General features: G+C 67.1%; 43 protein-coding genes and 2 CRISPR repeat arrays (2 of these 45 cut by a window edge). Of the genes, 30 read left to right on the top strand and 13 right to left on the bottom strand.

All coding sequences use genetic code 11. The features are described 5' to 3' along the window. The 7 genes from KBX26_RS02855 to KBX26_RS02825 all read left to right on the top strand — a co-directional run. Positions 1-180, top strand: partial view of a hypothetical protein gene (locus tag KBX26_RS02855; RefSeq protein ID WP_030334640.1) — the 3' portion only. 21 nt of this gene lie to the left of the window's left edge; the window shows 180 of its 201 coding nt (coding positions 22-201); the start codon falls outside the window, past its left edge; it ends in the stop codon at positions 178-180. Beyond that, positions 177-605, top strand: coding sequence for a pilus assembly protein (locus KBX26_RS02850; RefSeq protein WP_307857740.1), 429 nt, complete (start codon positions 177-179; stop codon positions 603-605). The genes KBX26_RS02855 and KBX26_RS02850 overlap by 4 nt, the downstream gene beginning before the upstream one ends. After that, on the top strand, positions 602-1,036 hold the full coding sequence (locus KBX26_RS02845; protein WP_210864644.1) for a TadE family protein: 435 nt from the start codon (positions 602-604) through the stop codon (positions 1,034-1,036). Before KBX26_RS02850 ends, KBX26_RS02845 begins: the two co-directional genes overlap by 4 nt. After that, a complete protein-coding gene (locus KBX26_RS02840) occupies positions 1,033-1,455 on the top strand; it encodes a TadE/TadG family type IV pilus assembly protein (protein ID WP_210864643.1) in 423 nt (140 codons plus the stop codon). The genes KBX26_RS02845 and KBX26_RS02840 overlap by 4 nt, the downstream gene beginning before the upstream one ends. Positions 1,456-1,475: 20 nt before the next feature. Next, a complete protein-coding gene (locus tag KBX26_RS02835; RefSeq protein WP_210864642.1) occupies positions 1,476-4,904 on the top strand; it encodes a LysM peptidoglycan-binding domain-containing protein in 3,429 nt (1,142 codons plus the stop codon). 93 nt (positions 4,905-4,997) lie between these two features. Then, positions 4,998-5,378 carry a hypothetical protein gene (locus KBX26_RS02830; RefSeq protein ID WP_210864641.1) on the top strand — a complete coding sequence of 127 codons (381 nt, stop codon included), beginning with the start codon at positions 4,998-5,000 and terminating at the stop codon, positions 5,376-5,378. Continuing rightward, on the top strand, positions 5,375-6,745 hold the full coding sequence (locus tag KBX26_RS02825; protein WP_210864640.1) for a hypothetical protein: 1,371 nt from the start codon (positions 5,375-5,377) through the stop codon (positions 6,743-6,745). The genes KBX26_RS02830 and KBX26_RS02825 overlap by 4 nt, the downstream gene beginning before the upstream one ends. A gap of 196 nt (positions 6,746-6,941) precedes the next feature. Here the strand turns inward: KBX26_RS02825 and KBX26_RS02820 are convergent, their stop codons facing one another. Then, positions 6,942-7,985 (bottom strand): hypothetical protein, encoded by a 1,044-nt coding sequence (locus tag KBX26_RS02820; RefSeq protein ID WP_210864639.1) that lies wholly within the window; start codon positions 7,983-7,985, stop codon positions 6,942-6,944. A 1,121-nt stretch (positions 7,986-9,106) separates the two neighbouring features. Between KBX26_RS02820 and KBX26_RS02815 the strand changes: the two genes are divergently transcribed. The 6 genes from KBX26_RS02815 to KBX26_RS02790 all read left to right on the top strand — a co-directional run bounded on the left by KBX26_RS02815 (position 9,107) and on the right by KBX26_RS02790 (position 14,483). After that, the gene (locus KBX26_RS02815) at positions 9,107-10,573 is read left to right on the top strand and encodes a hypothetical protein (protein ID WP_247680184.1); all 1,467 of its coding nucleotides are present in this window, start codon (positions 9,107-9,109) and stop codon (positions 10,571-10,573) included. A gap of 10 nt (positions 10,574-10,583) precedes the next feature. Further along, the gene (gene mycP, locus KBX26_RS02810) at positions 10,584-11,825 is read left to right on the top strand and encodes a type VII secretion-associated serine protease mycosin (protein WP_210864637.1); all 1,242 of its coding nucleotides are present in this window, start codon (positions 10,584-10,586) and stop codon (positions 11,823-11,825) included. 209 nt (positions 11,826-12,034) lie between these two features. Continuing rightward, positions 12,035-12,289 (top strand): hypothetical protein, encoded by a 255-nt coding sequence (locus tag KBX26_RS02805; protein WP_210864636.1) that lies wholly within the window; start codon positions 12,035-12,037, stop codon positions 12,287-12,289. A gap of 8 nt (positions 12,290-12,297) precedes the next feature. Further along, positions 12,298-12,855 carry a hypothetical protein gene (locus KBX26_RS02800; RefSeq protein WP_210864635.1) on the top strand — a complete coding sequence of 186 codons (558 nt, stop codon included), beginning with the start codon at positions 12,298-12,300 and terminating at the stop codon, positions 12,853-12,855. Between the two features lie 9 nt (positions 12,856-12,864). Then, positions 12,865-13,170 carry a hypothetical protein gene (locus KBX26_RS02795; RefSeq protein ID WP_210864634.1) on the top strand — a complete coding sequence of 102 codons (306 nt, stop codon included), beginning with the start codon at positions 12,865-12,867 and terminating at the stop codon, positions 13,168-13,170. Next, the gene (locus tag KBX26_RS02790) at positions 13,167-14,483 is read left to right on the top strand and encodes a hypothetical protein (protein ID WP_210864633.1); all 1,317 of its coding nucleotides are present in this window, start codon (positions 13,167-13,169) and stop codon (positions 14,481-14,483) included. The genes KBX26_RS02795 and KBX26_RS02790 overlap by 4 nt, the downstream gene beginning before the upstream one ends. Positions 14,484-14,502: 19 nt before the next feature. Here KBX26_RS02790 and KBX26_RS32900 read toward each other — a convergent pair whose 3' ends face one another. The 7 genes from KBX26_RS32900 to KBX26_RS02755 all read right to left on the bottom strand — a co-directional run bounded on the left by KBX26_RS32900 (position 14,503) and on the right by KBX26_RS02755 (position 22,223). Next, positions 14,503-16,389, bottom strand: coding sequence for a DUF4209 domain-containing protein (locus tag KBX26_RS32900; RefSeq protein WP_210864632.1), 1,887 nt, complete (start codon positions 16,387-16,389; stop codon positions 14,503-14,505). Between the two features lie 314 nt (positions 16,390-16,703). Further along, positions 16,704-17,873, bottom strand: a complete 1,170-nt coding sequence (fxlM, locus tag KBX26_RS02780; protein WP_210864631.1) for a methyltransferase, FxLD system — start codon at positions 17,871-17,873, stop codon at positions 16,704-16,706. A gap of 6 nt (positions 17,874-17,879) precedes the next feature. Next, a complete protein-coding gene (locus KBX26_RS02775) occupies positions 17,880-18,503 on the bottom strand; it encodes a GNAT family N-acetyltransferase (RefSeq protein WP_210864630.1) in 624 nt (207 codons plus the stop codon). Between the two features lie 8 nt (positions 18,504-18,511). Continuing rightward, complete coding sequence (locus KBX26_RS02770; protein ID WP_210864629.1) at positions 18,512-19,174, bottom strand: GNAT family N-acetyltransferase; 663 nt, start codon at positions 19,172-19,174, stop codon at positions 18,512-18,514. Between the two features lie 18 nt (positions 19,175-19,192). Further along, complete coding sequence (locus KBX26_RS02765) at positions 19,193-20,686, bottom strand: APC family permease (RefSeq protein ID WP_210864628.1); 1,494 nt, start codon at positions 20,684-20,686, stop codon at positions 19,193-19,195. Positions 20,687-20,723: 37 nt separating this feature from the next. Next, entirely contained in the window at positions 20,724-21,425 is a 702-nt protein-coding gene (locus KBX26_RS02760; protein ID WP_210864627.1) for a GPP34 family phosphoprotein, read from the bottom strand. 534 nt (positions 21,426-21,959) lie between these two features. Then, positions 21,960-22,223: a hypothetical protein gene (locus tag KBX26_RS02755; protein WP_210864626.1), complete on the bottom strand. Its 264-nt coding sequence runs from the start codon at positions 22,221-22,223 to the stop codon at positions 21,960-21,962. A gap of 402 nt (positions 22,224-22,625) precedes the next feature. Here KBX26_RS02755 and KBX26_RS02750 point away from each other — a divergent pair, with 402 nt between their 5' ends. The 4 genes from KBX26_RS02750 to KBX26_RS02735 all read left to right on the top strand — a co-directional run bounded on the left by KBX26_RS02750 (position 22,626) and on the right by KBX26_RS02735 (position 25,952). Next, positions 22,626-23,534 (top strand): helix-turn-helix transcriptional regulator, encoded by a 909-nt coding sequence (locus tag KBX26_RS02750; protein WP_282102132.1) that lies wholly within the window; start codon positions 22,626-22,628, stop codon positions 23,532-23,534. Next, entirely contained in the window at positions 23,531-23,725 is a 195-nt protein-coding gene (locus KBX26_RS02745; protein ID WP_210864624.1) for a DUF397 domain-containing protein, read from the top strand. Before KBX26_RS02750 ends, KBX26_RS02745 begins: the two co-directional genes overlap by 4 nt. Before the next feature lie 316 nt (positions 23,726-24,041). Beyond that, positions 24,042-25,217 carry a hypothetical protein gene (locus KBX26_RS02740; RefSeq protein ID WP_210864623.1) on the top strand — a complete coding sequence of 392 codons (1,176 nt, stop codon included), beginning with the start codon at positions 24,042-24,044 and terminating at the stop codon, positions 25,215-25,217. A gap of 12 nt (positions 25,218-25,229) precedes the next feature. Beyond that, positions 25,230-25,952, top strand: coding sequence for a creatininase family protein (locus KBX26_RS02735; RefSeq protein ID WP_210864622.1), 723 nt, complete (start codon positions 25,230-25,232; stop codon positions 25,950-25,952). A gap of 177 nt (positions 25,953-26,129) precedes the next feature. Here KBX26_RS02735 and KBX26_RS02730 read toward each other — a convergent pair whose 3' ends face one another. Continuing rightward, positions 26,130-27,539 carry a hypothetical protein gene (locus KBX26_RS02730; protein ID WP_210864621.1) on the bottom strand — a complete coding sequence of 470 codons (1,410 nt, stop codon included), beginning with the start codon at positions 27,537-27,539 and terminating at the stop codon, positions 26,130-26,132. Between the two features lie 632 nt (positions 27,540-28,171). On the opposite strand from KBX26_RS02730, the gene KBX26_RS02725 reads away from it, so the two are divergent. After that, positions 28,172-29,248, top strand: coding sequence for a lanthionine synthetase C family protein (locus KBX26_RS02725; protein WP_210864620.1), 1,077 nt, complete (start codon positions 28,172-28,174; stop codon positions 29,246-29,248). Positions 29,249-29,369: 121 nt separating this feature from the next. Further along, positions 29,370-30,044, top strand: coding sequence for a thiopeptide-type bacteriocin biosynthesis protein (locus tag KBX26_RS02720; RefSeq protein WP_307857739.1), 675 nt, complete (start codon positions 29,370-29,372; stop codon positions 30,042-30,044). An 801-nt stretch (positions 30,045-30,845) separates the two neighbouring features. Continuing rightward, positions 30,846-33,197: direct repeats of the CRISPR family, unit length 28 nt; unit sequence GGATCACCCCCGCGTGCGCGGGGAGCAG. A 276-nt stretch (positions 33,198-33,473) separates the two neighbouring features. Here KBX26_RS02720 and KBX26_RS02715 read toward each other — a convergent pair. Beyond that, on the bottom strand, positions 33,474-35,567 hold the full coding sequence (locus tag KBX26_RS02715; protein WP_210864619.1) for a class I SAM-dependent DNA methyltransferase: 2,094 nt from the start codon (positions 35,565-35,567) through the stop codon (positions 33,474-33,476). Positions 35,568-35,881: 314 nt separating this feature from the next. On the opposite strand from KBX26_RS02715, the gene KBX26_RS02710 reads away from it, so the two are divergent. Beyond that, positions 35,882-36,598 (top strand): hypothetical protein, encoded by a 717-nt coding sequence (locus KBX26_RS02710; RefSeq protein WP_247680080.1) that lies wholly within the window; start codon positions 35,882-35,884, stop codon positions 36,596-36,598. Here the strand turns inward: KBX26_RS02710 and KBX26_RS02705 are convergent. Next, positions 36,528-37,823 (bottom strand): protein kinase, encoded by a 1,296-nt coding sequence (locus KBX26_RS02705; RefSeq protein ID WP_307857738.1) that lies wholly within the window; start codon positions 37,821-37,823, stop codon positions 36,528-36,530. The two genes, KBX26_RS02710 and KBX26_RS02705, sit on opposite strands and share 71 nt — an antisense overlap. Positions 37,824-38,061: 238 nt before the next feature. On the opposite strand from KBX26_RS02705, the gene KBX26_RS02700 reads away from it, so the two are divergent. From KBX26_RS02700 to KBX26_RS02655, 10 genes are all read left to right on the top strand, one after another. Next, positions 38,062-40,167, top strand: a complete 2,106-nt coding sequence (locus tag KBX26_RS02700) for a UvrD-helicase domain-containing protein (protein WP_210864617.1) — start codon at positions 38,062-38,064, stop codon at positions 40,165-40,167. Continuing rightward, a complete protein-coding gene (gene cas3 / locus KBX26_RS02695) occupies positions 40,164-43,007 on the top strand; it encodes a CRISPR-associated helicase Cas3' (protein WP_210864616.1) in 2,844 nt (947 codons plus the stop codon). Before KBX26_RS02700 ends, cas3 begins: the two co-directional genes overlap by 4 nt. Before the next feature lie 30 nt (positions 43,008-43,037). Then, positions 43,038-44,699, top strand: coding sequence for a type I-E CRISPR-associated protein Cse1/CasA (gene casA / locus KBX26_RS02690; RefSeq protein ID WP_210864615.1), 1,662 nt, complete (start codon positions 43,038-43,040; stop codon positions 44,697-44,699). Further along, positions 44,696-45,355 carry a type I-E CRISPR-associated protein Cse2/CasB gene (gene casB / locus KBX26_RS02685; protein ID WP_210864614.1) on the top strand — a complete coding sequence of 220 codons (660 nt, stop codon included), beginning with the start codon at positions 44,696-44,698 and terminating at the stop codon, positions 45,353-45,355. Before casA ends, casB begins: the two co-directional genes overlap by 4 nt. Beyond that, on the top strand, positions 45,352-46,476 hold the full coding sequence (gene cas7e / locus KBX26_RS02680; protein WP_210864613.1) for a type I-E CRISPR-associated protein Cas7/Cse4/CasC: 1,125 nt from the start codon (positions 45,352-45,354) through the stop codon (positions 46,474-46,476). The genes casB and cas7e overlap by 4 nt, the downstream gene beginning before the upstream one ends. Next, on the top strand, positions 46,473-47,174 hold the full coding sequence (gene cas5e, locus KBX26_RS02675) for a type I-E CRISPR-associated protein Cas5/CasD (protein WP_210864612.1): 702 nt from the start codon (positions 46,473-46,475) through the stop codon (positions 47,172-47,174). The genes cas7e and cas5e overlap by 4 nt, the downstream gene beginning before the upstream one ends. A gap of 2 nt (positions 47,175-47,176) precedes the next feature. Continuing rightward, complete coding sequence (gene cas6e / locus KBX26_RS02670) at positions 47,177-47,842, top strand: type I-E CRISPR-associated protein Cas6/Cse3/CasE (RefSeq protein ID WP_210864611.1); 666 nt, start codon at positions 47,177-47,179, stop codon at positions 47,840-47,842. 14 nt (positions 47,843-47,856) lie between these two features. Then, positions 47,857-48,807, top strand: coding sequence for a type I-E CRISPR-associated endonuclease Cas1e (cas1e, locus tag KBX26_RS02665; RefSeq protein WP_210864610.1), 951 nt, complete (start codon positions 47,857-47,859; stop codon positions 48,805-48,807). Continuing rightward, the gene (gene cas2e / locus KBX26_RS02660; protein WP_030331040.1) at positions 48,807-49,163 is read left to right on the top strand and encodes a type I-E CRISPR-associated endoribonuclease Cas2e; all 357 of its coding nucleotides are present in this window, start codon (positions 48,807-48,809) and stop codon (positions 49,161-49,163) included. Before cas1e ends, cas2e begins: the two co-directional genes overlap by 1 nt. Positions 49,164-49,411: 248 nt before the next feature. Beyond that, positions 49,412-51,329: a CRISPR direct-repeat array (repeat unit 25 nt; unit sequence TCACCCCCGCGTGCGCGGGGAGCAG). A gap of 379 nt (positions 51,330-51,708) precedes the next feature. Next, positions 51,709-52,377, top strand: a complete 669-nt coding sequence (locus tag KBX26_RS02655) for an HNH endonuclease family protein (RefSeq protein ID WP_210864709.1) — start codon at positions 51,709-51,711, stop codon at positions 52,375-52,377. A gap of 646 nt (positions 52,378-53,023) precedes the next feature. Here the strand turns inward: KBX26_RS02655 and KBX26_RS02650 are convergent. Both KBX26_RS02650 and KBX26_RS02645 read right to left on the bottom strand, forming a co-directional pair. Next, positions 53,024-56,113, bottom strand: coding sequence for a helicase-related protein (locus KBX26_RS02650; RefSeq protein ID WP_210864609.1), 3,090 nt, complete (start codon positions 56,111-56,113; stop codon positions 53,024-53,026). Further along, positions 56,110-57,671, bottom strand: the 3' portion of a protein-coding gene (locus KBX26_RS02645; RefSeq protein WP_210864608.1) for a phospholipase D family protein. Its footprint extends 190 nt past the window's final position; 1,562 of the gene's 1,752 nt are visible here — the last part of the coding sequence; the start codon falls outside the window, past its right edge; its stop codon occupies positions 56,110-56,112. Before KBX26_RS02645 ends, KBX26_RS02650 begins: the two co-directional genes overlap by 4 nt.

Genomic DNA, 57,671 nt, shown 5'->3' with positions numbered 1-57,671 from the left:
ACCACCCGTCTGGTGACTCGCTGGCAGTACCTGACCGATCCAGCTCAGGCTGACCGCGGCGACAGCCCAGTCGGTACCGCCGTCATCACCGCGATCCTCGTCGCCGGCGCTGTGGTCGTCGCCGGTGCGATCGTGGCCGTGGCCAACGGCTGGGTCGCCCTCATCCCGACCCAGCCGTGACCCGTTGGCAGCCCACCGTCTGCCCGCGCCCGACCAGACGCGGGCAGACGGGTCCCTGGCTCAACGACCGTGGCAGCTCACCTGTCGAGTTCGCCATCATCGCGTTGCCGATGATCCTGCTGACCTTCGCCGTCGTTCAGGCCGGGCTGGTCTTCTTCGCCCAGTCCATCGCGCTGGGCGCGGCCACACAGGGGGTCAACGCGGCCCGGGGGTACCAATCTTCAGCCGCAGCCGGAGAGACACGAGCCATCGGTTTCCTGTCGACGGCTGGTGTGGGCTTGGAGGACCCGCAGGTCGACGTCACCCGCACCGGAACAGAGGTGCACGTTACCGTGACCGGCCACGCAATCACGGTGTTACCAGGGTTCAGCTGGACCATCAGCAAGTCCGCCCACGGACCCGTCGAGCGGCCCACCACGCCATGAACACCTGGTGGATCAGCGATCAGCGGGGCTCGGCAAGCATCGAGATGGCGGTGGTGGCGCCGGCCATCCTGGCGCTGCTCGCCGGTGTCCTCATCGGCGGCCGGGTCAACCTCGCCCGCCAGGCGCTTGAGGCGGCGGCCTACGACGCCGCCCGTACGGCATCCCTGGAACGCACCGCGAGTGAGGCGAACGCGGAGGCGCTGGCCGCCGCCAACTCCACCCTCGACGCCCAGGGGCTCAGCTGCACCGACCTGGATGTCACCGTTTCCACCGCAGGCTTCGGCGTTCCTGTGGGTCAACCCGCCACCGTTACCGCCACAGTTAGCTGCACCGCTACCTTCTCCGACGTCGCACTGCCCGGGATGCCCGGCACCGTGCCGCTCACAGCTTCCTTCACTAGCCCGCTGGACACGTACCGGAGCCGGCAGTGACCACGTGCAGGCGCCGATTGGGCGACGACCACGGTCGGATCACGATCTGGTTCGCCGTCCTCGCGCCGGCGTCTCTCGCCTTGATTGGCCTGGTCGTCGACGGTGGTGCCAAGGTGCGCGCGTACCAACGGGCGGACAACATTGCCGCCGAGGCGGCCCGGGCTGGCGGACAGGCCATCAAGGCGGGGCAGGCCATCGGCGGCGGTGCCAAGGAGATCGACGCCACGATGGCCGCCAACGCGGTTCAGGCGTACCTCGGCGACCTCGACGGAGTCACGGGCACCGTCACGGTGGACGGGGCCCAGCAGCTCACCGTGACCGTCACTGTCACCTACAACCCGATCCTGCTCGACCTGTTCGGTGGGGGAGCAGGCACGACGGTGACCGGCCGGGCTACCGCAACCCTTATCGCTCAATAGAAGACCGGGAAGGAGTAAGCGTGGCGCGGACCGTACCGACGATCGGTCGGGGTAGGCGGGCGCTCGACTGCCTCGGCGCCCTCGCCGTGGTCGCCCTGATCGTCAGCCTGCCGGCTCTTCTTGTCTGGGCCGCCGGCAACCCGGTTCCCGGCCTCGGAGCATGGTTAACCGACCTGATTGAGGATCCAAGCGCAGCCGCCTCCCAGGTCTGGCTCAGCCTTAGCAGCCGGGACGATGGGGACCTCTTCCTGCAGGCGTTGGCGCTGATCGGTTGGGTTGCCGTCGTGCTGGCGGCGTGGGCCTGGGTCACCTTTCTGGTTGCCCTGGTCGTGGAGACCATCGCCCAACTGCGCGGGCGTCGGCGCGGTCGGGTCCCGCGCAATACCACTCGCATCCCCGGCATACGACTGCAGCAGCGCGCAGCGGCCGCGCTCGTCGCCGCGATCCTTGGTGCGCTCGCGGCTCCGGCTCTCGCATCGGCATCAGTGCCCGCCGCCATCGCCAGCCCTCCCTCGGTCGCACCCGAGCAGGTGAACCCGGAGCAGGTCGCTTCACTCGCGGCCGTACCGGCGAGTGGTCCGAACGCCGTCGGTTACCTCGAACACTCGGTGGAGCGCGGGGAGAGCCTGCTCGACATCGCGGAGGAGTACAACGTCTCCTGGCAGCACTTAGCCGAGGCCAACCATGGCATTGCGCAACCAGACGGGCGGAGCCTCCAACCAGGCAACACCAGGGTGTACGCGGGCTGGAGGCTGCGGATCCCGGTTGATGCCTCCCTGACAGCCAAAGCGGTAACGGTGGCTTCAGCCGCAACGGCCGGACCGCTGATCTACGAGGTAGCGCGCGATGACTGGCTGGCCGGTGTCGCTCAACGCTTCCTCGGCGACGCCGACCGCTATGCCGAGATCGCCGCTGTGAATCCGGAACTCGAACGACGTGACCACCGATTCCCGAACCACATCGAGCGTGGCTGGCGCGTCACCCTGCCCAAGGACGCTCACGATCGGGGCCCTGCCGGTCACGCCCAGGGTGAGCTCGTGGCCGACGACCCCGACCAACCGTCTTCGAGCGCACCGGAAGTCGACGGCCCCACCGTGCCCCGCCCACCGAACACTGGCGGGAATCAGCCAGGCGCACAAGCTTCGCCGCCGGCTCCTTCAACACCTCCCACCGCAACGCCGACCGCCTCGGTCAGCCCGTCCACGGCGGCCGAACCGTCGACCACAGCAGGGGCGACAGCAGACCCTTCGACATGGAACGACCAGCCCACGGACTCGACGGACGACAGCGACCTCGACGAGGCGATCGTGCTGGGATCGCTGGCCGGCGCAGGGTTGCTCTCCGCGCTGTTGGTCGCCAGCGTGGTACGTCGCCGACGCCACCAACGTCAGCATCGTCGGCCGGGCCGCAGGCTGCCACATCCTCGAGGTGGTGCCACGGAGCGAGCTCTTCGGGTGGCCGAGCAACCCGCCGACGTCGACCGGCTCGACCTCGCCCTACGCAGCCTCGCCGCAGCTCTGGCGGAGCGGGAACAGGCATTGCCGGACATCGCCGCCGCCTGGATCGCCGACCGCGAGGTCACGGTGGCGCTCAGCGAGCCCAACCCAGAACCTCCCGCACCATGGAACGGAGACCGAAGGACCTGGACCCTGCCCGGTGACGCCATCATCCCGCCGGTCAATGAGCAGCTAGCACCGTTACCCGCTCTCGTCGCCGTCGGATCGCAGCCCGGCCGACACCTGCTGATCGACCTCGAACGTCTTGGCAGCCTCACCATCGCCGGTGACAACGAACGTGCCATCGCCCTGCTGCGCTACCTCGCCTGTGAGTTGGCCTGCAACTCATGGTCCGACGACGTCGAGGTGCTGGTCACCGGTTTCCCGGTGTTGGAGACAGAGCTGCTGGTCGCCCTCAACCCGGACCGGATGCGGGCGGTCGCGTCAGTCGGTGAGGCTGTCACACGGCTTCGCCGCCGTGCCGCAGCCGTGGTGGCTGCCCTCAGTGCGACCGGAGCGGCAGACACCTTTGCCGGCCGCATATTCGACGTCGGCGAAGCCTGGGTACCTCAAGTGTTGCTTGTCGCCGATCCCGATCCGAGCGACATCGGCCTACTTGCCGAGCTGGGGACAGACCTGCGGGATGTGGGGCGGTCGGCTGTCGCGGTGGCCAGCACCACCAGGGAGGCCTCTGTCGCCGGCCCGAACACCGCCGTCATCAGCGAGGACGGCCTGCTGCACCTAGCCCTGCCGTTCCTGACTGTCGAGGGTGCCGCAGCCGGACTACCCGTACGAGAGCTGGAACCGCTCGTTGAGATCATGACGCAGGCACGAGCAGCCGCGGATGAGCCGACCCCGCCGGCTAGGGAGCTGGAGCCGTGGGCGGAACACACCGACGCCGCCGGTTCAGTGCTCGACCTCCTCAGCACGAGCGAGCCCCCCGCACCGACGGCGCCAACATCCGACGAAGCAGCGATCGGCGTCGGCAACATGTCGACTCCGGCGGACCCCATCGTCGCCGTGCCCCGGATCGAAGACGCTCTTACCGTCGCCACGGTTCCGCCGCGCGAGGTTGCCGCCGCCATCCGTCAGCGTCGCCGCCAAGCCGATCCGCAGCTCGATGCGGATCTGCGGGCCTGGCGCGAGCAGGACAGGAACCGGCCCCGGATCAGCGTCCTCGGTGCGGTCGACGTCGAGGCGCCCGGCCCGGTGCCCGACCAGCGTCGCCGCTTCCATGCAGAACTCATCGTCTACCTCGCTCAACGGGGCGCCCGAGGAGCATCCGCCGAGCAGCTCACCAATGCGCTCTGGCCCGATCAGCAGGTCAAAGATGCTAGCCGTCGGGTGGCCATCACCCGCGCCCGCCGGTGGCTGGGAGAAAATGCAGACGGCAATGCCTGGCTGCCCGAGATGGGATCCGACCGGCTGTATCGGTTGGCTTCCGGCTACCTGCTGGACTGGCATCTGTTCCGCCGGCTGCGTAGTCGCGGTGAGAGTCGTGGTCCTGCCGGCGTGAAGGACCTGCGAGCCGCGTTGGAGCTCGTTCGGGGTGCCCCTCTCGACGGAGCCGACCGCGCCTACGCCACCGGCACTCGCAACCCTTTTACCTGGCTACCAGAATCCGACATCTATCCGGGCCACATCACCTCGGCTGTCGTCGACACCGCCCACGAACTTGCCGAGCTCTACCTCGATGCGGGCGACACCACGGGTGCTCGCTGGGCTGTACAGCGGGCCTGGCTGGCCGATCCGGAGCGCGGCGACGACGGGCCCTGGCACGACATCATGCGAGCCGCGCACACCGAGGGACATACTGCCGAGCTGCGCAATCTTCTAGGTGAGCTGATGCGTGTGCGAGAAGCCGAAGTGCCCGAAGACCTCACACCGGTCACGTATTCGCTGCTGCGCGAACTCCTGCCAGACCTGCTGTCGGCGACCAGTGGAGCCGGATAGACGACCAGTCGCACCGGGCGGTTTTCGTCTGAACGCGATACGCCAAATCACGAGGAGAAAAACCTGATGCAGAGCTCGCACCAAGGTCAGGGCATGAACTATGCCGAGGCGGCACGAGAGATCGCAGCACGACTCGCGCGTGGCGGTGATGACGTAGTTGCCGCAGGAGCTATCCAAATGGCGATCGAGGCGTGGAAGTGCCTTGCCGGCACCGACCTTGCTTGGGACCGATTCGGCCTGGAGCTCCTCGACGTCCGAGCGAGGCTCTACTCGGATCACGACGACGTGCTCGTCGACGCCGACGTGCCGGTCCGGGACGACGCGGAAACCCGCCTCGCTGTGACGGCGCTGCTGGAACAACTCGCGCGCCACCATGACCGTCTGGCCTCGGACGATCAAAGCGACTTGGCTCGAAGGCTCAGCCATGACGCCGGCGCCCAACAGCTACGACGCGCGGTCGCGGCCCTGGCATGACCGTCGGTCAGTGGTACAACGAGGCGTACCAGGCCTTACGTACCGCGTCTGCTGCAATGGGTCACAGCCGTGCCATGTCGGCGGCTGACATCAACGCCGCCGTGATTGCCAGGTCAGCCATCTACACACAGTTGGCCCGGGCGTCGGCCCTGCTGGTTGGCGGCCGCCCGGCAGCGGAGGCGCCAGACCGGGCCCGCGCCACCGCCATTTTGGCGAGACGTGGGCAGGGTTTGACCCAGCTGTACGTTGGGCTTCAGGGCGCTGCGGTCCTTGACCGGAGCTACCCGCCCTCTCCTGCAGCCGTGGTAGCCGGGCCGGCGCGTTCGCTGCGTCGGGCTGCAGACGCGATCGGCGTGATCGGGGACATCCTCGCCAGTCACGTTCCGCCGGGACAGACACCTCGTACTCCGGAGGGTCTCGCGATTCGAGCTGGCGGTGGCGTCCAATCCGGCCTTGCCGACATCGCCAGGCTCACATCGGCCGCAATTATGATCGACATCGCGCTGCCGGGATGGCTCGACCAGAGGCGGGGCCATCTCACCGAGATCTACCGGCCGGCCACGGAAGCCGCGAGGTGGACTGCCAGCAGCCGATTGAGCGTCGTCGCCCGTGAGTTGATCGCCCTGGGCCGTGGGCAACCGCAGCTACACGGACTCGACGTTGCCCGGTCTCCGCTGAGTCCCGCACCGGCAGTCAGGACTGTGGACGATGCGGTCGCAGCCGTCAGCGCGGCGCGTACCTGGATGTGGCAGAACGCAGGCGAATTGACGAGCACACACCTGCAGCTTGGTACTCAACTCGGCCTCGCGGTGCATATCCTCTCCAGCACCGGCGACCCGGAGATGATCGGCGGCTGGCGGCAAGCAGCCATCGCGGCTGCTGACCTGCGTGCCACCCCTCCGGTTGGCCCAGCTCGCGACACTGCTGCCGAACTGACAGAGGTCCTGCGCTGGCTGCGATCCCTCGGTACGGGCGACCGTGGCGAGTCGGCTGACCGGCATCTTCCGGAGATCGCGCGCCTCAACGCGGAGCTTCCGTTCATGGCGGCGACCCTTCACAAAGGGCTCTCGGTCGCCCTGCAGCGCCGTGACCTGTTCGTGAAGGACGAGGGGGTGCTGCAACGCCCCGCCGGCTCCCTTGTCTTCCGCGCGGCAGAGCGCTGGCGTCCCGCCGTGAGAGGCGACGATGTCGTGCGGGATCTCGCCCGTGCTCTCCTGCAGCGGCAAGATGCAGATATAGATCATGTGCAAGCGAGTCGTTCGGCCAGGACGTTTCCCAACCCGCCGCGAGCGAGGGCCTCGATGTCGGGGCCGTTCGGGTTTCCGGCAGAGCCGTCGTCAGGGCGAGATGCCCATCGGTCTCGGTGAAGTCAGATTGACGGCGGACCGCGGCCTTCCAGGGAGGCTCGGCTGCCGACGTGTAGCTCGCCGGCCGGCCCACCAGGTCCACGATGACGAGCGCCTCGACCCTCATAAGAGACCATGATGGCCACCGCAGCCCCTGCAACGAAAGGCTCCCGCCCTCGTCGCGGCATATGAGTGGGAGCTTTCGTTGGATTCAACACTAATTGTCGCAGCTCAGGGTTCGCGGATTGACGTGCTGGACCCGGGTGTCGTTCGGCTCTGCCGCCGCAACTACAACCTCGCGGATTTTCTGCAGTGAAGGAGCCGGGGGTGGAGACTCCCAACTCCAGTTCGAATATTCGTCGCGGCGGATCAGGTCAACCAGAATTCCGTCTCCATCACGAGTTAGCACCATTCCTTTGTCGAGGCGGTATAGTGGATCGAGCTCCTCTCGAACCGCATCGATTACGAGATTGGCGCTGCGGGACAGCTCGCATGTCAAATACCATATTGCCGTGGCGTTTACGTTTGTTTCGCGAAGGAGTCTCTCGTATTCGGCGGCGTCCCAATTCCCGAGATGCTTATATGGTCGCGCCAAGCGCCAGTGTGAGTTTACTTTTTCAAAAATCTCCTCCGTGATGGCGGATAGTAGAACTTGTACGACCGCAAAGTGGCGATCGAAGGCGATACGAACCCTCGGTAGTTCCGGCGACCATGAACGCGAGAGTAGCCAACTGCCGAGACCTAGTAGGCGTTCAAGTCGGTCGGCGTGCATGCTGGGGATTGCCTGGTTAAGACCGAATGTAAGGTTAGTCCACTCGCCTTCGTCGTCGATGCCAAGCTTATGCTCCCACACCGCCAATTGGGCGAATATTTGCTCTTCAAGCTTTTGGCGGCGTTGGTCGCCGAACCCCCGACTCTGGCGAACTTGAAGCTCATGTGCCTCCTTGATCGCCAAAATCTGGTCGATAGGCCAACCCCTCCCGCCCTCCTTGTCGATAATGGTATGGTGAGTCGGACACAGCAAGATCAGATTGACATAATTGTCGAGCTGGTCCTCAGGATATGCTGGGTCGTGTCGTGGGCCTCCTGCCTTCGAGGACCGAATATGCGCCTCCTCTCCTAGAATCAGTCCTTGCGTTGCGAGCGCGCCTGCTTCCTCGTCGCCTGCAATGGCCGTCAGGGATTGATTGCACCCCTGCCAGGCGCAACAATCTCCGGCTCGGCCCCAGAGCAGCTTTCGAGCAAGGGTGTTAATTGCCATGCGCGGTATCATCCCATGAGTTCGGGCGGAACAGTAGGGTGAGTATTTTCTCTACGCTTGGTCCGCGATAGGTGCAACTGGCGAACGCACTCGATTCGGCTCTTTCGGATGCGCCTGGCTCTTGACGCGCTAGGGTCGATAGCTACTGACAGTGCCGGACGCGCTCGCGGCCCCCGCGGGCGGCAGATGCTGAACACGTGACGGGCCTCCGAACGCCGCGCCGACCCCGCCCTACCACAGGCGCAGGCGGAGGAGGTGATCCGGGAGGCGTGCAGCCGGCGGGACATACGGTCACGAGGAGTGCGATCCACTCCGTTCTCATCGGCCTGAAGTACAGCGGGGTCGACTGGCGGGAAGCACGGCACGACGCGGGGAACCCTCGCCTCGGAGCTCGCTGGCAACGTGCTGCGGCTGACGGTCAACGCTCGGATGGAGTTGTCAGAGGCGGAACGGGCCGCGGTACGAGCGTCGATCCAGGACGAGCGCTGAACAATGCTCGGCCCGCAGCGACTCGACCAGATCCCAGTGCGCTTATCGGCCAGATCCGGATGGTAATCACGGCGGCACAACACGCGATCCGGCGAGGTAACGTCGCGTTGGGTCACGAGGTGATCCTCGCGCAGGAGTCAAGGCGGACTGCCCTCGGCCGTAACTTTCCAATTGCGTTGGAGATGCCAGCCGTCTAGGGACCTGCGATAACTGTCAGAGATCAACCACGTTATGCCCTCACTCAGCCAGCGACGGTGGACGCGCGGGGAGCGTAGCGGCGGGCCTGTCGTGTCTGCTGCCTCCGATGGCCGGGTTGGCGACTCGCGCAGCGGCCGATGCACGAGAAGCCAGTCGCGCGATCGCAACTGTCCAGCCATCGACGGAACCTGCTCCATCGCTCTTCGGGGTGAAGCGGCTACTGTAAGCTCGCGTCAACTCGGGGGAGGACATTCAGTGGTGAAGCTCCATGTCGATCTGCAGCTGTTCGGCAATGCGGCCCTGAGCGTGCACAAGTCTCCCGATGAGCTGCTGAAATCAGGCGCTTGGCGCGTGGCTACGGGCATCTCTACTCACCCCTACACGACCGGAGAGGGCCGGTCATGACCGGGACGTGGGAGCGTTGCGTCCGCGAGGTGACGCTGGCGGCGGATCCGGAGACGGTTGGTGCATTGAGCGGAGGGTGGAACAACCTCTCCACCTCGCTGGGCCATCTGAGGGACGCGTTGGTCGGACGGTCGTTTGTTGGCCCGATCGCGCCCGGTACCGAGCGCCCGCATACCGATGGCCTCCCCGGCATGCTCGCCGGCTGGAAGGGCAGCGGCGGAGACGCCTACCGGGAGCACCTGAGCGGCATCGGCCGGAGCATCGAGGACCTGACCACCACCGCGAGCAACGTCAGCGGTGCGTTGTCGCGGATCGAAGGTGACATCCGCAAGGCGGTCGCGAGAATTCCGATTCCGTTGGGGGACGACTTCGGCATCAACGAGTGGAGCTTGCCCAACGGCGGCGAGCTCGATGGTGCTCAGGACGGCGAGAGCGCCTCGGCCTTTCTCTCCGCCTTGCGCAAGGACTACCAGAGCGACCCGACGTCGTACGCCGACGGCGCGTTCCGTGAGAAGGCCGACGACCTGGAAGCGACCATGAAGGTCGACGGCCAGGCAAACGACAACAAGCGGGGTGGCTTCTGGGACACCAGCTCACATCTGAACAACTGGTACCGCGACAACCAGCAGGCGGCCAACAGTGCTGCCGCTCCACTGAGCAAGGCGATAGAGGTCGAGCGACCGCGACTCGTCGCGCCGGGAGCGAACGATGTCACAGGTCACGACGAATACCGTCCACGAACTCCTCCGGCCGGTTACACCCCCGGCGGCACGGAAGGTGCATCTGTCGCTACCGGCTCCGGTCTCGGTGGCAGCTCTGGTCTCGACAGCACGGGCATCAGTGGCAGCGCCACTCACGGCGATAGCCACTCGGCCGCGGCTAGCGCCGCTCACGGCGGTGGCCACTCGGCCGCGGCAGTGCCGTCCACCGCTGGCAGCTTCGGTAACGACATCACCGGCGGCGTTACAGGCTCGTACACCACACCCTCGCCGCGCGTCGACGCCCCCGGAGCTGAGCTCGGCCTTGGCACCACCAGCCTGGCAGGGGCCGGTGCTCCGACCACCGTCGGCGGCGGCTACAGCGGTTCGGCGGGCCTGGGCCTTGGTGGCCATAGCCCGCTCGGAAGCCCGCTCGGAGTTGGTGGCGGGCTCGGGCTCGGGCCTGGCTCGCCGAGCGGGGTTGTTGGAGGCGGTCTCGGCGCCGGAGGTGCGGGCAGCCCTGTCGGGGGTGGCGGGATCAGTGCGGGCGGCATCCCCGGCATGGTCGGCGGTGGCAACGGCAGGGTGCCGCCGGTGACGAGTGCAGCCAGGGCGGTGCGTAACGCGACCGGTGCCGGCGCGGGTAGTTCGCGGGGTAGCGCCGGTGGTTTGCTCGGCGGCACTGGCGGCGGCAGTGCCGACGACAACGACGAATCCGGTCCCGGGTCGTCGTGGTTGACTGAGGACGACGAACCGTGGCGTGCCGACGACACCGGTTCTCCGGGCATCCTGCGATGAGGACGGGCAGATGAGTGTGAACGATGGTTTGCTCCGGCCTGTCGCGGCGTGTGTGCTGGCCGTACTCCTGACAGGCGTTGTCGCACAACCTGCCGTTGCCGCACCTCAACGCGCCGAGCAGTGGTACCTGGACGAACTCCGCATCGATCAGGCTCACAAGCTGTCGACTGGACGTGGAGTCACGGTCGCCGTGGTGGACAGTGGCGTGGACGCCAGCCACCCGGATCTGCAGGGACAGGTGCTGCCCGGTGGTCGAAGCTACGGTGCTTCCGGCGACGGCCGCGCCGACGAGGACGGCCACGGCACCCACATGGCCGGCATCATCGCAGCGACGAACGCCGCCACCGACGGCGTGGACGGAATCGCCCCGGGCGCCAGGATCTTGCCCATCAAAATCAAGAAGGGTAAGGGTCCGGCTAGCGACCAGGCGCAGGCCCAGGGAATCCGAATGGCCGTCGACGGTGGTGCCACGGTGGTCAACGTGTCCGTCGGAGGGCCGGGCGCCGCCTCGCCGGAGGAGGAGCAGGCCATCGCGTACGCCCTCGAACGCGACGTCGTCGTGGTGGCCTCCGCCGGCAACACCGCCAAGGGGGAGAGCGCGGTCATCTCGCCGGCCAACATTCCAGGCGTGATCGCGGTAACGGGCACGACCCGTGGGGGAGCGTTCTGGTCCGGTTCGGTACAGGGGCCGGAGGCGGTGGTGGCGGCCCCCGGCGATGGCATCCTCAACATCGGCCCGGACCATGGGTACGGGTGGGGGGATGGCACCTCAGACTCTGCGGCGATCGTCTCCGGCGTTGCGGCGCTGGTCCGGTCGAAGTATCCAGACCTGAGCGCAGCGAACGTGATCAACAGGATCATTCAGACGGCGCACGACGCCGGCCCTGCGGGCCGCGACCCGCAGTACGGGTTCGGCCGAATCGACCCGGTGGCCGCGTTGACGGCAGATGTGCCAGCTGTCTCCCAGAACCCGTTGCTCGGTCCGGCGGCCTCGGCCGACGCCACCGCCCAGGCAGCCGATGACGACACCTTCGACGTGACCAAGTACGGCGATCAGGGCGGCCCCAGTGATCAGCAAGTTGCCGTGATCGCTGTCGGAATCGGTGTGGTGCTGCTGATCCTGCTGGCCCTGGCGATCTTTCTGATCCGAAGCCGTCGCCGTCGCGGCCGAGAGGTTGATGTTCGAGCAGAAGCGCGGGACGAACGCCTCGATCGAGTCTCCTCTGGTGGCTACCCGCAGCAGCCGCGGTGAGGCCTGGGCTGGTAGAAGCCACTCGGAGCTGACGTTGCCTCGCACGGCGATGGCATATTGGTCTGCGGCGATCACTGAGGGCGGCGGGCCGGTGACGCCCGTTGGTAGGGTCGTCGCCATGATGGCGCTCGACGGGGGCGCGCCGGTCGGGTGCTCGCGGGAACCCCGATGGCGACGGTCCGCAATATTGTCCGGAAAGGATCGGTCCGATGATCCCCGGATCGCGTAAGGCACCGGACGCCGGCACTGGCCCTGACATAGACGTCTACTCGCCGGACCGCTCCGTTCGCATTGCCGCGACGAGTCGGGGTGACATCGCGGTCGAGGTCGATGGACTGCACCGGCATACGGAGGATTCGCTGGCCCGGCAGGTGCGGGCCGCGGCCAGGGTCGCGTTGGCGTCACTGCAACCGCCGGTACGCGACGTGGACCCTTCCGTGAACGAGCAGCGGTCCGGTTGGTGAGCCGTCGAATGAGCAGAAAGATGTTGGCCGCCGTGGCTGGCGTTGTCGTCGTAGCTCTCGCGTTGCTCGGCGCCTGGCGGTGGGGGCCGTTCGGCGAGGATGAGGCCGTTCCCTCGTGCAGTGAGTTGGCTGAGGCCCTGCCGAGCGTCGTCGAGGGAGCGTGGACCCTGACCCATGCTGAACCAAACCGCGAGTCCAGCAAGTCTGTGGCCAGCTGCGAGTTCGACTACTCGTCGGCTGACCGTTCGTACACGGGCACGATCGCTGTGAGCCTCACCCAGAGCGACGACGAGGCGTATCTGCGCCAGACGGCCGCCGAGGGACCCTGCAACGGCGAGGCGGTTCCGTATCCGAGTGCTGCCAAGTACCGGGTCGCGCGTTCCTGCGTAGAGAAGATCAACGAGAAGATCTTCGCGGGCGTGTTCGTGGCCTCAGAGGTCAGGTACGCGCACGTCTACGCGGACTTCAGCAACCCGGGCGCTGCGGTCGAGCAGGTCGTCGCGTACGCGAACACCAGCGCGCAGCGCATCACCGACCGGGCGATGACGCTCACGTCGACCGACTAGGAGCACGCCGTGGGCAAGCTGGAGCGCTACTTCGCGGACGTGGCCCGGATCAGGGCCGAAGGTGTCTCCGCCAATGGTTGGGTGACGGTCGTTCGGGACCACGACGCCGATCTGAAGGTCGAGATTCGGCCCGGGATGCTGCGTCGATGCAGTCCAGACCAGGTGGCGTCCGAGATTCGGACGGCCCTGCTCGCGGCAGTGGCGGATCACCGGCGGCAGTACCGCCAGCTGCGCATTGACTACTTCGGCTCGCCCCTCGGCGCGGAGCTGTTCACGCCGGTCGAGCCGACACAGGGGGAGAGGCACGGGGGATGACCACGGACACGTCGGCCCTGCGGGTCGAATCACGGGCACTGGTGGCCTTCGGCGTCGAGCGCTACGAGGACGCCGTGACCTACAGTGCTGTTCGCCGCTACCTCGGCGACGTCGGTGCGGTCCCGGTTGCTGCCTGGGGCACGCTCGAGGGGATATCCGACAAGCTCAACCGAGACTGGGCGACGGCCCTGGGTAGCAGGCTGTCGGAGGCGAACATTGCCCGTAACGAGATGGAGCGCATCGCCGACGGGCTGATGCAGATCGCCGCCGACTACGAGGGCACCGAGTTGGACGTCACCACGAACTTCGACGTGTTCAACCGGGACCTGGGCCCATACCTGCCGCTCGGCGACGGCTACGGCAGCAGCGTACGGGTGCGTCCGGGCGGTGCTGGCATCCTTTCCCAGCCACGCGAGCGTCACCTCCCCGGCGACGAGCCAGTATTGATCATCCCGGAGGGCAACGATCGGCTGGGTGCCACCCGCAACGAGAGGTTGCCGCGCACGCGCGTGGTCGAGGAGCCGATCACCATCGGCAGCACCGACGGCAACAACCTGGGCTTCTCCGGCGGCCGGACCACCCACTACGAGAACGGTGAGGGCGACCAACTCGACACGTTCATCCACGAGCACCGCGACACGCTGCTCCAGCTGGAGGCGATCCTGATCGAGCTGGGCACCGGCCAGCGCCTCCCGCTGAGCGACCTGATGGTCCACGCCTGGCGCTCCGCGCCCAAGCTAATCTGGAACCGCGCCGACCTGGTGCACTCGGCCGCCGGCACCTACGCCGAGCTGCGCGCCGAGATGGACGGTGAGCTGAAGAACCTCAAGTTGTACTGGGAGGGCAGCGCCTCACAGGCGTTCAGCCAGTACGCCGAACGCGCCTCGGCCTACCTGCTCCAGCTCGAGACCCAGACGCGGTGGCTGGCCGAGGAGGGCAAGAAGGCCGCGAGCATGTTGGAAGGCCTTCGCAACGCGTACGCGGGCCTTGGTTACCAGCACATCGGCAAGCTCATCGAAGCCCTCAATGGCTACATCGAAGCCGTCAACGGCCTCTTCTCGTCCTGCTCGAACCCGGAAGCGGCCCTCTTGGCCGTGGTGAAGGACTTCGTGACCTTCCTGCTGGACGCGGAGCGCCGGCACGTCGAAGCCATGTCAGACCTGATCAAGATCGACGAGCAGGAACGCAAAGAACGCCCCGACCTCGGCACCCGCGGCCACAACACGACGCCGTTCCCGCAGGCCGAGGTAGGAGCCAACGCCTGGCTGGACGGCGGCAAGTGGGCTCCTCGGCCGGACCGTCCAGCCGTCTGAACGAGCGGGAGGATGTGGTTCAGGGCCGCTGCTGATTCTCACCCGGTTCTGTCGGATCTGCCCGTTCAGGTGGCGGGCCGGTGCCGGTATGCAGATAGGGCAGCAGCACCAGCCGCAGGCACAGCCACCAAGCGTAGACGGCGGCGGTACCCCATGCCTGAGCATCGGTGAGCAGTCCGTGCGCCAGTTCGTTACGGAGGTTCGGACCGAGTTGCTCGCATAGCAGGGCACGTAGCTCCAGGGTCCAACCCGCCCCGAGTAGACGCTCGGCGTCAGGCATCTCCAGCAGCGCGCTGATGCTCTTTTCCGACTCGATGCCGTGGTCGTCTACGAAGAGTGTGAAAACTCCGTGCGTCTTGAAATGGTGGCGTAACAGCTGCTCGACTTGCGGCACCAGCAGCGCGATGGCCGACGGGAAATCTCCGGACAGTCCGTGCCACAAACCACGCGCCCACAAGTACTCGCGCTCGGGCGGAACCAGCGGCGAGTCGGTGCAGATCTCGGCGAGGAAGGCGAGATCGAAGCGGTGTTCCAGCAGGAGCATCTCAAGCGCGGGGTGGATTACAGCTTGTGTGAGGAGCCCGATGCGCCACGTAAATGATCGGACCACATGAGCGAAGACCTCGTCATCGGTGATCGTCTCGGTTCCGCTGCCGTTGCGGGTGGCGACCTTGCGGGCATCAGCACTGAACGTCGAGCTGCCAAAGAGCCGCGACAGGCTGCCCTGCAGCTGCGAACGGCCATCGGCCATCAGTGCTGCCGGATCACTGATTGGCAAGAAGCCAGCGAGAGTGACGAGCGCCTCGAAGCGTGACTTGCCGGTGACCGCTCGCTGCGTCTGCTCTATGTAGCGAGCGATATCGATCGGATCCGACTGAATGCGGACCATCTGTTCCAGGGTCAGTTCACGCGCGTCGCGCAGCTGCTCGCGTAGCTGTGCGAGCAGCGCGTCGAGGCCGTGCGCGGCACGGTACGCCCGCGGGATCCCACGCAGGGTTGCAACGGCCTTTTCGAGGAAGACTCCAACCGTGAGAGCGCCACGGTCCTCGCGCAGCCGCTCGGCGGCTTCTTCTACGTAGGCCAAGGCGACACGATGCACGCAAGCATGAGCAAGTTCAGTCTCCCCTGATCGCATGAACCAGTCGGCTGCTGCGCGCTCGTAAGCACGCTGGAGCCGATGGTTGCCGCTGACGTCGGCGGCGACGACCACGAACCGGTCGGCCACTTCACGAGCGTGCGTCCGGGCGGTCGGTCGGATCAGTGCGAGTAGCGCGGCGACCTCAGTCAGCATGAAGCCGGCGCCAGCGTCCTCCACGCGCAAGAATCCGACTAGATCCGCCGCGATTGCCTCTACTGCGGGGCGCCCCGGCATGCCGCAGCGTAGTGAGAGCTCCAATGCGCGGCGCCAGCTGTCACGGCCGAGGTGATACCACGTGCCGTGGTCCAATGGATGCGCGCGGTAACTTTCGACAGCGGTGGCGAGTAGCTCGCGCTCGCCCCGGTTGCCATACGTCCATGCGATGTCCGCGACCCTCGCCCTGAGCGCCGGGGCCTCGATCAAAGGGACGAGCCGCGCCAGCAGTTGCAAATCCGCGTCTTCCAAGTCGGATGGAGCGACCGAACGGCCCTCTCCGAATTGGAAGACAGGCACGTACGGCTCATTCCAGTTCTCCGGGACGAGCATTGGCGAGGTGGCCTTCGCGAGCACGTCCAGAACCCGCGTGCGGATGCCTTCCTTACCAACCTCGGACTCGGCCTGCGCCTTTAGCCGTGTCAGGTCGATCGAGAGCTGGAGATGGTCAAGTGACGGGCCAGCGTCACTGCTATCGTCCCCCAACGCGGCTGCCCACCAGGCCGGGTCGATCGGCTCGGCCGCAGTATCGCCGGGCGGAGCAGTATTGGTCACTGTGGTCCTTGATCCTTCAAGTTGATGGCGAACCGTGTTCTCGCCCCGGCACCTCGACCGTCATCGTCTCGTGACGAACGATTTGCCGCAATATCTTTCTAGCGTCCCACGATCGGCGCGTCAGTGGTCACCGACAGGCGGCGAGTGCGAACGGGCCGTTCGGCGACGGCTCCTCACGGCGCAGTGGCGCTGTGGATTCACCTGCTGCTAGGCGGACGCGTGCCACTGCAAGATCCACGCAACAATCTGATGCCCGGCAATCGGGCGAGGAGCGGGAGCGGGAAGCGCCACAGCGGCATCTGTGCGCGTCCGGCTCATTCCCAGGTGACGGTAATGGGGTGATGCGAGCGGGCCAGGACGAACCGTCCGACCGTGGGGTCCGGCTCAACGGGAGCGTCAGGAATTCCGAAGCAGACTCTCCGAGAGCGGTAGGTGGCATTCCAGGTGCGGATCTCCGCGCTGACGTGGTGTGCGAGGTCCCGCCCGGCGGGCCCGTGGCCGATGACGCCCACCTCGTAAAGTCTGCTGCCGTCTGGCCTGGCCGGCGTCGGCCTGGTCGTGAGGTAGGCGAGGTCCGCGCCGCGAGTGGTCGCCATCGCGCCCCACCCGAACATCGGCGTGACGACACCGCGTTCCACGGCCGTGGGTTGCACGTTCATCCGCATGATGGCGTTGTCGAGGCGGCAGGCCAGCCAAAGGTCCATCCACTCGTACGGCACCATCGGCGGGAAGAACACGTCGGTCCAGATCTTGCGACGCTCGGTTTCGAGTACGCCGGCGAGTGCCGCGGCATCAACGTCCTGATCGTTGTGCACCTGCAGGATCACGTCCTGCTCTGGGGTAAGGGAGACGAGTCGGCCGGCGTCGTCGCCGATGCCGCGCAGCGGCGTGAACACGGCCAGCTCACTGCCCTGGTCACGCCAGCCGCCGTCGGACCTCTCAAAGATGATCGAACGCGACGCCGCGCCCCGTAGGCGTAGCGGGACGACGAGTCGTCCGCCGGCGCTGAGCTGCTTTAGCCAAGCCGTCGGTGCCTCATGGGCACCGACGGTCGCGATGATCCGGTCGTAAGGGGCGCCCTTGGCGTAGCCGAGTGCCCCGTCGCCGTGCACCACGTCGACGTTGGTGACGTCCGCTGCTGCGAGGTGTTTGCGCGCCTTCTCGACGAGGTCCTCGTCGACGTCGATCGTGACCACACGTCCGGCGTCACCGACGATGGCTGCGAGGAGGGCAGCGTTGTAGCCGGTGCCGGCCCCGACTTCCATGACTCGCTGGCCGGGGCGTACGGCGAGCTGTTCGAGCATCATGGCCACGATCCGCGGCTGTGAGGGCGCGCTGATCGAGGTTCCGTGGGCGTCGGTCTTGGCGGCGACGGTCTCATCGGCGTACGCCTGCCGCATCGGTACGCCGGGGAGGAACAGGTGGCGCGGCGTTCGGCGCATCGCAACCTCGACGGCGGATATGCGATTGATGTCCTCGGCCACGGCAGATCACGCCTCCTCAATCCGGCTGGCGTGGTCTGACCGCGCGCTCTTCAGACCGGACCGGCGCAGTGGCCAGAGTCGTGGCCCGCTGGGCAGGTACAGCGGCAGCCCGGCGACGTAGCCGTGGGAGGTCAGGAAATCCCGCGCGCGCTCGTTCGTCACCACTACGTCGACTGGCAACCCGCGTTGGTCGACGACCTGGTGGTGACGGGCGAGCAGTTCGGTGCCAACGCCCTGCCCGCGGCAGTCGTGCGCCACGTAGAGCCGTGCCAACCAGTGATGGGGCGCGTCGGACTGATAGCTGTTCAACAGGGCGCTGAGCTGCCGGAACCGAGGCATGCCTCCCCTCGTGAAGGCACCCAGGTGATGATCCGACAAGACGGGCGCGTCGTCGGCCGGATGACGGCGCCACACAGCCACGCCGCTCATGTCCGGCAACACGTCAACATCGCCCCACTCGACGGCGTGGTCGACCTCCATCGCCAGCAGTCCCTGGAAGACGCCTTGCCGCTCGGCTGGGTCGGGCACAAGCCACTCAGCCACCGGGTCCTCGGCGAGACCTCGGGTCAGCAGAGCGGCTATCGCCGCTACATCGCTGGGCTGAGCGGGTCGTGCGAGCAGGGTCGACACCGCGGGGGTCACCTGGCACTCCGGCGCGGGAGCAATCCACTCCCGGCGAAGCCCTCAGGCCGGGCGGCATTCGGTTGCCCGCGCCACATCCGCCAGATCGTCGGCCCGGTGGTGGGAAGGATCATCGGCGGTCCCGCCCGGTACCCGAGTCTGACGTACAGCTCGCGGTTGCGGACGTTGCTGGCCTCGAGGTACGCGGGCATGCCGAGCGCGTCGAGCTGGCGGTGGTGGTGGCTCAGCAACGCGGCGCCGATCCCACGGTTCTGCTGCTCGGGGTTGACGGCGACGTAGGCGAGGTAGTGGTGTGGCTCGCTCGGGTGATATGCCTCGAACACTGCGTCGAGAAGAGCGAACTTCGGTGCGTACACCCCAGTGGCTGCTTCCAGCGAGGCAGGGTGCTCCAGCGATCCCTTGGGCGAGCGTTCGGGGCGCGGGTACCAGATCGCGACGGCGGACAGGTCTGCGGTGGTGTCGACGTGGCCATTGTCGAGGGCGTGGTTGAGGGCCAGCTCGAAGTACCTCCGGTAGACGGCCCGGCGGTCGTTGGGGTCAGGGACCAGCCAGTCGGCGACGGGCCCGTCGAAGAACGCCTCGGCGAGAACTGGAATCAAGCCTTCTGTGTCGCCTAGGGTTGCCTGGCGCATCGTCACGCCGGTGCTGATGTCGGTCATTGAAGCTCCTGGCAGGGGTCAGGCCGGTTGGCGGACGATGGTCGGGCTGCGGAGGGATGCGGTGGCGCTCTCCGGGCCGAGGCCGATGGCGCTGTAGACGTCTGGCTTGGCCGCGCGGAGGATCAGCGCCCAGGTCGCGCCGATGAGGGCGACGATGGCGTACGCGGCCGGAAAGAGCCAGCGCAGCGGCGAGTGCGGATGAACACCCAGGAGGGTGTCGAACTCCTGCAGAGTGACGACGAGGATCGCGGTCAGCGCGATCGTAGCGATCAGCGGTGCGACGACGGCCCGCCACGGCCCCTCGCCGTGCCTGATGCGGGCGAAGAAGCTGACCACCGCGGCAGAGGTCACGGTCATCAGGGCCAGGACACCGAGACCACCGGTCACGGTGACCCAGAAGAACAGGTGGACGATCGGGTCGGCATTCGCCGCCGCGTAGCCGATGAGTACGACCACCGCGACGACGCTCTGGATGATCGAGCCGATCTTCGGCGCGCCGGTGCGACGGCTGGTCCGACCCAGTGCGGCGGGGAGCACCCGCTCACGCCCGAGGGCGAACAGGTACCTGGCCACGGTGTGATGAAACGACAGCAGCGCGGCGAACAGACTGGTGATGAAGAGGATCCGGCCGATCGTGACGACGCTCGTGCCGAGGTGCGGTGAGACGAGGTTGAAGATCAGGTCGGTCCCGTCGGCCCGGGCAGCGTCCACGATCTTGTCGGGGCCGGTGGCTACGGACATGGCCCACGCCGACAGGCCGTAGAGCAGGCCGGTGAGCGCCACGGCGATGTACGTGGCACGCGGTACGGTCCGTCGGGGGTCCTTGGTCTCCTCGCTGAAGACGACGGTGCCCTCGAAGCCGACGAAGCCCGTGATCGCGGTTACCAGTGCCGCACCAATCCCGGCGGCGAAGATGTGCGACGGGGCGAGGGTGTCGAAAGCGACCGTCCCGCTGGCGGGGTGGCCGAGCATTACCGCGTCGAAGACGAGGGCGACGGCGCACTCGGCGACGAGCATCACCGCCAGGACCTTGCCGTTCAGGTCGATGCGCAGGAGACCGAGCACGGCGACGATGGCCCAGGCGACCAGCGCGCAAAGCCACCAGGTGGTGTCCCAGCCGTACCGGCTCTGCAGGAACTGGGCGAGGACCGCGCCGAACCCGCCGTACAGACCGATCTGCATGGCGTTGTAGGCCAGTAGCGCGACCATGGCTGCGGCGACGCCGGCTGGGCGGCCGAGTCCGTGGGTGACGTAGGTGTAGAAGGCACCGGCGTTGACGATCCGCCGGGACATGGCCACGTAGCCGACTGCGAACATGGCGAGTACGGCGGCGACGACCAGGTACGACACGGGTATGCCTGTCACACCGGTAACGGCGTACCCGGTGGTTGCTCCGCCGGCGATGACGGTGAGTGGCGCGGCTGCGGCGATCACGAAGAACACCACGGAGGGGATCCCGAGTCGGCCGCGCGCCAGGACAGTTGTGACCGTGTCAGGTCTCGAGTGAGGCATGGGTTCTCTTTCGTTCGGGGTGATCTGTGCACGCACGTCAGGAGGTGCGGTGGCTGAGAACGCCGGCGCCGATGACGCTGCTGAGGTCGGCGAGGAGGTCGCGTAGCGGTAGCCACGATTGGTTGACCAGTTGGCGCAGGTGCGCCTGAGCGCTGTATGGCGCGCCGTCGAGCAGGGCTGTGTCCAGCTGGGTGTGCAGCGTCAGGCCGGCCAGCGCGATGTCGAAGTGGTCGAGCTGGCGGTAGTTGCGCACCTGCTGAGACAGCCGGGCCCACGACCAGGCGGCAGTGTTGATGTCTGTCGGGACGTAGACGGTGCGCTGCCGCCAGAGCCGGCTGACCTGCGTCTGTTGAAGGAGCCCGACCTGCCACATGCGTGTGGCGACCTGCTCGTAGGCGGTGGTGGCTAGGAAGGCCAGCCAGGTTCGGGTGTCGGTGTGCTGTGGCTGCGTGATCAACTGGTCGAGGACGAGGTGTTGCAGCCAGTCCTTCGGCGGGAAACGCTGGAGGACTTCGACCTTCCCGTGCTCGAACGTGATGCGGCGTTCGTAGTACAGCTCGACCATCAGCGCGGCGGCGAGGCCCGAGGCCAGTGCCGTGTCGAAGAGGCGGGGCCGGCCAGTCTGGTCGTCGTGCGCCATGTAGAAGAATTCGTCGGCGATGCGAGGGCTGACTGCGGCAGCGGTACCGATGGCTCTTACCGGCCGACGCGGCGGTGCCGGCTCATTTTGGGCGGGCATGGCCTGCTCATCGGCTGCGTCAGGTGGTCTGTTCACCGCGGCTCGCCTCTCAGAGCTGAGTTATCGGCGGCGGGCAGGAGCCCGAGCTGGCAGAGGAGGTGTCGACCCCCGGCGTGGTGGGTGAGCTCCTCCACGGCCCAGGCGTGCTGTGGGCATTCGCTGTCGCTGCAGTGGAAGCAGGTGCCGTCACCCATGTGCTGGAGCACCGTCAGACGGGCCGACTCGAAACGGTCGACGGGGCGGGCGCCTTCGTCGGTGCCGGTCACAGCGTCTCCGCAATCCGGCGCAGCGCGGCGACGCTGACGCGTAGCTCCATACAGGCCGGGTGTAGATCAACCTGTGGGTAGTCGCACTGGGGTTGATGGCCGCGCACCCACACCCACTCGTCGCTTAGGTGCGCGAGGTCAGTGCGAAGCCAGGCGACGACAACGTCGACAGGCGTGCCAGGGGTCAGGTCCCGCCCGAAAGACCAATCGTCGGGGCCGAGCCTCAGGAGGGTCCCGGGCTCCATGGCGGCCAGAGTGCGGGGGACGTTCACGATGAGAACTTCTCGCCGGCGCGTGAGCCGAGAGTGTTCTGCTGGTCGATGGGCGGCAGACCAGAACCGGCCCAGAAGGCGCGGTTTTCAGCGGCGAGCTCACGAGCTGATGGCTGATCCGGGCCACCCACGCCGGTTCGGTTCCATCCGCCGCGGTGACCGAACAGCGTCGCCGCGCCCTCGCAGTCGATGCCGAACGGCCGGTACTGCCGACCGTCCTGGGCCGGGACGAACCATTTGAATCGTTTCGCCACCGTCATCTCCCCTCAGTTGGTGGTGCGCGGCCGGACCCTCCCCGGCCCTGCCGCGCACCTGTCCGGCGGGTGCAGGGACCGTCTCGTACGGGGGGACGTGACGGGCCCTGCACCCTGCTCGACCGAGTGGTGCCGTCGCAGGCACCTGCCTCGGTGGATCTCGGGCGATCGAGCAACCGCCAAGTGGGCTGTGGCCGACCGGCGGATAACTGATTGCGAATCAACGATCACGGAATGCTGCACACCTGGGAATGCCGACCTCTGGTCCGACCTCGTGTACCGACCTCCGGTCCGACCGCGCTCTGAGCTGGACATTCGTGCCTGCACAGGGCTACAGCGAAGATCCTTCTCCCGTTTATCGGGGTTACATTGGGCTCACCGACCCGGTCGCATGGTCGGCGGCTCGAGATGAAGCCGTGGAGGCTGCCGGTGACCAAACCCAGTCCGCTTGTCCGACGGCGATGGCTTGGACGCGAGATCAGGCGCCTACGCAACGAGCACGGCATGACGGCCGAACCACTCGCACGCGCCGTCGGCTTTCCGCGACAACAGCTCAGCGCCTTGGAAAATGGGCACCTCGGTCCCGACATCGACCTGGTCAGCGCGATCTGTGACTACCTGTCCGTCGGCGCCAAGCGGCGGAGCGCCATCATGGAGGCCGCGACCGACGGCTGGGCACACGGTTGGTGGATGGCTGACGCGGAGCGGATGGGCACCCGGCAAGCCACCTACGCCGATCTCGAGAGCGGTACCAAAACCATTACCGAGTACGCCCTGGCGCTGGTGCCTGGCCTCCTCCAGACGACAGCCTTTGCGGACGCCCGGTTTCGGAGCGACCCGGCCCGTCACGCCGACACCTTCGACCCCGCAGCAGCCGTCGCCGCCCGGGCGTACCGGCAGCAACTGCTGCTCGCGGTCGACGGACCGCGCTACGACGTCGTGCTCGACGAAATCGCGATTCAACGCAGCGCCGCCGACCCGCACATCGTCGCCGACCAGATCCGGCACATCGTCGCCGTCTGCGCAGGACACCCAACCGTCACCGTCCGCGTGCTGCCGATTGGCGCCTCCATCAAGGGCCACAGCGCACCCAGGTCCGCGTACTCGATCTACCGCTACCGCGACACGCCGGACTCGGTAGCTGTCGCCGCCGACACGCTCACGAGTGATCTGATTTACACAGAGCCGGACGAGGTCCAGCCTTATCTGAGCCTGCACAGTCGGCTGAAGGCCGCCGCGCTTGCGCCCGACATCAGCGTTCACCTGCTCCGTGTCGCGGCGCAGGGCCTGTCACCCATCAAAGGAGTCTCCGCGTGACCCCGCGATACACGAAATGGCGTAAGTCCACCCGCAGCGACGACGGCAACTGCTTCGAGGTCGCCAACGCCGTCGACGGCACCATCGGTGTACGCGACTCGAAGGACGTCACCGGCCCGATACTGGAATTCCGCACGGTTACGTGGAGCGCCTTCACTGGCGGGCTCCGCGCCGGCGCGTTCTGCCGCTGATCCTGGCTCTGGGGCTGTCCATGAGCCGCTGGATCAGCTTGCGACATGCGAGCGTCGCGCTTCTATGGCGCAGCGTCAGCTGATCCAACAAGGATCTGGCTGGCGTGTGATTTGGTGGCGGGGTCGCGCGGCGAATGCTGGTGCTGGGATGCTGAACGTGAATGCCAGAGCGTCATCGCGCCATCACAGACTGATAGAGGCTCATGTGTCGTGGAGGTAGCTTGTGCCGCGCCACCCTGAAGCGATCATCGAACCGAATACTCTTCTCAGTGACGCTAGAAGGTCCTGGCCGTCGCCGAATCGGCGTGGTCAGCACATGTCGCGTGCTGAGCTTGCCGATGCCGTAAACAGTAGCCTTGACCGGCTTTATCCGGGCCGGGACATGACCGCCCAGTACGTCGACTCTCGCTGGGTCGGCAAGCTCGAACGCGGCGAGCACCGGTGGCCCAGTATCGAGCGCCGCGCTGCCCTCCGCGATGTGTTGACCGCCGCCAACGATGCTCGACTCGGCCTGTACAGCCCACGCCGTTCGGCTGACGCGATGTCCCAGCCCTGCGCTCTACTGCCGGAGGCAGCCACATCGCTGGCCGACTCGCGCGTCGATGACTCCTTCATCACCGGCCGGCCCGACGCAGTCGAGGTATGGCTACGCGAACTTCACCACCTCACACAGCAGGCCCACCCCTACGTAACCCCGCAGCTCGGTATCAAGGTCCGCCGACATCTCGAGATCCTCGACCAGCTGCAGAGCAAGGGCGGCCGATCGCCACTAGCGAGCATAGATGCCAGGTTGTCGGAGTTCATGAGCTGGATCGCTGACAACATTGGGGCCTCCGACGGCGGGTCGTGGTTGGACCGATCACAGCGCCGCGCGGGGGAAGCTGGGGACCAGCTGCTTGGCGCATATATCCTCATGCGCCAAAGCCAGCGCGCGCTCGACGACGGTGCCGTCCGCGCTGCGATCGAACTGTCCCGCCGATCACTCGGCCATCGCCCTGTGCCGCCCCGCACACACTCGCTGTGCTTGACGCGACTGGCTGAAGCGCTGGCAACCAGCGGTGACGACGACACCAATACGGTGATTGCTGCCGCCCGCCGTGCCCTCCAGCTAGCCGCCGACGACGGCGAGGACGAGTTCGCCAGCCACTGCGACCTGCGCTACGTCGCTGCCGCCGAGGCGCGCTGTCGACAATTGTTGGGTGACCCGCTCTCGGCCGTGGCGATTCTCGACGAACTCCTAGCCGGTGATGACGCGGTGCCCCTGCTCGACGCTGGCATTTGGTATGCCTACCTCGGCGAGTGCTACCTGCGCGACGACCCTGAGCGGGCGGCGAGTTACGGCATGAGCGCACTAGACATGGCTGGCAGGACTGGCTCATTTCGTGCGGTCCGGGCGTCTCAGCCACTCGCGATCGCGTTGCGCCAACACCGAACGCTCGCTCCCGTGAGGGCCTTCGTCGACGCTCATCGCATCGCGGTCATCGGTCGGTGACAAGATGGGTGCGTGGACCTGATCCCGATGACCACCAGCACGGAGGTTACTGCCCGCACACCCAGCGTTGCGGTGCTTCCGGTCGGCAGCTTCGAGCAGCACGGATCGCACCTGCCCCTGACGACGGACACAGTCGTCGCCTCAGCAATCGCGGCCTCCATTGCAGCGCGGCATGACGTACTGGTGCTGCCGCCGATCACTATCTCCTGCTCGCACGAGCACGCCGCCTGGCCCGGCACTGTCAGCATCAGCCATCAGACGCTGTCGGCCGTGGTCGAAGACGTCCAGGCTTCGCTGGCGGGCAGCGGGATCACGCGGCTGGCGATCGTCAACGGGCACGGCGGCAACTACGTACTTAGCAACATCGTGCAGACTGCGAACGCGCGCAACCCGGGGACGATGACGCTGTTTCCGAGCCGGGCCGACTGGGACCGCGCACGAGGCGCCGCCGGACTCCAGACTGACGGGCATCGCGACATGCATGCGGGCGAGCTGGAGGTTTCGGTTCTACTGCACTGCTGGCCGGAGGCTGTCCGCGCTGGCTTTGAACAAGGCGACCACTTCGCCGACGAGCGGGACATGCTCCTTGTCCACGGCATGAGCGCCTACACCAAAACCGGTGTCATCGGCCAGCCATCGGCCGGTACCGCAGAGAAGGGACGCGCGCTGCTCGACAGCCTGGCCGAAGCTTTCGGCCGTCACCTCACAGCGGTCAACTCGGAGCGTTCGCCCTAAGCATCGACCCCTGGCCCGCGGATCGCGTTCGCCATGCCTAACCTTGATCTCTGCTGGTCGTCTAGCAAGCTTCTATGTGCTGGATCGCGCCAGATCCCGCAGGCAACTTGGTCGAATCGGCACCGCTAATGTTGAGGATTGACCTCGCGCGGAAAGGTCGGCAGGGTTGGCAGGCCCCTACGACATGAAGAGATCGAGAACCTTCCCTGTGGAATCCCCCAGTTGCGCGACGCTTGGCAAGACGGCAACGAGGCCATCCCAGAAGGTCTTGAGCCGAGCTTTTCGGGGTCGATCGCGCGCAATTTCCTCCATGAATCCCTCAAGGTTCTCGGCGGCGTCCGAATTCCCCGATTTTCCGACATGATCGATGATGGCCTCGAGTGCCTTAGCGGTCTCCATGTCGGGGCCGGTGAATCGGTTCAGCGCGTTCTGGACGGTCGAGCGGTTGATAATAGTTGCGCCTGCTCCGACGTTAGAAAATACGTCGCCCACCAGGACCTCCCGGATTCGTGCTCGTTCGATATTAAGCCTGCCTTGTTCTATGATCAGCTTATCGACAGCGATATTCAAGGACGGTCCACGGTGTCGGCAGCCCCAGTAGCTATCTCCGCCCAGCGCGTCCATGATCTCAGACTCGTCAATTTCGCCATTTGCTACCTTGTTCAGCGAGAATGGGGCGTGCCGAAATCTTGATCGATGTTCGTCGAAGTCAGTGATGACGGTTCCGCCATGTCTATCGACGTAGGCCTCCAGCCATTCGAGGCGGCGGTCTAGGTCGCCGTTGACTCCAGGGCTGAATGGAACGTACGCTGCAGCGTACGAGGAGTGCTCTTCGTTCTGAAAATGCCTGGCCCGCCGGAATGAGACTGCCGCACTCGCGATTACAGGCAGCGGTGACTCGTGTAGAGATGGGCTGAATTCTTCGACTAGCAGGTAAAGCTGAGGCACGCCGGTGTAGTCGGCGTACAGCGGATTGAGAATTGTCGGTACAAATAACAGTCGCCCCACTAGGTTTCCGAATGCAGCGCCTTGATTTGCGATGTCGTCACTTACTTGAGCGCGTATATTATCAGGAAGTCCGATGGGTATGCCTTCATGGGCGACCCCCGTTGCGGACGCCGACATAAACCATAGAAGGCCTTGGTCAGTTGGTCGATTGCGTAGTCGAACGCATCCGAACCCTCCGTCTAGCATCGCGCTCTTGCCGGCGAGAGTGAACACTGACAGTGTTGGGTCCACTTCGCGCAATGCTTCGACTTCATGGCTATAAGCAGGATATAGGCGGTCTTGGGCCATCTCCCGGTTCGTCGTTCCATGCACGGTGTGAAACAATCCGGGCGAGCGCGGGAACCACTCCGAAATGGCGAAGCTGTCCAGCCTTACGATCGATCCGCTGCGAAGTTGTTCGCGGAACACTGCTAACCAGAATTCCTCATTAGTTGAGAACCTCGCATAAGGACGGCCGCCTGGTCCATTCTCACTCTTTATTAGGTTCGCGGTCTCCAGTTGTGCGTTCACCGCGACGTACAACTCCTCATTGCCGTCCAACAGGAGCGCGGACTGACGTTCTGGAGCTTGGTCGGTCATCGAGGACTCCGGGGCGTGTAAGCGCAATCTGTTGGAGCTGTATATCACACAGGCTCCAAGATCACGCGAGGCGTCCTTCGGTAAGATCAAGCATTGAAGTATGCCCGTCTACATGTGGAACAGCATTGGGATCCGGCGGGCAGTGAACGCCATGCGCCGGATGAACGGGCGGCCAGTGGCGACCCAAGCTAATGCATCGTTGCGTCGCGCGGCGGTGCTCGGCGCGGCCCTGAGCAGGTTAACCGTCCTGGCGGGTCAGCGCCATCCGCTATGGCCACAAGGTGGCCCTGCGCGTTGTAGAACCACTTGCCCGATACCAGTGGCAGTCTCGGCCTGCGGGCGAGAACAGTGTGCCGCCAAAGATCCAGAAGACGCATATCCGACAACGGATCCCCACCGTCACAGTCCACACCCATGCCTGCTTCCGTAGTGGCACCGCGACGGGCGGGTGAAGAAACGTCCTTGCCGGAAGTTTGGGCAGCTAAGCCTAAGATCGGACCGTAAGGTCAGACCATAAGTCGGCATTCCCAGCAGCCGCACACCCGCATGATCGGCGTCGACCTCGCCTCCGAGAAGCACTGTCTCCGCCTCGCCCGCGCCGTCGCCCACACCGCCCTCATCTGCGGCCGATCATGACGTCCGGACAGTCGCTCGCCGACGGGGCAGTTGGCACCACTCTCTGGCACCTCGAAGCCGGCAGGTGGGAGGCGGCATACGCCGTGCTCGAGGCGGCCTGCGCCGACGGTGTCAGCGCCACCGACAACGCCAGCCTCTACTACGGCGTACCCGCGCTCGCCTTTGTCCTCTCCGCCTCCAACCGGCCCGCGCTCACCCGGGCCCAAGCAGTCGCAGCCGCCGGCACCGCCACGGTGACCCGCCGACGACTGGGCGCCGCTCACCGCCGGATCGACCGACGGCAACAGCCCGCGTACGCCGAATTCGACCTCATCCGCGGCCTGACCGGCCTCGGTGTCGCCCTGCGCCGCATCGGGCACCTCGACCTCCTGCGCGAGGTACTGACCTACCTTGTACGACTTACCGAACCCATCGGCGCGCTCCCCGGCTGGTGGTGCCCACACGGCCCCAACCGCACCGAGGTGGCACCCGCCGGTGGTCACAGCAACCACGGCATCGCCCACGGCATCGCCGGCCCACTCGCGCTCCTGGCGCTCACCCTCCGCGACGGCACCACCGTCGACGGACACACCCAGGCAATCAACCGCATCTGCGGGTGGCTCGACACCTGGCAACGCCACACCAGCGCCGGACCGTGGTGGCCGCAAACCCTCACGCTTGACGACCTTCGCCGCGGCGACCCGAGCCAGCGCAGACCACTCCGACCATCCTGGTGTTACGGCAGCCCCGGCATCGCCCGCGCCCAGCAACTCGCCGCGCTCGCCCTCGGCGACACCACACGTCAACACCTCGCCGAGGGCGCACTCATCGCCTGCCTGAACGACCCGGCCCAGATCGGTCAACTCACCGACCGCAGCCTGTGCCACGGAACCGCCGGACTCCTCGCGACCACCCGTCGCGTCGCCGCCGACTCAGTGACACCCATACCCTTCGCGCCACTGCAGCGTCTCCACCGGCAGGCACCGAACGCGGCCGACGGACCCGCGGGCTTCCTCGACGGGGCGTCCGGCACCGCCTTGGCCGTGACCGGGGCCACGCGGACCTCATGGGATGCCTGCCTGCTCCTCTGCTAACCCGCCTACACGGATCGGACGGCACTCGTGGAACAGAGCCCCTGGAAGCAGGTGAACATCGCCTTTTCCAGCCCCCGACCCCAACCAACGGGAGAGGCAAGCCGTCGAACACCTTGCCGGCGTGCTACCGGTTGCCGAGGCCGAAGGCCTCATCAGCTCGTGGTGGTTCATTCGCAAAGGCCCGTGGCGGATCCGCTGCCTTCCCGCCACGTCCACGAGCGACCTGGCGCACCTGATGCTCACCGACGGCGTCACCTGGACCACCGACATCTACGAGCCAGAGATCCACGCCTTCGGTGGCTCCGCCAGCATGAACGCCGCCCACGCTCTGTTCCACCGCGACAGCCGCCACCTCCTGGACTACCTCAGCGACAACCCCGACGACCGGCGGGAACACGCCCTCATCCTCTGTACTGCGCTCATGCGCGCCGTTGGCCTCGACATCTACGAGCAGGGCGACGTATGGACCAAGATCGCCGATCAGCGCGGTGCATTGGCCAGCCCTGGACGCGCCCAGGACCCGCGATCGGATATTGACCTCACCGCCGACGTCCGCTGTCTCCTACTCGGCTCACCTCGCACGGGCGGCATCGCCAGCGGCTGGCTGAGAGCCTTCGAAGACACCGGGAAGGCGCTGCGCACCCTCCGTGAGTCGGGCAAGCTCACCCGAGGAATCCGCGGCATCATCGCGATGCACGTCATCTTCCACATGAACCGCCTCGGAGTCCGCGCGAACACCCAAGCCGCCCTCGCCCGCGCCGCCAAACAGGCGACCTTCGACGACGCATCCATCTAACGCGAGAGCGCCTGCTGGCGAAACTCTGTTCGCTCCGCCTCTGGATCTTTTGGCGACAACCTGCTGCACCCTGCGGACCGACCGTGTCACCCTCCGACCGGACCATAGTGAGCGCATCGTTGACCCAGTCGCGTGAGGCGCAGTGTTCGGCCTGGCCTTATCTACGGAGGTCAGGGGTCACCGATGCCCATACCGGCAGTAGCGCGAATACTCTCAGCGTGGTTCCGGCGTCCGTGGGGTTGCGGGGAGGGCTGTCCGCAGCCCACGGCAGAACCATCGAAGAGGTTGCCCTACCCAGGACCACGAGGCGTTCGTACCGTGGGTCGGCCGCCGCGAGGGCCGCGGCTACGGCGCCTCCGGCGGGGGTGCTCCGGCTCCAGGATGGCCGGAGGTCGTCCGCGGCCGCCGGCAAAGTGAGTGGCTGCGGTGAGGGCATCCTGTCTGACATCGACCCGGGCAAGCCGAGCAGGCCGCCGCCCGGCCCGCCAGCGTACGACCGAGGCGTCGAGGTTCGAGGGCCGTGGCGGACCGGGCGGCGGCCCGCTCCCCGATGGGCGGGTCGATGGCAGACAGGATGCTGGGTGTTCCTGGGTTGGCATGCGCCAAGTGGATGCCTCGAGCGACCTCCCTCAATCAGCGGTGTCAACGCGATCGAAGGATCGAATGGGAAGGGCCCGCTGACATGTGGAAGGCGAGCATCTCGGAGCCACGGCGGCCGGTAGACGACATTTCCGAACTACACGGTGGCGGACCGCATGTGCAGGGAGCCGTACCCGAGACCACGAAGTCAACCCCGTGGCGGGATCACCCCCACACGCGTGGGGAGCAGTGCTGATACGCCTTGTCGGCGAACGTGCCGTGCGGATCATCCCCGCGTGCGCGGGGAGCAGGCAAGCACTTCGACTGGTGGCGTGGCCAGGCGGGACTACCCCCGCGTACGCGGGGGGCAGGCGTCGGTACTCGCGCAACGCGTCGAGGGCGTGGGATCACCCCGCGTGCGCGGGGAGCAGGACATCGGTTTCAACGCCGGGTGGTGGGGTCCGGGGAGCACCCCCGCGTGCGCGGGGAGCAGTGGGGCCCGACCAGGCCCGACGCGCTGGTGAACGGATCACCCCCGCCTGCCCGGGGAGCAGGACTACTGCTCCTACTCGGTCGGCTCCGGTTCCGGATCACCCCCGCGTGCGCGGTGAGCAGGTCATCCGCGCGCACGTGCACGCGCTGGTGCGCGAATCACCCCCGCGTGCGCGGGGAGCAGGCGGCGGGGTGGACCCTGAACGGTAGCGGCCTGAGGATCACCCCCGGCGTGTGCGGGGGAGCAGTGAATGGCGGGGTCGGCGCCGGCCGCGTCAGCAGGATTACCCCCGCGTGCGCGGGGAGCAGCAGTGGCGACGCGACATGGCGCAACACCTCGGCGGATCACCCCCGCGTGCGCGGGGAGCAGGCCGCGAACCTGACGCGGGGCGCCGGCAGCCCGGGATCACCCCCGCGTGCGCGGGGAGCAGGGTCGACCAGGCCTTGCCCGGGCGTCGCGGGCGGGATCACCCCCGCGTGCGCGGGGAGCAGGGCGGCGGCGGCCTGCGCGATGTGGCCCGGCAGGGATCACCCCCGCGTGCGCGGGGAGCAGGAGGGCGACAAGGCTCGGCAGCGTCAGCGCTACGGATCACCCCCGCGTGCGCGGGGAGCAGCTCAGCTCGGGTGCTCTCGCGGCCGATCCGAAGGGATCACCCCCGCGTGCGCGGGGAGCAGGCCCTAGCCACCACCCCCGACGGGGTGACCTTGGGATCACCCCCGCGTGCGCGGGGGGCAGGCACTGGTCAAGACCGGTCAGGCTGGGGCCGCCGGATCACCCCCGCGTGCGCGGGGAGCTGAGAGGTACCCGCCGCGGGCGACGACGCGAACACGGATCACCCCCACCCGCGTGCGCGGGGAGCAGCGGGGTGCCTGGAACGAGCCCGACGCGGGTTCGGGATCACCCCCGCGTGCGCGGGGAGCAGGTAGCCGCTTGATCCGCCGAGGTCTGCCGAGCCGGATCACCCCCGCGTGCGCGGGGAGCAGATAGACCGCGCATTGAAAGCGGGGTCTGTCAGTGGATCACCCCCGCGTGCGCGGGGAGCAGCTGAGGATCGCGGGGATCTTGGTGTGTGCGCTCGGATCACCCCCGCGTGCGCGGGGAGCAGGGGTCGCGGTGCGGGCATCCGGGGAGCAGCACCGGATCACCCCCGCGTGCGCGGGGAGCAGTTCCGGCCCCTGGTCGAGCGCCCGGGGCGGATGGGATCACCCCCGCGTGCGCGGGGAGCAGGCGCTGGAGCGATGCGCACAGGTGTTCGACACGGGATCACCCCCGCGTGCGCGGGGAGCAGGCGTCGTCGCCGGCAAAGGTCAGCGTTACCTGAGGATCACCCCCGCGTGCGCGGGGAGCAGCAAGGAGAGGATCTACCCGTGGACGCGAAAGAGGGATCACCCCCGCGTGCGCGGGGAGCAGGAAGTTGGGCGGCATTCTCGCCCGGAAGCGCGGGGATCACCCCCGCGTGCGCGGGGAGCAGGGGATTAGTCAATTCGCTTGAACTCCAGTGCGCGGATCACCCCCGCGTGCGCGGGGAGCAGTATTCCGGCCATGCCTTCTGAGCCCGCCCACCCGGATCACCCCCGCGTGCGCGGGGAGCAGGCGAGGGCCTCTTCGATCGCCTCGACGTCGACCGGATCACCCCCGCGTGCGCGGGGAGCAGGTGACCAGCACGCACACCGGCCACGCCTGTTCGGGATCACCCCCGCGTGCGCGGGGAGCAGGGCGTCGTGCAGCGCGACGAGAAGGGGAAAGCCGGATCACCCCCGCGTGCGCGGGGAGCAGAGCCCGTGCAACTCGCCGTAGATCGCGCCCGCCGGATCACCCCCGCGTGCGCGGGGAGCAGCCGCCGCCGTAGACCTTGCCGAAGCCGACGCCCGGATCACCCCCGCGTGCGCGGGGAGCAGAGCGGCGCGGCGGTGATGTTGAGCGAGGTTGCGGGATCACCCCCGCGTGCGCGGGGAGCAGTCCGTGGGCTGCTCATGGGCTTGGAGTCGGGCAGGATCACCCCCGCGTGCGCGGGGAGCAGATGCTGGACATCACCCACAGCCTGTCCACGCCCGGATCACCCCCGCGTGCGCGGGGAGCAGACTTCCTGACCTGCGGCGCTATAGATCAACTCCGCCGTTTTCATTCACTAGGCCCGCAAGATCGTCTCACTTGGTCTTGGCTGAGGGAGTATGTCCTCGAGCGCAAACGACCCCTACTGCAGCGTAGTTGATGAGTCTCCCATTCAGCGACTAGCGACGCTTATGGCTGCCCTACCGGCGCGGGGAGGAGGTGAGGCCACGTACACCGGCGCCTAAGAAGCGGTAGCGAATCCGCGGCTGGGACACGAACACGTGGGCCGCACGTAGACGGTCTGATTAGGACGGGGGACCGAGGGTGCCGGCGGTCAGGACGTCGCCGATTTCGCGGGCGAGTGCGGCCCCGGTTGCTGCGGCCCGATCGAGTCGGGTCCGAAACTCAACAAGCTGGCAAAAGGCTTTCCCGTACGCCTGCTGCCGGTCTAGCGGCAGTACCGGGATGGCGAGCCGTTTGATATCGATGCGCAGGGCTCCGCTGCCGGTGCTCGATGAGCGACCCGCGACGCGCAGGTTGTCTGTGCGGGAGATGACGCCAGCGACAAACCACGGATCGAATCGGGCAGGGTCGACGCGGAGCAGCTGTACACCGGGTCCGAGCTCGGCGCCGACTTGCTCTGGAGTGGCTACTCGGGCGCTGATTTTGCGTCCGACAACTGGGATGAGGATGTCTCCGGCTTGTACTTCCGGCCCGGCGTCGTCGTCGGAGGCACGGGTCGCAGTGCCGGTGGCCGGGGCGCCGGTCAGGACGTCGGCTCCAGTCAGCACTAAGGCGCTCGCGGGAGTGTGGCTTGATCGGCTACGGGAAACCGCGCGATGTATGGACATGCCGCCCGACCGAAGTAGGTCCGCGATGTCGGCCTGGGGGGCGAGCCGAAGCGCTGCTGTGTCCACCTCTTGCACCGCTGGCAGGCTGCGTCGTACCTGTTCCAGTAGTTGATCGAAGTCGTCGATCTTGGCGATGATCTCTGCCGGGTTGGTGGCGAGTTCGTCGGGTCGGGGCAGGTAGCGCTGTGGCGTGAGGTCGACTTGGTCGTCGAGCACCTCGATTGCGGGTACGGCACGGTGGACGCCGGGCTCTTCGGCATATTGGCCGGACAGGTAGGCGCGCCAGGCGGTTCCCGCGAGGTCGGCGATGGCCGGAGTGGTCGGTGCGGTGGTGGTGTCGACAACGAGGAGGGCTCCGGCGTGTGGCTGACGCAGGTCGGGCAGTTTGAGTACCCAGATGTGCAATCCGATGCCGGTTGGTGGCATCAGACCGGCGGGTAGAGCGACGACCGCCCGTAGCGCTCCGTGGCGGACCAGTTCGGCGCGGATACGGCGGCCGGCTGGACGCATTGCGGCAGCCGGGGGCATGAGAACAACAGCGGTGCCGTCGGGGGAGAGATGGGCCAAGGCGTGCTGTACCCAGGCGAGTTCGGGCTCGGTGCGCGGTGGTAGCCCGTAGGTCCAGCGAGGGTCATAGGCGAGGCGATCGTGGCCCCAATCGTGAATGCCGAACGGGAAGTTGGCCACGACGACGTCGGCCCGCAGATCGGGCGTGGCGTCGGCGAGCAGGCTGTCGCCGATGTGTACGACGGGAGGGTCCGCTGCGTGCCCGGCACGCCTAGCGCGTATGTGGACGAACCAGAGCCGCAGCAGCGTGATCAGGGCGTACTGCGGGTTGATTTCCTGTGCGTAGCACCGGGTGACGCTAGCGTCTTGGAGTGCCCGGTCGGCGGCCATCCGCAGGATTGATCCGGTGCCGCTGGTGAAGTCGAACGTGTGGGCTCCGGTGCCGGCGAGATTCAGCAGCACTTCCGCGACGCCGTCCGGTGTGCCGGCAAGGCCGGAAAGCGAGTGAGCCGAGGCGACGTACTGGCTGTGCAGGTACTCGAAGGCGGACTCCGGCTCTTGTTCCCGGCTGAGTTGGTCGACCGCACTCAGCAAGGTGGTGAGCTGCGGTGTCCATTGCTTAGGCAGCACGTCGTCGACTAGCTCGGCCAGCCCGGAGTCGATTGCGCGGAGATGCGTGAGGAGCTTTCGTGGAGTAGGCAGACTGCCGGCGTCCGCGGGGCGGTAGGACCGGATGAGCAGGTACGCGCCGGCGATGCTCAGCGCATCACTGATCCGTGCAGCGGGCTGGTAGCTCTCGATGTGTCGCCAGGCCCACTGCTCAGCCCCAGCCTCATGGAGCCTGCCGTGACGACGAAGCCAGCTCTCAACCTCGCGCGCGTCAAAGGATGGGCTTGCTGCGGTGCCGCCGACGGGTGTCGGGAAATCGGCGTAGCGGCGACGCCAATTACTCACAGCGGCCCGGCCGACGTTGGCCAGCCGCGCGATGCCGCTCGCGGTCAGGGTGGCGTCGCTGGGGGCCGTCCTCGGCTCTCGGATCACCCGTGAACGGTACCATCAGGTTGGGTGTTGTGCACACAGTTCACAGGCGTGTACGTTGTTGATGGTTCGATTCACGACTGACTTAGGGGGCCCCATGCCGCGTCGTGGGCACAGCACGACCATCGGAAAGTTCGCAAAGCTGTACCAGAACCGTCGAGCGTCGGAGATCCGCGTGCTCGGCGAGATGCTGCGTCGCGAGCAGCGCACGCAGCCCAACCAGGGTCCGGAGGCGCGCGCTGCGCGAGAGGGCGTAGAAGCTCGCTGACCTGATCTGATCCGCCAACCCGACTATCGAAGGAGGACCATGAACACCCTTGCTCGCACCCACGTTGCTGGCAACTCCGTCCCCGACCTTTACGCCGGTCACCTACGTGCACGAGGGCGCACGGCGGTATCGCTGGGGCTCTGTGGGCACTGCCCTTCCGAACGCGTACGCGAAAGTGCGCCTTGACCCGGTCGTCGGCATGGCCATCGCGGACGCGTACATGGCCGCGCCCGTCCGAGACGATCGGGCCCGCACTGCGTACGCCGCGTTCTGTCGGGAGACTGTTCAGCAGTACCAATTCCTAGTAGGCCGAGTCGAGTTCGGTGGTCTCGGTTTGTCGGTGCGGATCGTCGACGAGGATCCGTACGCGGACGTTGGAACCATGGTCGAAGACGTGCGGCGACGCAGGTTGAACGTCTGGGCCAGCGCAGCCACGAGCAACCCGCACCCGTACCTCACCGACGATGAGAACGACATGTTCCGGGCGGTCCACGATGTCTTCGGGCATGCCGCGAGTGGCCGTGGTTTCGACCGGCACGGCGAAGAAGCGGCATGGTTGAAGCACGGCAGCATGTACTCGTCGCTGGCGCGGCGGGCCTTGACGACCGAAACGCGCGGGCAGAACTGTGCCCTGAACTTTCATTACCGCGGTGCCCGCTTTCCCGAGCAGAAGGCGGCACTGCTACCTCGGTGGTTCAGCGATCCGACTCTGCCTCGTGTCGCGAGGACTGCCGCGGAGCGGGGCGTTGTTTGCCGAGTCGCTTAATCTCCTGCTGAAGGTCCAGCACAGCGGCGTGCCCGGGTCCGTCGGCCCGGATGCGGTCCTGAAGCAGCAGGTTGAGCTGGCGCATGGCGCGGTCGTGCTCGCCAAGTGGTACGTGCGCGCGGGCCGCACGCAGTCGGAACTCGAAGACAGAAGGATCATCACTGCTCCGCTGCCGCGCGAGGTGGTCGGCGAGTTGTCGCCACAGTCGCGCGGCAGCACGGAACTCGCCAGCGGCGTGCGACTGCTCCGCCTGCGCGGCGGTCCGTTCAACATCGAACTCGGTCGGCTCAACGGGCGCAGCCATGGGGTGAGACTGGAGTGGTGCTCGCCCGACGATGGCGGCATAGGCCCGTACGGCCCCGGCGGGGTCATCAAGCACCCCCGGAATCGGCACCAGGTCTTGAGCGAGTGGGGCCAGCACGCTGTAGACCTCGGTGGCCGTGGCTGGTCGGTCCTGCGGGTGGTTCGCCAGCAGTGCGTGGACCAGGTCATCGAGCGCGGCCGGGGTCTCCGATCGTATGTGGGTCGGGCGTGGAGGTGGGTTGTCCAGTTGATGTCGCAGCGTGGTTGTGGTGGTGACCCCATCGAATGGCGGGTGTGCGGTGAGCAGGTCGAAGAGAGTGGCTCCGAGGCCGTACAAATCGGTGCGGTGATCGGTGGGCTCGCCGAGGATCTGTTCGGGTGCCATGTAGCCCACCGTGCCGAGACTTTGATCGCTCTGGGTGATCCGCGAGTAGCGGTCGTCGTCAGGGATGGCGGCCAGTCCGAAGTCGAGCACCTTCACGGCGCCGCTCTTCTCGAGCATCACGTTGCTCGGCTTGATGTCCCTGTGCACGAGGCCGATCTGTCGAGCGGCGAGCAGGACGCAGCTGATTTGAGCTCCGATGGCTGCTACCCAGCCGATTGAGAGTGGACCTTGCTCTGCTACGAGGTCGCTCAGAGAGATTCCGTGGATCTGCTGCAGGACGGCGTAGGGGCGGCCGTCGTGCTCACCAACGTCGTAGATGGCGGGCACACCGGGGTGATCGAGGCGTGCGGTCAGCAGGACCTCGCGGCGGAATCGTCGGACGACGTCGATGTCCGGCGTGGCGGTGTTGACGAATTTTACGATCACCGGACGATCGAGCAGAGTGTCCTGTCCCGCCCACACCTCGCCCATGCCCTTGTGTGCCAGGGGAAACCGACCCAGCCTGTACCGGTCCTTGAGGATCGTGCCCGCCGCCACGAGGCCCAGCATAACGGGCCTGGTGGCCTTGCCTTGGGCACCAACGCCGCCGGCAGCGAGCCGATCTGGTGAATATTCAGAACGACAGGACTCTTGCAAGCAGTGTTCACAAGGTGGTCTACTGGCGCTGCGGCCGGTTCGGGGCGCACACGGTGGTTGGCGCCGCCCACCCTGTCCCGGGGCTTGCGGTGCTGGCTTGCGCTCCGGTCGAACCCGGGCGACGAGGAAGGTGAGTGGTGTGGCTGAGTTGGCCATCGAGCGGGGGTTCCTTCCCGCCTACGCCAGGCTGCAGCGCCGGGTGCAACACGCCGTGATCGCGGCCATCAGCAGGTTCGCCGAACACACTCATGCTGGTCTGCACTTGGAGAAGCTGACCGGCGCGCGTGACCCGAATATCCGCACCATCCGCATCGACCAGTTCTACCGCGGGGTCGTGCTTGCCCTCGGAGAGCAGAAATACGCTCTGCTCAATGTCCTGCCACACGATGATGCCATCGCCTTCGCGGTGAGCCGCCGCTTCACGGTCAACCAGGCACTCGGCGTGTTGGAGATGCGCGACCAGGTAGGAATTGAGGAGTTCAGCCGAGCCGAACCTCCAGCATCGCCGAGTGGCGGTCTGTTCGACAGTGTCTCCTCTGCCGATCTAGTGCGACTCGGTGTGGACGAGGACCTGGTGCCACTGCTGCGGGTCATCACCACCGATCAGCAGCTGGAAAGTCTTGGCGCACGATTGCCTGACGTGCAGCTCGACGTCCTGCACGGGCTGGCCAGTGGCTTGTCCGTGGCTGAGGTGTGGGCAGAGCTGGCCGACCGAATCGTGTCCGGCGTGGACACCGAAGACCTACTGACTGCGGCACGCCGTACTCCGGAGCGGATCGCCTTCGTCTCCGGCCCGGTGGAGCTGGCGGCTATTCTCGCTCACCCCTTCGACGTCTGGCGTACGTTTTTACACCCGACGCAACGCGACGTGGCCTACCGGGAGACCTACAGCGGTCCCGCGCTGGTCACCGGCAGTGCCGGAACCGGCAAGACCGTTACCGGTCTGCATCGGGCGGTCTTCCTCGCCGAGCGGCTGCCAGAGGGCGGCGGCAAGGTGCTGCTGACCACCTTCACCCGTGCGCTGGCGGACTCCCTGGGCCGGCAGCTGTACCGACTCACCACGGACCCGGCGGTCCGGGCTCGTATCGATGTGGTCAGCGTCGACAAGCTGGCCTACGAGATTGCTACTCGGGGCGGCAGGAAGATCACGGTCGCCGACGGCGAAGTCGCGGATCGGTTGTGGGAAGCAACCGCCAAGGCTGGTCCGACGTACGTGAGCCGGACGGGCCAAGTCAGGACCTTCAGTGCCGCCTTCCTCAGACGGGAGTGGGAGCAAGTGGTGCTGGCCCAGCAGTTGACCACCCTTGAGTCCTACCGCGACGCCCCACGCAAGGGCCGCGGCGAAGGGCTGCGTGCGACCCAGCGCGAGCAGGTGTGGAGCGCGATCGAAGCTGTGCGGCGCGACCTGACGAAGCGGCGGCTGAGCACGCACACCCAACTCGCCGACGACGCCGCCACGATCACCCGGCAATCACCGCCCCCGTACCGACACGTCATCGTTGACGAGGGGCAGGATCTCCACCCCGCGCAGTGGCGGCTGCTGCGCGCACTGGTCGCGCCCGGACCGAACGACATGTTCCTGCTCGCTGACCCGTACCAGCGCATCTACGACAACCACGTGTCTCTCGCGCAGCTCGGCATCGAGGTACGTGGCCGAACCCGGCGACTCACTATCAACTACCGCACAACCCACGAAATTCTGGACCTCTCAGTGAAGGTCCTCAGCGGCGACGCCGCCGTCGGCTTAGACGGCGAGGGCGACACGCTGCGGGGCTACCGGTCGCTCACTCGCGGCGGCGTACCCAAGGTCGTAGCCTGCGACGACCGCGACAGCGAGTTCGAAGCGCTCATCGAGCGCGTCGGGACCTGGCTGGATCAGGACGTCGAGCCGCACGCGATCGGCGTAGCCGTCCGTACGGGTCAGCTCGTCAAGGCCATCAGCAAGACCTTGAGCGACGCCCACATCCCCGTAGCCGACGACCAACGCGGTGTCGACGGGGTGCACGTCGCCACCATGCATCGCATGAAAGGCCTGGAGTTCCAGTGCCTCGCGGTTGTCGGATTGGACGCAGGGGTGCTGCCCGCACCGCATGCGCTGGCCACGGCGACGGAGGATCCGCACGGCCACAAGCAGGATCTGCAGCGAGAACGATGCCTCCTGTTCGTCGCGTTGACCCGCGCTCGTGACGTGCTCTATCTGTCGCACAGCGGCGCCCCCAGCACCCTCCTGCCGGCGGCCCGATGAGTACCCGCATCGCCGCCGGAACTCCGAAGCTTGGAGACGCGGCCCGGTCAGTCTGGGGTAAGACCGACCGTACGGGCACCTCGCCGGTCGGGTGGTTACCGCTGTGGCGTCACCTCGCCGACACCGCCGACGTCGCCGGACGGCTGTGGGATCACTGGTTGAGCCCGGCAGTCCGTCGGCGTATCGCCGACGAACTGCCCGGCGGTGACGCAGACGCCCGCACCTTGGCCGTCTGGATCGCCGGCGTACACGACATCGGCAAGGCCACCCCGGCCTTCGCCTGTCAGGCGTACGCGTTAGCCGAACGGATGCGTGACCATGGGCTCCGCTACGACCGGGACCTGATTCGCGCCGACCGCAAGTACGCGCCCCACGCCACCGCTGGCCACCTCATTCTGGCCGACTGGCTCCAACAGCAAGACTGGGACGATCCGCATCCGTACGCCGTCATCGTCGGTGGCCACCACGGCACCCCACCCACCGATGAGAGCCTTCTCGACGCGCAGGTGCGTCGACACCTGCTTGGTGACCAGGCCTGGCAGCAGGTGCAGCACGAGATCCTGACCTGGATGGCCGAGCGGTCCGGTGCAGCAGGCCGGCTTGTCGACTGGACCAGTGTGCCGCTGTCGCAGCCCGTGCAGGCTGCCCTCACCGGCCTGGTCATCGTTGCTGATTGGATCGCGAGCAACGAGGAATTCTTCCCATACGTCCTGGACAGCGCGGACGCCGACCGGTTGACGGTCGGTTGGGAGCTGCTGGACCTGCCTATGCCGTGGCTGCCAGCCGCACCGCTGGCGAGCGTCAACGAACTGTTCGACGCGCGATTCGAGCTACCCGCCGGCGCGGTACCGCGCCCTGTCCAGCGCACGGTCGCCGAACTGGCCGCGTCCATGCCTGCCTCCGGGCTGATGATCGTCGAGGCCGCAATGGGGGAGGGCAAGACAGAGGCGGCGTTGGCCGCGGTGGAGATCTTGGCTCGGCGCACCGGAGCATCCGGCTGCTACCTCGCGCTACCTACCCGCGCCACCAGCGACGCCATGTTCGCCCGGATGCTCTCCTGGCTGCGCCGGCTACCCGATGCCCAGGTTGGTCGCGGCGACCGCGACGTACGGCTGGCGCACGGCAAGGCGGCACTCAACCCCGAGTACGACCAGCTGCGGACGACATCCCTGCCGAGCGGCATCGCCGAGGACACCGGCGGCGCGGCCATCGGCGTACACCGGTGGCTCGCCGGATCGAAGCGGACCCTGTTGTCCAGCTTCGTGGTGGGCACCATCGACCAGCTGTTGTTCGCAGCGCTGCGCAGCAAGCACTTGGTGCTGCGCCACCTCGGCCTTGCCGGAAAGGTCGTGGTCATTGACGAGGCACATGCTTACGACGTCTACATGGGGCGATTTCTAGACCGGGCGCTGGAGTGGCTGGGCGCGTACGGCGTTCCGGTCGTCGTCCTCTCCGCGACACTCCCGGCCCACCGACGGGCCGAGCTCATGGAGGCGTACGACAACGGCCGCCTCGGACCCCCGCCCCCACTCACCTGGCGCGACCGCGGCAAGACGAAGGCGGACCCATACGCCGCCCTCCGAACCGACCTGCGATATCCCCTGGTCACTGTCTCCAGCACTGATCGGGGTGCCGCAGCCACCAGCTGCTCCGACTCCGGGCGCAACGTCGAAGTCAAAATGCGCCGTCTGAACGACGATCTGCCTGCGTTGGGGGAGCTGTTGCGCGAACGGCTGACCGACGGGGGTTGCGTCCTCGTCGTCCGCAATACCGTGGCACGCGTCCAGGAGACCGCGACTGCCCTCCGGGCGATACTCGGGCCAGACACCCCAGTAGCGGTCGCACATTCCCGGTTCATGGCCGTCGACCGCGCCACGAAGGATCGTTGGCTACGCGACACTTTCGGCCCGCCGGGCAGCGGCAACCGACCTCACCGGCACGTGGTGGTGGCCAGCCAGGTCGCCGAGCAGTCCCTTGACATCGACTTCGACCTGCTCATCACCGACTTGGCCCCGATCGACCTGGTGCTGCAGCGTATCGGCCGACTACACCGCCACCCCCGTGACGGCCGCCCCGCTCGGCTCGAGACGCCGGAGTGCTGGGTCACTGGTGCGGATTGGAGCACGGAACCGCCGCAGCCGGTCGCCGGCTCGCGTCGCGTCTACCAACCGGCGATGCTCCTGCGCAGTGCGGCGGTGCTGCTGCCACACGTGGACGGCGCCCCGCTGCGAATTCCGTCGGACATCGCGCCACTCACCCAGTCCGCCTACGGCGGCGAGCCACTCGGTCCACCGTCATGGCAATCGGCGATGGCTGAGGCGGACGCGAAGCAGCGAGACGAGATCGCCGCCAAGTCGATGAAGGCGGACAGCTTCCGCCTCGCCCGCGTAGGCGAGCCGGGGGCCCCGTTGATCAGCTGGCTCTCCGGCGGCGTCGCAGGTGCGGACGAGCGTGTAACGCAAGGCCACGTCCGCGACACCGACGGCGAAACTCTCGAGGTCCTGTTGCTGGTACGGACACCGGACGGTTTGGTCCTGCCGCCCTGGATCGATGGCGGGGCAGTTCCCGTAACGACGACTAGCGTCCCGCGCTGGCCGTTACCTCGGCTGATCGCGCGCTGCACCCTGCCGCTACCGCGGACCATGACCGACGCGGACGTCATTGACGAGGTCATCGCCGACTTGGAAGGGCGTACCGATGTCCGCTCCTGGCAGGACAGTCACTGGCTGGCAGGTGAACTCGTGCTGGACCTGGACGCGGACGGGAGGGCCACGATCGCTGGCTTCAACCTGCAATACGACCCGGATGACGGCCTGCGCGTCGAACGCGCCAGCGCCTAGATCTACATCGATCGCAAAGGAGGTGATGCCGTGACAGGCTCACCGAAATCAGCCGGGTTCTCGCTCGTGGACGAGGCGTGGATCCCGGTGCTGGACGGTGCGGGACAACGTCGCGAAGTGTCGCTGCTCGGCCTCTTCGAGCAGGCCGGCGACCTCCGCATGATCGCCTGCGAACTGCCCACGCAGTCGTTCGCGATCCTGCGACTCGCGCTCGCCGTCCTGCACCGAACGACGGGCGGCCCGCCCGGCGACGGCGCGTGGCGGGAACTGTGGCGTGCCCCTGAGCTCCCGGTGGCGGATGTCGCCGACTACCTCGGAGCGTTCCGTCACCGTTTTGATCTGCTCCATCCGGAGTACCCGTTCTACCAGGTCGCGGACCTGCGAGCGGCCAAGAACAACACGTTCGGGCTCGAACGGATCATCGCTGACGTGCCCAATGGCATTCCGTTCCTGACCACCCGCGCCGGGAAAGGAATGAAGTCGATCTCGCCGGCCGAGGCGGCCCTGTGGTTGGTGCACTGCCAGGCCTTCGACCCGTCCGGTATCAAGACGGGTGCCGTCGGAGACCCACGGGTCAAGGGCGGGCGAGGATATCCGATCGGGGTGGCGTCTCTCGGGGCGTTGGGTGGCGTCCACCTTGAGGGTTCGACTCTGCGGGAAACGCTGCTGCTCAACCTGGTCCCGGTCGCCCCTGGCTGGCAGAACGCCGACGATCGAGACCTACCGGTGTGGGAGCGCGAGCCGCAGACGGCTTCCGAAGAGAGTGATGCGACCCGTGGCCCCTACGGACTGCTCAGTCTGTATACCTGGCAGTCGCGCCGCATCCGGCTCTTCGGCGACGTCAGTGGTATCACCGGTGCCATGATCGCCATCGGGGACAGGTTCGACTGGCAGGATCGGCACCTGCTGGAACCGATGAGTGTGTGGGGCCGTAGCGGGCCACGCGAGCGCGAGCAGAAGCGAACCCCGATCTACCTACCGCGGCCGCATGACCACAGTCGCGCCCTGTGGCGTGGTCTGCAAACACTGCTCCCCGCGCCACCACCACCCGGTGCCGAACCGCCACAGCGGCTCTCACCGATGGTGGTGCAGTGGCTGGCCCGACTGACTGTCACCGGGGTGGTCGGGTCGGACTTTCGGGTTCGTCCGAGGGCCACCAGCGTCACCTACGGCACCCAACAGGCAGTCGTCGACGAGGTGTTCAGCGACGCCCTGACCATGAACGTGCTGCTGCTGGTCGAACACTCTGAGCTGCGCACGGCAGCCGTCGACGCCGCAGCCGACGCCGAGAACGCGGTGAAGGTGTTGCGTCGGCTCGCTGACAACCTGGCCAAGGCCGCCGGTAGCCGGGATACCGACAGCGGCGACGCAGAACGGGCCGCCGAGCAGGCGTACGCCCGATTGGACCAGGACTTTCGCGACTGGCTGGCGCGACTCGGTCCGGACAGCGATCCGGCGGGCGAGCGCGCTTCGTGGCAGCGGTTGGTGCGTCGAGCCGCTCTTCGGCTCCGCGACGAACTGATGGCCGCAACCGGACCAGCGGCCTGGATCGGCCGAGCAGGCGTCGACCGAAACGGCAGAGAAGTTCACTACTCCAGCTCGCAGGCCGAGGCGTGGTTCCGCGCCGGCCTGGCCAAGGCGCTGCCCATGGCGGCCGAAACTCCGCAACAACGGCAGGAGGAACCAGCATGACCATGGTGGAAACTGATCCCTCACCTGCGCCGGCGCGCAGACCGTGGGTCCGGCGCCGCAAGGACCTCGGCGACCACGTTGCCCGCACCATCGCCAACCTGCAGGCAAGACTGCTCAGCGACGCCTCGCAACCGGAGGCCGTCAGCGCCCTGGCGCGGCTACGACGCGGCATCGGCCGAGCTCCGGGTTTCGATTTCACCCTGGAGCGGTACCTGCAGGTGCCGGAGCACCTGCTGGGTTATCGACCTGCCGACGATGCAGAGGCGGCCGACACCGAGCACGCGGTCCACGACGCGGTGACCCTCTACGCGCTGCACCAGCAGTCGCGTCGGGAGCGGATGCACGTGAACGGACGCGGACTTGGCCTCGCCATGGCTGAGCTTGTCCGTAAGTCCAACGGCCCGGAGGGGGTACGTCGCCGCTTCGCCGCACTCGGCACCGCCACCACGTACCAGGAGAGCATCTACCACCTGCGCAGTCTCACCACGATGCTGCGCGAGCACCAGGTGCCCGTCGACTACGGCCTGCTCGCCGACGACCTATACACCCTCCGCCAGCCTGGCGGCCGTACGCAGATCCAGTCGATCTGGGGCCGAGAGTCGTTCCGCAGCCAACCCAGCACCGACACCGACGCCCCTGAGGAGGAACCATCATGAGTCGCACCATCATCGACGTCTACGCCCTGCAGACGGTGCCGCCGAGCAACCTCAACCGCGACGACACCGGCTCACCCAAGACCGCTGTCTATGGCGGCGTGCGGCGCGCACGCGTGTCCAGTCAAGCCTGGAAGCGAGCCGTCCGGCTGGCGTTCGCCGACCTGCTGGACCGCTCCCAGCTCGGCGAGCGAACCAAGCGCGTGGGGGAGTCGCTCGCGACACGAATCAAGGCCCTCGACCCGAGTCAGTCCGACGAGACCGCGTCCGCGCTGGCCGCCGAGGTGTTCGTCGCTTCCGGCCTCGCCAAGGCTGAGAAGAAGAAGGGCGAGGTCAAGGACGTCGAGTCCGGCTACTTACTCTTCCTCAGCCACCAGCAGTTGGACAACCTTGCCGCTGCTGCGCTCGAAGCGGCGCGCACCGGCACTCCGCTTGACAAGGCCCGGTTCAAGGCGCTGGCCAACACCGATCACTCGATCGACATCGCCATGTTCGGCCGAATGATGGCAGACATGACGGACATCAACGTCGACGCTGCCTGTCAGGTCTCCCACGCCATCAGCGTGCACGCCGTCGACAATGAGTTCGACTACTTCACTGCGGTGGACGACCGGAAGGCCGATGCCGCCGAGACCGGTGCCGGGATGATCGGCACCATCGAGTTCAACTCGTCCACCCTCTACCGGTACGCCACGATCGACGTCGACGCCCTGCACCGCACCCTCGGCGACGCGGAAGCCACCCGCGCAGCCGTCGAGGCGTTCCTGGTCGCGTTCGCCCGCAGCATGCCGTCAGGGAAGCAGAACACGTTCGCCCACCGGACGCTGCCCGACGCGGTGCTGGTGAGGCTCCGCGACTCGCAGCCGATCAATCTCGTCGGTGCGTTCGAGACGCCCATCCGTGAGACGAACGCTGCGGGCCGCGTCGAACTGGCCGCCGCTGCCCTGGCCAAGCACACCGCAGCTGTCGAGAACGCTTTCGGTGAGCGGCCGGTCGCCAGCTGGGTCACTCAAGTCGGCGAGAAGACCGCTGTGCTCACCGACCTGGGCAAGGCTGTCAGCTTCAGCGAGCTGGTAACCGGGGTGGGAGATCACGTCGCCGTAGCGCTCGGCCAGCCAGCATGAGCGTCCTGCTGCTCAGGCTGGCCGGCCCACTGCAGTCGTGGGGGTCGTCCAGCCGCTTCGCCCGCCGAGGCACCGAGGTCGCACCGACCAAGAGCGGCGTCATCGGGTTGCTCGCGGCAGCCAGAGGTGTACGACGTACCGAGCCGCTCACCGACCTGCTCGGTCTGGAGTTCGGAGTACGGCTCGATCAGCCGGGGCAGATCCTGCGGGACTTTCAGACTGCCCGTTCTCTCGACGGCCGTCTCAGCGCGCCACTGACCTACCGCTTCTACCTGTCAGACGCAGCCTTCCTCGCCGCCGTCAGCGGGGAGAGCGAGCTGCTGCACGGCCTGGCGGAGGCACTGAGCCGGCCGCAGTTTCCCCTGTACCTTGGCCGCCGCTCCTGCCCGCCGATCGGGCCCATCAGCCTCGGCGTCCACGAGGAGACTCTCGACAATGCCCTGGCCTCATGGCCTTGGCTCGCCGCTGACTGGTACCGACGCAAGGCAGCCCCGACGGTCCGGCTGGAGATCATCAGGGACGCCCGACCCGGCGAGCCGGTCACTGAGACCGTGCCTGACGAGCCGGTCAGCTTCGATCCAGCGCATCGGCAACACACGTGGCGGTCGGTTCTGCGCCGGCACGTAGACGTCACCAACGATCGCTCGGATCGGGCAGACGTTGTCGAGCATGACCCGCTAAGCCTGCTGGGAGGCTGACGTTGTTCCTCACCCGGTTTCAGATCAACCCGGCCCGCAGGGGCGCACGGAAGCTGCTGTCATCACCGCATGCCATGCACGCCGCGGTCCGCTCGGCCTTCGCTAACCCCGAGGATCACGAGCGGGACGGCGCCCGTACGTTGTGGCGGCTCGACACGTCAGCGCCCGCGACCGTCTACCTCTACGTCGTCAGCCCTGGCCGTCCCGACCTCACCCATCTCGTCGAGCAGGCCGGTTGGCCGACTACCGAGACGTGGGTGACCCGCGACTACGACGGTCTGCTCCTCTCGTTGAGCACGGGCCAGGAGTGGGCGTTCCGACTGACCGCCAACCCAACCCACAGCGGCCGCAAGACCAGTGATTCGAAGGAGACGCAGCGCTTCGGCTTCCTGCGCGAGGACGCGCAGATGCAATGGCTGGCAAGCCGTGCCGACCGAAACGGGTTCGCGCTGGCACATCAGCAGGACGGACGTCCAAACGTGCGGCTGCACCGCAGCCAGACGCATGCCTTCAAGCGCGGCATGGGCACCGTCACCCTGACCACTGTCACCTACGACGGCATCCTCCAGATCACCGACGCGGATGCCTTCCGCCGAACGCTGACCAGCGGGATCGGGCATGCAAAGGCGTACGGCTGCGGGTTGCTCACGCTTGCACCCACCAGCTGACGCCAGGCTGACCAATGAAGATCCCAGGTGTGCCGCCAGCCGAGCTTGCCGATCTGACCCGCGCTGAGGACCGAATTAGCTTCCTCTACCTCGAGCGCAGCGTGATCCACAGAGACAGCAACGCGATCACCGCCACCGACGACCGAGGCGTGGTGCACATCCCGGCCGCATCAGTGGGCGTACTGCTGCTCGGACCTGGAACCAGCATCACCCACCAGGCCATCGCCCTGCTCGCCGACCACGGTGCTACTGCCATTTGGGTCGGCGAGCGGGGCGTGCGCTACTACGCCCACGGTCGCTCACTCGCAGCCTCCAGCCGGCTGCTTCTTGCACAGGCCGCTGCGGTCAGTCACCGTGATCGCCGACTCGCCGTCGCCCGCACCATGTACGCGATGCGCTTCCCGGGCGAGAGCACCGCCAATCTCACCATGCAGCAACTACGTGGCAAGGAAGGCGCACGCGTCCGCCGGACCTACCGTGAACACTCCCAGAGAAGCGGGGTCGCCTGGAGTCACCGTGACTACGACCAGGCCGACTTCGCTGCTGGCGACCCCATCAACCAGGCATTATCAGCCGCGCACGCCTGCTTGTACGGCATCGTGCACGCCGTCATCGTCGCGCTTGGTGCCGCGCCCGGGCTCGGATTCGTGCACACTGGGCATGAGCGCGCCTTCGTATACGACGTCGCTGACCTTTACAAGGCGGAGATCACCATCCCCGTCGCCTTCGACGTGGTGGCGAGCGGTTCGACTGACATCGGCGCGGACACCCGACGGGCCGTACGCGACCGTGTTCATGACGGCGCGATCCTCGCGCGTTGCGTCCGTGATATCCGGATGTTGCTCCTCCAGCCGCAGCCCGGCGGTGAGATTGAGGACGAGGATTCCCTCCGCCTCTGGGACGACAGCGGCATCGAATTGACTGCGGGCCGCAACTACGCCGACATCGGTGAGGTCGACTTCTGATGACCGTCATCATCCTGACTGCGTGCCCACCTGGGCTGCGTGGGCACTTGACGCAGTGGCTGTTGGAGTTGACTGCCGGTGTGTACGTGGGGCACGTCAGCACCCGAGTGCGAGACAGGTTGTGGACTCGGGTGACCGAGATGGCAGGCGTTGGCCGCGCTCTGTTGGTCTACCAGGTCCCCGGTGAGCAGCGGCTCTCGTTCGTGGCCCACGACCATCACTGGGTGCCGGTGGATCTCGATGGGGTGACCTTAATGCGTCGCCCTGTTGACCCGATCGTCAATCCTGCGATACCCGGCGGCTGGAGCAAAGCAGCAAGGCGCCGCCGGTTTGGGAAGCGCGGACGACCGGCGTAGTAAAAGCAAGGCGCGAGGAGCTGACCTTCGCCCTTGCATCCGGCGGCCGGGGAGTTCTGACCTTCTTCGCGTGCGCGGGAGAACCTCCCTTCGCGGTGTTCTTGTCCATCCCATCGTTAGGACCCCCGATGGCTGCGCGGGGAGCAGGCAGATGGAGTCGGAGTGCCGCATTGATGTCGGCCACGGCTCACCCGCGGATGCGCTGCAGAGCAGACCGAGTATTGCGGTTCCCAGTGGTTCGCGTCGAGATCACGCCGCGTGCGCGGGAAGCAGGCTACGGATCAGATCGCGCGCCGCCCCTCGCAGCGGATCACCCCCGCGTGCGCGGGGAGCAGTACAGCCCCGGGATCCGCTTGACGGTCCAGTCCGGATCACCCCCGTGTGCGCGGGGAGCAGGCTAAGGCGCTGGGCCAGCCCGCCGCCGACACGGATCACCCCCGCGTGCGCGGGGAGCGGCTTACGGTCATGAAGTACTGCGCCCACTCGTCACGATCACCCCCGCGTGCGCGGGGAGCAGTCGACGAGCTCGTCGGCGATGCGGTCCAGCCCGGGATCACCCCCGCGTGCGCGGGGAGCAGCAGCTCGCCCGAGCCGGTGCCGACGCGGACCTCGGATCACCCCCGCGTGCGCGGGGAGCAGGGGTCCACCTCGTCGAGGCTGACCCGCTCGAAGGGATCACCCCCGCGTGCGCGGGGAGCAGCTCGGGTACTTCGTCCTGCCCAAGGCTCTCGGCGGATCACCCCCGCGTGCGCGGGGAGCAGGGCCTCCTCCTCGGCCGAGGCGTCGTTGCTCGTGGGATCACCCCCGCGTGCGCGGGGAGCAGCGTTGGTGTAGACCGCCCAGACGACCGCCCCAGGGATCACCCCCGCGTGCGCGGGGAGCAGTCGACCATTCGAGCCAGCGACGAGAAGGGGGAGGGATCACCCCCGCGTGCGCGGGGAGCAGGACCGGGACGTGATCGGCCGCGCCGCGACGCTCGGATCACCCCCGCGTGCGCGGGGAGCAGGGTGTGTATCACACCGACCTGTATCAGGCGTCGGGATCCCCCCCGCGTGCGCCGGGAGCAGCTTCGGTTCGGGCACGTACAGCTCGATGAACTCGGATCACCCCCGCGTGCGCAGGGAGCAGTTGATCTCGTCGAGCTCGGCCGTGGTCAGGTACGGATCACCCCCGCGTGCGCGGGGAGCAGGCCGTCGCCCTGATCGCCGCCATTCTTCGTCTGGGATCACCCCCGCGTGCGCGGGGAGCAGGAGCGCGCCGGCCTGTCGCTACTGCTCGGCCTGGGATCACCCCCGCGTGCGCGGGGAGCAGGGCGGCGCGGTGCTCTACGAGCAGTCCGAGCCGGGATCACCCCCGCGTGCGCGGGGAGCAGGGTGACGGTGGATGCGACGTCGGGTCTGCCGGAGGATCACCCCCGCGTGCGCGGGGAGCAGCGACGGCCGCGACCGCGACGCCGACGCCCGAGAGGATCACCCCCGCGTGCGCGGGGAGCAGACCTGCGCGCCAGCCAGGTTCGCCGGGCTGACGGGATCACCCCCGCGTGCGCGGGGAGCAGTTGTTGTACCAGAGGATGTAGACGCCGTTATCCGGATCACCCCCGCGTGCGCGGGGAGCAGGCTGACCGGATGCTCGGTCCGCGAGGCCGAGAGGGATCACCCCCGCGTGCGCGGGGAGCAGTCCGTGCCCCCGGCCCTGGCCGCCCTGCACCAAGGGATCACCCCCGCGTGCGCGGGGAGCAGGACAGCCCACATAGGAGGGATACCCGGTGGCAGGGATCACCCCCGCGTGCGCGGGGAGCAGTGTGTCGGGCACGTTACCCCCGTAGCTGCTCAGGGATCACCCCCGCGTGCGCGGGGAGCAGGCGTCGGCCGGAATGGTGATCTCGTTATCCTCGGGGTCACCCCCGCGTGCGCGGGGAGCAGCCCCGGCATCCACTGACGCCGACATGCGGCAGAGGGTCACCCCCGCGTGCGCGGGGAGCAGCCCAGGAATACCCGGGGGTAGGTGTTACGACCGGGGTCACCCCCGCGTGCGCGGGGAGCAGGACCGCCACGTGAACCGGGTCGGCCACGTCGCCGGGTCACCCCCGCGTGCGCGGGGAGCAGACCCGCTTGAGCCACTCGGCACGGGTCCAGTAGGGGTCACCCCCGCGTGCGCGGGGAGCAGACTTCTTGACCTGCGGCGTTAGAGATCGACTTCGCGGTTTTTGTTCACTAGGTTCCGCAAGATCATTCCACTCGGTCTCGTTTGGCGTGGGGCTATCTAGGCGAGCGAGCCTGGCGACAGCCTAGCGGGTGAGGCTTGTGTCATACGACGAGCGAGCGCTGCATTGCCTGGCTGAGGGTAGGGGTCGGACCATGTGCCGGCGGAACGCGCAATGAGAGGCATGGGTGGAATACCCGACCCCCAGCCCACACCCTCGAACCAGTGACGTTCAAGCTCATCGAAGTTTCGTAACTGCTTCCCCACCTCTTCACAATCGGGTACATAGATGTACATGATCGTCGGAGACGGTTGTCGTCCATCCAGTTCCGAGGAGGCCCTCATGCGGGTAGTCCGACTCTCCGCCCGTTTCCCACGCGTCACGCGCCACGCCGGCGCAGTCGTCCTCGCCGCTGTCGCCTGCTTGGTTGACGTCAGCGCGCAGCCGGCGTCGGCCGCACCTCCCGGTATCCCGTCCAAGGCAACGGCCCAATCGCAGCTCAACGCCCTGACCGTGGCAACCCAAGGCTCGACCAGCGGCTACTCGAGGGATCTGTTCCCGCACTGGATCACGATCAGCGGTAGCTGCAACACCCGTGAGCAGGTCCTCAAGCGCGACGGCACCTCTGTCGTTGTCGACAGCTCCTGCGCCGCCACCTCCGGCCGCTGGTACAGCCCGTACGACGGCGCCACCTGGACCGCGGCATCCGACGTCGACATCGACCACGTCGTCCCCTTGGCCGAGGCTTGGCGCTCCGGTGCCAACTCCTGGACGACCAGCCGTCGGCAGAGCTTCGCCAACGACCTGAGCCGCCCGCAGCTGATCGCAGTGACGGACAACGTCAACCAGTCCAAGGGCGACCAAGACCCCTCCACCTGGCAGCCGCCTCTGTCGTCGTACCGGTGTACCTACAGCAAGATGTGGATCACAGTGAAGTACAGCTGGGGCCTGACCCTGCAGTCGTCGGAGAAGTCCGCCCTGCAGAGCATGCTCAACACCTGCAGCTCGTGACCAGACCCCCAGCACCCTGCGATTCGTAGTTCTAGTGGTTCACGTCCGCAAGCTGAGTCTTGTGCCTGTCGCGTTGACCGAAGCCCGATCGTCTGCGGCATGTGGTCTGCTGCGTCCTGAGCAATTAACGCTTGGACCACGGTCGTCGATATTCAGCAGGTGCCGCACGTCGGATCGTGGATGGACTCCGAGGTGCGATCAGGTCGGGCCGGGGATTGGTCCCGCCGGAAGGCGTATGTCCGCGGTCGTTAGCACCTGGCCCTTGCTTCTGCGCATCGGCGAGGCTGAGATAGCAACGCTGGCGCCGAAAGCCGGCGAGCCGGTACGTCAGCACCGCCACGGAGAATCATCCGCGTACGCAGGGAGTACGCCGCTCGAACGGCAAGGCAGTCCGGTATGCGAAATCACCCCGTCGGCGCGCTGGAGCAGTCCACCGCGCCGTCGGTCCTGAGATCATCCCCGCATGCGCGGGCAGCAGATCCTCGGCACCGGCCGAGGCAACGACCTCCCGGGATCACCCCCGCGTGGATGGGGAGCAGGGCCCGGCCCACGTTGAGCCTTTGAAATCCCCTCGTGCGCGGGGAGCAGTCTTCTTGACCTGCGGCGTTAGAGATCGACCCTACGATAGTCCACTTTGAATGAGGATCTACGGCTGGTTTCCATCAGGCTTGGGCCGTAGATCGAGGACCTCAGGCACATCGATCTCGCCGATCGGCCGCTGTAGAAGCAGCAGCAGGTCTTCCTGTCGTGGCTGACCGAAAGCGAGTCGGTACCTCACCAGGTCCGCCTTGAGTCGGTCGAACCGCGCCTGGTCGCGACTGAGCGGATAGGGCAGAACGTGCCGCTCGACTTTTGCTTCCCCCGGGAACACCCAGTACGGCGCGAAGTCGCCGAGCCCTCCGGACTCTGCTCGGGCGGCGTCATACAGGGCTTTCCACACATCCGGTTCTGACGAACGCAGGGCGTCGGCCCGGTGTGCCGCGGCGACGTTGCGCCGTACGACGTGGCCGCCGAAGCGATGCACCCGCCCCTCACGTTGCTCGAAGTCGACGGGGTTGGCAGGTGTGTTCCAGTGCACGACGGCCGAGCACCACTGGTGAAAATCGATGCCTTCCTGGCCGGCGCTTGTGGTGGCAACAATAAACGGCCAGAAGGGACTGTTGAAGGAACGCCGCACGACCACCTTGCGGTCGACCTGAGATTGCTCCTCGCCGCGCCCGCCGTAGCGCAGGGCGAAGCGCCCGGGCAGCTTGATTGGCCGCTGCGGGTTGTGCGGGTCGAAGGCTTCATACGTCGACTGTCGGCTGGCCATCGCCTGCCGCGCCTCGTCGGCGATCTTCCATAGCTCGTCGTCGTCGAGCAGGGTGTCCGAGGCCGCGCTGCGCAACGTGTGCAGGTGTTCGTCGAGAACGGCCTGCAGCCCGCCGGCGGCGCAGTATCGCAGCACCGCCCGCCAGTAGACCTTGCCCATTGCCAGGTGATCGAGGAGTTGTGCCGACTCCGGCCGGTTGAACAGGGAGCGCAGTCCGCTGGCGAGGAGCGCAGCGGCGCGCCAGTGTCCTGATGGGGTGACCTGGCTTCCCGGCTCGATCAGCCGGGACAGCGCACGCCAGGCGACGTTGCCGGGACCGTGCAATGCGATGGCCGTGATGCTGTCCATCAGCCCGTCCAGTTGGTCCTCCGTCGGGTAGGCAGCGTGGTGAGCCAAGTCGAGGGCTCGGGCCACATGCCCGTCTAGACCCGTAGCCGGCCCCTCGTCCGCGGAGGACCCGAGGGCGGTAGCGGGATCCTCAATGCCGGGATCGGCGCCGGGCCATTGGAAGAGCAGCTCCCACGGCTCGGCCGGACCTGTCAGCGCTGGCGTCGCATCAGCGGATGTGTGAGCGCGGAGCAGTTCGCGGACGTCTCGCTCGAAGGCGTCGAGGGGCGCAGTGTCGTTTGGTCGCTGTCGAGCTAGTGCTAGTGGGTCGCACACCTCGGCCAGGGCGGGATGGGGCCAGAAGAGCGCGAGGACGCTCATTGCCGCCGGGCGGCCGTTTTCGAGGCGGTAGTCGAGGTGCCGGTGTCCCTCTCCGGCGGCGCCCAGTCGGCGTTCGGCCTCGTAGCTGAGCAGACCTGCCACTGCGGTGGGCGTGGCGTTCCAGGATGAGAACAGCAGCCGCTTGGTGATGCCGTCATCTGCTGCGGTCGCGAACGGCTCGCCGAGCGCGTGGTAGGGGAGCGATGGTGGCAGCCACAGGAGTTGCCACCAGCCTCGGTCGACGGTGTCGGCGGCGAGCTGCCGTAGCCGGCTGTTGCCAAGGTCGACAGGCTCGCGTCGGCGGATCGTCCCGGCATCAAGCAACTGCGCGGGGGCCAGTAGTGCTGGTATCTCTGAGTCTGCCTGGTCATCGAGCGCCGCGCGGACCTTGGTGCCGAGCTGGTAGCCGTCGAGGAAGTTCAGGAAGTACGGTGCGGACTTCCAGTATTCGACGGTCATGGGAGCGCCGACGGACTTGGCAATCTTGCGCATCGCCACGTAGCTGCGCATGTCCTGCGGGTTGAGGTCGTCGGCCAGGGTGATGTGCTCGCGCAGCATCCCGTCCTGCCCGAGTAGGGGTCGCTCGGTGCGGCACATGACCGGTAGCAGCAGATCGCGTAGCCAGCCGCGCAGGTCCGCGCACGGCTCGCCGCGGACCAGAGCTTCCCGGTACGCCTCGAACGCCTTCGCCACATCGGCATGCCAGGACATGTCGTCGTTGAGGAAGCGCAGTACCTGTCGGAAGTCGCTGTAGTGGTCCTCGCCGGCAACTGCCTCTTCGGCGAAGGTGAACGGCTTGTACGGAGTGGCGGACAGCAACAGGACCCGTGCGTCCCGGTAGTCGAACAAGTGCCGGGCGAGCTCGGCGCCCTCGCCGCCGTTCGGGTCGAGTAGCTCCCGGAAACGCTGGAACTCGTCGAGGATGATCAAGTCTGGTTCGAGGACCTCGACACCCGCAGTGGCCAGCGCCGAACGAAGATCCCCGGTAAGCCTCCGGGCACTCTCTCGTAGTGCGTCTGGCAGCTTCGGACGCCGGCCGATGCCGTCGAGCAGTGCGTTGAATCTGTCGAGGAGTCCCCGCTGGCGGGCCTGGCGCAGAAACTCCGTGGTGATCGTGGGATCGATCTTTCCGCCAAGGTTCTCCCACAGCCGGTCGCACTGGTCTTCGAAACGCTCGGGGTTCGCGACGCCCGCCTGCAACGCGCGCAGTGCGGCCCGAGTGCGCCAGCCGTTCCACGAGCCCGCCCGTTCAAGGATCAAGAGCAGCAGTGCGCGTTCCTCCGCCGTTCCGGTGCGCCAGCCTTGGTCGAAGGAGGTGCCGGGGGTGAAGGCGACCAGGTTGATTGGTTTGCCGGCGGCACCCGTGGCGGCGTTGAGCTTGTCCGTGTGCTTGGCGAGCAGGGTGAGCCGGCTGGACAGCGTGACGGTCTCGTCGGGAGTGACCCGCAGCCGGCCGATGTTCTGCCGCGCCACATCCTGGTTGGAGCAGACATAGATGACGTCGACCCGCTCGACGCTGTCGTCGTCCTGCAGCCGCTGCAGGGTCTGGGCGATCACGCCGCGGGCGACCACACTTTTACCGAGGCCGGTCTCGTCGGCGACCAGGAATCGGCGGGTCGGGTTGGCGCCGAAGTACCGGTCGATGACGTGCGCGACGGTGGCGCGCTGGAAGTCTTTCAAGCCGGCCATGACCGGGCCGGCGTCGTACCGGCTCATGTGCGCACCGCCTCTGTCATCGCTACCTGCGCTTGCGTGACGACCTGCCACAGCTCGGTGAAGCCGGGTGGCAGCAGTCGCTTGCCGTCGCCGCTGGCCTCGATGCGGCTGACGAGCCGGGCCAAGTCGTCGAGTTGCTGCGGCCGGTCAACGAGAGCGTTGAGGAGCAGTTCGAAAATCCCAGTTCCGCTGGTACGCCATGCGCCGCCCGCTTCAGCGCCACCGCTAACCAACGCGGCGGCATCAGTGCCGAGGCCGAGCATCAGAAGCAGGAACCGTAGGAACTTCTCTGGCGTGTCGATCTGCTGGGCGATGACGTGATCGAGGCGGTGCAGGGGATCGCCGACCAGGGTGGCGAGGACGACTGCTTGTTCCCGACCGCTGCCGTTCTCAGCGGAAACGATGATGAACGGGGTGATGTCGACCAGCGCAAGCCCGGTGAACACGGCGTCGACCGGCTGTCCCGACGCGAGCACGGTCGCCTCACCGCGACGAGTGTGCAGCTGCGCGGTGATCCGTACGCCTGGCACTTCGGGCACAGTGTCTTGGGAGGTCACCCGGAGCCGGTAGCTGTCTGCCTCGGGCATGACGGTAGCTAGCAGCGGGGTCGCCGCGAGGTCGCGGACCAGATTGCGGAGGCGGTCCGCTTCGGGATCCAGTTCGGCGGCGTTCTGGCGTTCGTAGGGTTCGAGGATCTCGCGAAGCGCTGCCTTCGGGCCAAGGAGAGCGTCGATACCCCACTGAGCACGGCCACCTACCAGCTCGACCAACAGCTCGACGTTGCCGTCGAACGCCGCGCCTGTGGCATTTGCGGAGCCGAGGAAAACCCGCGCCTGATGGCCCTTCTCCACCACGTACACCTTTGCGTGCAGCCCGCTGAGTACTTCCTGGCCTGACGGCGATTCCTCAGCTGGCAAACCGGCCAAGGCGTTCACAACGAACGTCTCGGAACCGGCCAGGCTCTCTTCGGGCAGGCAGTCGAGAGTTTCCTGCCGGCTCACCAACGCCAGCTTGCCGCTCGGTGCGCACCGGTCCAGACCCTCGGGGGTGCAGAATGGGGAAATCACTAGGTGACGCGTCCCTGCGAAGTCCGGTGGCGAGGTACGAGGAACTCCTAGCGCATGGAAAAACATCTCCCGGGCGCCGTCGGGGTACTCCCACGCGGCTCGACGTAGATCCTCGCCCAGCGCTTCGACCGCCGCCTGCCGATCCGGCGGCAGGGGCGCGACCGCGAGTCGCAGCGTGTGTTGCAGCAGGTCGAACAAGGGCCTGTTACCCGCCACCCGGCGGGTGCCTGGGTAGCCTTCGAGGCGCAGGCACACGTCCCAGCTGCGGTCCTTGGTCAGGTTGCGACTGAGCACCAGCAGCCGCAGCGACGTCTCCCCGGTCGCTTCGTCCTCAAAACGCAGCGCCCACAGCTTCGGGTGGAACAGCCGACCCGGCTTGGGCCGGCGCACTTGGTGCACCATCGGCTCAACGAACGCCAGCAGCGCCGACTTCGTCGGTGGTACGGCGATCTGCCCAGCCTGGCAGAACACGTCGATCCGGTCGGCGCACT

This window comes from Micromonospora sp. C97, assembly GCF_018070385.1.
In the GTDB taxonomy this organism is placed as follows: domain Bacteria; phylum Actinomycetota; class Actinomycetes; order Mycobacteriales; family Micromonosporaceae; genus Micromonospora; species Micromonospora parva.
The sequence above is the reverse complement of the archived record's forward strand: the minus strand, read 5'-3'. Positions and strand labels throughout refer to the sequence as shown.

What these genes read in the sequence shown, in the direction of transcription:
- KBX26_RS02845 (WP_210864644.1), top strand. Translation starts at nt 602, where the DNA reads ATGAACACCTGGTGGATCAGCGATCAGCGGGGCTCGGCAAGCATCGAG.
- KBX26_RS02830 (WP_210864641.1), top strand. Translation starts at nt 4,998, where the DNA reads ATGAACTATGCCGAGGCGGCACGAGAGATCGCAGCACGACTCGCGCGT.
- KBX26_RS02825 (WP_210864640.1), top strand. Translation starts at nt 5,375, where the DNA reads ATGACCGTCGGTCAGTGGTACAACGAGGCGTACCAGGCCTTACGTACC.
- KBX26_RS02820 (WP_210864639.1), bottom strand. Translation starts at nt 7,985, where the DNA reads ATGGCAATTAACACCCTTGCTCGAAAGCTGCTCTGGGGCCGAGCCGGA.
- mycP (WP_210864637.1), top strand. Translation starts at nt 10,584, where the DNA reads ATGAGTGTGAACGATGGTTTGCTCCGGCCTGTCGCGGCGTGTGTGCTG.
- KBX26_RS02805 (WP_210864636.1), top strand. Translation starts at nt 12,035, where the DNA reads ATGATCCCCGGATCGCGTAAGGCACCGGACGCCGGCACTGGCCCTGAC.
- KBX26_RS02800 (WP_210864635.1), top strand. Translation starts at nt 12,298, where the DNA reads ATGAGCAGAAAGATGTTGGCCGCCGTGGCTGGCGTTGTCGTCGTAGCT.
- KBX26_RS02790 (WP_210864633.1), top strand. Translation starts at nt 13,167, where the DNA reads ATGACCACGGACACGTCGGCCCTGCGGGTCGAATCACGGGCACTGGTG.
- KBX26_RS02770 (WP_210864629.1), bottom strand. Translation starts at nt 19,174, where the DNA reads ATGACCGACATCAGCACCGGCGTGACGATGCGCCAGGCAACCCTAGGC.
- KBX26_RS02765 (WP_210864628.1), bottom strand. Translation starts at nt 20,686, where the DNA reads ATGCCTCACTCGAGACCTGACACGGTCACAACTGTCCTGGCGCGCGGC.
- KBX26_RS02760 (WP_210864627.1), bottom strand. Translation starts at nt 21,425, where the DNA reads ATGCCCGCCCAAAATGAGCCGGCACCGCCGCGTCGGCCGGTAAGAGCC.
- KBX26_RS02755 (WP_210864626.1), bottom strand. Translation starts at nt 22,223, where the DNA reads ATGACGGTGGCGAAACGATTCAAATGGTTCGTCCCGGCCCAGGACGGT.
- KBX26_RS02750 (WP_282102132.1), top strand. Translation starts at nt 22,626, where the DNA reads ATGAAGCCGTGGAGGCTGCCGGTGACCAAACCCAGTCCGCTTGTCCGA.
- KBX26_RS02740 (WP_210864623.1), top strand. Translation starts at nt 24,042, where the DNA reads ATGTCGCGTGCTGAGCTTGCCGATGCCGTAAACAGTAGCCTTGACCGG.
- KBX26_RS02730 (WP_210864621.1), bottom strand. Translation starts at nt 27,539, where the DNA reads ATGACCGACCAAGCTCCAGAACGTCAGTCCGCGCTCCTGTTGGACGGC.
- KBX26_RS02725 (WP_210864620.1), top strand. Translation starts at nt 28,172, where the DNA reads ATGACGTCCGGACAGTCGCTCGCCGACGGGGCAGTTGGCACCACTCTC.
- cas3 (WP_210864616.1), top strand. Translation starts at nt 40,164, where the DNA reads ATGAGTACCCGCATCGCCGCCGGAACTCCGAAGCTTGGAGACGCGGCC.
- casB (WP_210864614.1), top strand. Translation starts at nt 44,696, where the DNA reads ATGACCATGGTGGAAACTGATCCCTCACCTGCGCCGGCGCGCAGACCG.
- cas7e (WP_210864613.1), top strand. Translation starts at nt 45,352, where the DNA reads ATGAGTCGCACCATCATCGACGTCTACGCCCTGCAGACGGTGCCGCCG.
- cas5e (WP_210864612.1), top strand. Translation starts at nt 46,473, where the DNA reads ATGAGCGTCCTGCTGCTCAGGCTGGCCGGCCCACTGCAGTCGTGGGGG.
- cas1e (WP_210864610.1), top strand. Translation starts at nt 47,857, where the DNA reads ATGAAGATCCCAGGTGTGCCGCCAGCCGAGCTTGCCGATCTGACCCGC.
- cas2e (WP_030331040.1), top strand. Translation starts at nt 48,807, where the DNA reads ATGACCGTCATCATCCTGACTGCGTGCCCACCTGGGCTGCGTGGGCAC.
- KBX26_RS02655 (WP_210864709.1), top strand. Translation starts at nt 51,709, where the DNA reads ATGCGGGTAGTCCGACTCTCCGCCCGTTTCCCACGCGTCACGCGCCAC.
- KBX26_RS02650 (WP_210864609.1), bottom strand. Translation starts at nt 56,113, where the DNA reads ATGAGCCGGTACGACGCCGGCCCGGTCATGGCCGGCTTGAAAGACTTC.